This window comes from Burkholderia sp. Tr-20390, from assembly GCF_017104595.1.
GTDB lineage: Bacteria > Pseudomonadota > Gammaproteobacteria > Burkholderiales > Burkholderiaceae > Burkholderia.
This window is the reverse complement of sequence record NZ_JAAGPC010000071.1, coordinates 1-41,899: the sequence shown is the minus strand read 5'-3', so window position 1 is coordinate 41,899 and position 41,899 is coordinate 1. Positions and strand designations below refer to the sequence as shown.

Annotated in this window: 33 protein-coding genes, 1 pseudogene and 2 riboswitches; of the genes and pseudogenes, 22 read left to right on the top strand and 12 right to left on the bottom strand. The window is 67.0% G+C overall.

Annotation, left to right across the window (positions count from 1 at the left end; genetic code table 11):
* Positions 1 to 296 (top strand): annotated as a pseudogene (locus G3N98_RS20570) (TetR/AcrR family transcriptional regulator); the annotation flags it as partial.
* Positions 297 to 596: 300 nt separating this feature from the next.
* Here the strand turns inward: G3N98_RS20570 and G3N98_RS20565 are convergent.
* Complete coding sequence (locus tag G3N98_RS20565; protein WP_089474900.1) at positions 597 to 1,355, bottom strand: TetR/AcrR family transcriptional regulator; 759 nt, start codon at positions 1,353 to 1,355, stop codon at positions 597 to 599.
* Between the two features lie 334 nt (positions 1,356 to 1,689).
* On the opposite strand from G3N98_RS20565, the gene G3N98_RS20560 reads away from it, so the two are divergent.
* From G3N98_RS20560 to G3N98_RS20535, 6 genes are all read left to right on the top strand, one after another.
* Positions 1,690 to 2,760 (top strand): VOC family protein, encoded by a 1,071-nt coding sequence (locus G3N98_RS20560; protein ID WP_175238500.1) that lies wholly within the window; start codon positions 1,690 to 1,692, stop codon positions 2,758 to 2,760.
* A gap of 38 nt (positions 2,761 to 2,798) precedes the next feature.
* Positions 2,799 to 3,755 (top strand): fumarylacetoacetate hydrolase family protein, encoded by a 957-nt coding sequence (locus tag G3N98_RS20555; protein WP_206149071.1) that lies wholly within the window; start codon positions 2,799 to 2,801, stop codon positions 3,753 to 3,755.
* The gene (locus tag G3N98_RS20550) at positions 3,752 to 5,722 is read left to right on the top strand and encodes an acyl-CoA synthetase (protein WP_206149070.1); all 1,971 of its coding nucleotides are present in this window, start codon (positions 3,752 to 3,754) and stop codon (positions 5,720 to 5,722) included. The genes G3N98_RS20555 and G3N98_RS20550 overlap by 4 nt, the downstream gene beginning before the upstream one ends.
* Before the next feature lie 138 nt (positions 5,723 to 5,860).
* The gene (locus G3N98_RS20545) at positions 5,861 to 6,598 is read left to right on the top strand and encodes an OmpW family outer membrane protein (protein ID WP_175238497.1); all 738 of its coding nucleotides are present in this window, start codon (positions 5,861 to 5,863) and stop codon (positions 6,596 to 6,598) included.
* A 54-nt stretch (positions 6,599 to 6,652) separates the two neighbouring features.
* Positions 6,653 to 9,631, top strand: coding sequence for a molybdopterin-dependent oxidoreductase (locus G3N98_RS20540; RefSeq protein WP_206149069.1), 2,979 nt, complete (start codon positions 6,653 to 6,655; stop codon positions 9,629 to 9,631).
* A 10-nt stretch (positions 9,632 to 9,641) separates the two neighbouring features.
* Positions 9,642 to 10,511 (top strand): 4Fe-4S dicluster domain-containing protein, encoded by an 870-nt coding sequence (locus G3N98_RS20535; RefSeq protein WP_089474907.1) that lies wholly within the window; start codon positions 9,642 to 9,644, stop codon positions 10,509 to 10,511.
* 76 nt (positions 10,512 to 10,587) lie between these two features.
* On the opposite strand, the gene G3N98_RS20530 is transcribed toward G3N98_RS20535, so the two are convergent.
* Complete coding sequence (locus G3N98_RS20530; RefSeq protein ID WP_089474908.1) at positions 10,588 to 11,562, bottom strand: nitronate monooxygenase family protein; 975 nt, start codon at positions 11,560 to 11,562, stop codon at positions 10,588 to 10,590.
* A 336-nt stretch (positions 11,563 to 11,898) separates the two neighbouring features.
* Here G3N98_RS20530 and G3N98_RS20525 point away from each other — a divergent pair, with 336 nt between their 5' ends.
* A complete protein-coding gene (locus G3N98_RS20525) occupies positions 11,899 to 12,894 on the top strand; it encodes a helix-turn-helix domain-containing protein (RefSeq protein ID WP_206149068.1) in 996 nt (331 codons plus the stop codon).
* A gap of 212 nt (positions 12,895 to 13,106) precedes the next feature.
* The gene (locus G3N98_RS20520) at positions 13,107 to 13,562 is read left to right on the top strand and encodes a VOC family protein (RefSeq protein ID WP_206149067.1); all 456 of its coding nucleotides are present in this window, start codon (positions 13,107 to 13,109) and stop codon (positions 13,560 to 13,562) included.
* A gap of 120 nt (positions 13,563 to 13,682) precedes the next feature.
* On the opposite strand, the gene G3N98_RS20515 is transcribed toward G3N98_RS20520, so the two are convergent.
* The 6 genes from G3N98_RS20515 to G3N98_RS20490 form a co-directional block, all read right to left on the bottom strand.
* A complete protein-coding gene (locus G3N98_RS20515) occupies positions 13,683 to 14,591 on the bottom strand; it encodes an ABC transporter ATP-binding protein (RefSeq protein WP_206149066.1) in 909 nt (302 codons plus the stop codon).
* 45 nt (positions 14,592 to 14,636) lie between these two features.
* The gene (locus G3N98_RS20510; RefSeq protein ID WP_089427458.1) at positions 14,637 to 15,611 is read right to left on the bottom strand and encodes an ABC transporter permease; all 975 of its coding nucleotides are present in this window, start codon (positions 15,609 to 15,611) and stop codon (positions 14,637 to 14,639) included.
* Positions 15,612 to 15,675: 64 nt separating this feature from the next.
* Positions 15,676 to 17,583, bottom strand: a complete 1,908-nt coding sequence (gene atzF, locus G3N98_RS20505; protein WP_206149065.1) for an allophanate hydrolase — start codon at positions 17,581 to 17,583, stop codon at positions 15,676 to 15,678.
* Positions 17,580 to 21,173: an urea carboxylase gene (gene uca / locus G3N98_RS20500; RefSeq protein ID WP_206149064.1), complete on the bottom strand. Its 3,594-nt coding sequence runs from the start codon at positions 21,171 to 21,173 to the stop codon at positions 17,580 to 17,582. Before uca ends, atzF begins: the two co-directional genes overlap by 4 nt.
* A gap of 127 nt (positions 21,174 to 21,300) precedes the next feature.
* Positions 21,301 to 21,957, bottom strand: a complete 657-nt coding sequence (locus tag G3N98_RS20495) for an urea amidolyase associated protein UAAP2 (RefSeq protein WP_039357735.1) — start codon at positions 21,955 to 21,957, stop codon at positions 21,301 to 21,303.
* Between the two features lie 13 nt (positions 21,958 to 21,970).
* Complete coding sequence (locus G3N98_RS20490) at positions 21,971 to 22,726, bottom strand: urea amidolyase associated protein UAAP1 (protein ID WP_206149063.1); 756 nt, start codon at positions 22,724 to 22,726, stop codon at positions 21,971 to 21,973.
* Between the two features lie 57 nt (positions 22,727 to 22,783).
* A riboswitch (guanidine-I (ykkC/yxkD leader) is annotated at positions 22,784 to 22,917 on the bottom strand.
* A gap of 432 nt (positions 22,918 to 23,349) precedes the next feature.
* Positions 23,350 to 23,471: riboswitch (guanidine-I (ykkC/yxkD leader) on the top strand.
* Positions 23,472 to 23,608: 137 nt separating this feature from the next.
* Here G3N98_RS20490 and G3N98_RS20485 point away from each other — a divergent pair.
* From G3N98_RS20485 to pal, 3 genes are all read left to right on the top strand, one after another.
* On the top strand, positions 23,609 to 24,631 hold the full coding sequence (locus tag G3N98_RS20485; RefSeq protein ID WP_089427453.1) for an ABC transporter substrate-binding protein: 1,023 nt from the start codon (positions 23,609 to 23,611) through the stop codon (positions 24,629 to 24,631).
* A 248-nt stretch (positions 24,632 to 24,879) separates the two neighbouring features.
* Positions 24,880 to 26,076, top strand: coding sequence for a porin (locus G3N98_RS20480; RefSeq protein WP_206149072.1), 1,197 nt, complete (start codon positions 24,880 to 24,882; stop codon positions 26,074 to 26,076).
* Between the two features lie 407 nt (positions 26,077 to 26,483).
* The gene (gene pal / locus G3N98_RS20475; protein ID WP_206149062.1) at positions 26,484 to 26,975 is read left to right on the top strand and encodes a peptidoglycan-associated lipoprotein Pal; all 492 of its coding nucleotides are present in this window, start codon (positions 26,484 to 26,486) and stop codon (positions 26,973 to 26,975) included.
* A 132-nt stretch (positions 26,976 to 27,107) separates the two neighbouring features.
* Here the strand turns inward: pal and G3N98_RS20470 are convergent, their stop codons facing one another.
* A complete protein-coding gene (locus G3N98_RS20470; protein WP_089475665.1) occupies positions 27,108 to 27,572 on the bottom strand; it encodes a hypothetical protein in 465 nt (154 codons plus the stop codon).
* A 210-nt stretch (positions 27,573 to 27,782) separates the two neighbouring features.
* On the opposite strand from G3N98_RS20470, the gene G3N98_RS20465 reads away from it, so the two are divergent.
* Positions 27,783 to 27,947, top strand: coding sequence for a hypothetical protein (locus G3N98_RS20465; RefSeq protein WP_175238483.1), 165 nt, complete (start codon positions 27,783 to 27,785; stop codon positions 27,945 to 27,947).
* Positions 27,948 to 28,035: 88 nt separating this feature from the next.
* On the opposite strand, the gene G3N98_RS20460 is transcribed toward G3N98_RS20465, so the two are convergent.
* From G3N98_RS20460 to G3N98_RS20450, 3 genes are read right to left on the bottom strand one after another with little or no spacing between them, the layout of a single operon-like run.
* Positions 28,036 to 29,295, bottom strand: coding sequence for a cytochrome c (locus G3N98_RS20460; RefSeq protein WP_206149061.1), 1,260 nt, complete (start codon positions 29,293 to 29,295; stop codon positions 28,036 to 28,038).
* Positions 29,292 to 29,993, bottom strand: coding sequence for a (2Fe-2S)-binding protein (locus G3N98_RS20455; protein ID WP_206149060.1), 702 nt, complete (start codon positions 29,991 to 29,993; stop codon positions 29,292 to 29,294). The genes G3N98_RS20460 and G3N98_RS20455 overlap by 4 nt, the downstream gene beginning before the upstream one ends.
* Positions 29,990 to 32,866 (bottom strand): molybdopterin cofactor-binding domain-containing protein, encoded by a 2,877-nt coding sequence (locus tag G3N98_RS20450; RefSeq protein ID WP_206149059.1) that lies wholly within the window; start codon positions 32,864 to 32,866, stop codon positions 29,990 to 29,992. Before G3N98_RS20450 ends, G3N98_RS20455 begins: the two co-directional genes overlap by 4 nt.
* 495 nt (positions 32,867 to 33,361) lie before the next feature.
* Here G3N98_RS20450 and G3N98_RS20445 point away from each other — a divergent pair, with 495 nt between their 5' ends.
* The 9 genes from G3N98_RS20445 to G3N98_RS20405 all read left to right on the top strand — a co-directional run bounded on the left by G3N98_RS20445 (position 33,362) and on the right by G3N98_RS20405 (position 41,893).
* Entirely contained in the window at positions 33,362 to 34,912 is a 1,551-nt protein-coding gene (locus G3N98_RS20445; protein ID WP_089427446.1) for a sensor domain-containing diguanylate cyclase, read from the top strand.
* 245 nt (positions 34,913 to 35,157) lie between these two features.
* Entirely contained in the window at positions 35,158 to 35,433 is a 276-nt protein-coding gene (locus G3N98_RS20440; RefSeq protein ID WP_089427445.1) for a hypothetical protein, read from the top strand.
* A 273-nt stretch (positions 35,434 to 35,706) separates the two neighbouring features.
* Positions 35,707 to 36,747 carry a succinylglutamate desuccinylase/aspartoacylase family protein gene (locus G3N98_RS20435; protein WP_089474920.1) on the top strand — a complete coding sequence of 347 codons (1,041 nt, stop codon included), beginning with the start codon at positions 35,707 to 35,709 and terminating at the stop codon, positions 36,745 to 36,747.
* A 103-nt stretch (positions 36,748 to 36,850) separates the two neighbouring features.
* A complete protein-coding gene (locus G3N98_RS20430; protein WP_089427443.1) occupies positions 36,851 to 37,147 on the top strand; it encodes a type II toxin-antitoxin system MqsR family toxin in 297 nt (98 codons plus the stop codon).
* 2 nt (positions 37,148 to 37,149) lie between these two features.
* Entirely contained in the window at positions 37,150 to 37,551 is a 402-nt protein-coding gene (locus G3N98_RS20425; RefSeq protein ID WP_089442431.1) for a type II TA system antitoxin MqsA family protein, read from the top strand.
* 316 nt (positions 37,552 to 37,867) lie between these two features.
* Positions 37,868 to 38,428: a GNAT family N-acetyltransferase gene (locus G3N98_RS20420; RefSeq protein WP_089474921.1), complete on the top strand. Its 561-nt coding sequence runs from the start codon at positions 37,868 to 37,870 to the stop codon at positions 38,426 to 38,428.
* A gap of 55 nt (positions 38,429 to 38,483) precedes the next feature.
* The gene (locus G3N98_RS20415; protein ID WP_089427440.1) at positions 38,484 to 39,431 is read left to right on the top strand and encodes an ABC transporter substrate-binding protein; all 948 of its coding nucleotides are present in this window, start codon (positions 38,484 to 38,486) and stop codon (positions 39,429 to 39,431) included.
* A 52-nt stretch (positions 39,432 to 39,483) separates the two neighbouring features.
* Positions 39,484 to 40,533 carry an LLM class flavin-dependent oxidoreductase gene (locus G3N98_RS20410; protein WP_089496902.1) on the top strand — a complete coding sequence of 350 codons (1,050 nt, stop codon included), beginning with the start codon at positions 39,484 to 39,486 and terminating at the stop codon, positions 40,531 to 40,533.
* 7 nt (positions 40,534 to 40,540) lie between these two features.
* Positions 40,541 to 41,893 (top strand): LLM class flavin-dependent oxidoreductase, encoded by a 1,353-nt coding sequence (locus G3N98_RS20405; protein WP_089427438.1) that lies wholly within the window; start codon positions 40,541 to 40,543, stop codon positions 41,891 to 41,893.
* Positions 41,894 to 41,899 lie beyond the last annotated feature (6 nt).

Genomic DNA, 41,899 nt, shown 5'->3' with positions numbered 1-41,899 from the left:
CACTGGGGCGTTTCACCCATGTCGGCGTCGGCACCGCGCTCGACGTGATCGCCGGAACCGCGCTCGCGACGATCCTCAGAATCACCAATGAAGGCCCGCAAAACGTCGTTCCGGAGCCGGTGGTCGCAGCAATTCTGCTTGCACTGGGCGTCGAGCGTCTTGAGGCGGAGAAGCTGGTCGAAGCGGTATTGCCGCCGATCGAAACGCCCGATACGTCGCTACTCGAACGCGGGCATGCAAGGATGCAGGCTCAACTGCCTCCCGGAATTCGACAGGCGCCGTCGCACCGCTCGTAACACCAATCGGGTCGCCCTCGACCCGTGAAACGTCACGATGTTTTACGGACCCCGGATCGACGTACTCACCCACCAAACGGCCGTTCAGAGACGCGTCGATGGGGGCTGGTCGGAATTCGTTAAACAGCCGCCACATCCCGGTCCAGCCAAGCCTTCCGGCTGCTCACTTCCCCCCGCCCCAAGCCACGCGATGCCGTTCGACGCGCATGCGCGTGGGTTCGCGTCCTTCGGTGGCATTGCACCGGGCGGCAGGCACCGCACACGCTCGGGGTGACGCGGCCGGCGCCTGCCTCACCTCGTTCACGACTGTGCCGGTTCGACCGCTTCCACGACCGGCAGCGGCCGGCTTGCGATCTTCTCGGCTTCTGCGCGCTTGAGCCCCAGCATATGCAGCAGCGTTGCCGCGGTGCGTTCCGGAAAATGCTCTCCGCTGAAGCCGAGTTCCTTCAGCACATTCACCGCCGGCGCGCCGGGAGCGACGAAGTTGAGTTCGGCGGCAATGGCGGTCAGCACCGTACCGCCAAGCGAAAGGAAGCCGATGAACGGGTCGGCGACCACGAAGCGTTTCTCGGCGATGCCGCGCTCGATGTCTCGCAACAGGCGCTGACCCAGACCGAGCGTCAGGACCCGCGCCGAAAAACCCTCTCGTATCAGGAAGTGCCCCCACACCGGCTCGCGCCGCGCACGCATCAGCGTATGGCGCACTGACACCGAAATGATTTCCGCCGGGTCGGACAAGCCGCTAGCCAGGCGATCGAGGGAATCCGCGAACTCCTCGAATACCGATTCCACGAGGGTGGCGTAGATCGCCTCCTTCGATTCGAAGTGGTTGTAGAACGAGCCGAAACCGACGTCGGCTGCCTCTGTGATCTCGTTGATCGCGACGCCTTCCATCCCCTTCTGCGCCATCAGCCTGAGCGCGGCGTCCAGCAGGCGGGCACGGGTTTCCCGCTTGCGGCGCGCGCCGCGCGGCTCGCGCTCTTCGGTAACCGCGACCACGGGATGGGGTGCTTCCGGAGCGGAGCGCTTGGGTGTACGGCGATTCGGTGTATTCGGCATGACGTTTCCGGTCCTTGTTCGGGCTCAAGTATAGATTCAAATGTCTACATTGACAAAACTATCATTTCTGAATTTAATGTCACAAAGGCGGCTGAACACGGCCCCGAGAACCGATCGAAAAACGAATGGAGAAACGGTGGAGACACATCTGCATACGGGCGCCAGCGCGTCCATTCACAACCACCCGCTTTCGTCGCAGGGATGCGAGTGGCGTGCGACGCCCGACATGTCGTGCACCGGTTCGATGGCATGCCTGCCGTTGCTTGGAAAGTCCCTCGATGCGACGGCGCCTGCCTTCGCAATTGCCATTCGATCTGCCTGACTGTCATCCGCCATGAAACTGACTACCACCCAGCCGGCTCGACACCCTCACCCGACAACGAAGGCATCGGCGCTCGCCTATCTGATCTTCGATCGTCCGGACCTCGGCGAGGCCGAGCACTTTCTCAACGACTTCGGTCTTCGAACGGTGCTGCGGGACGACACGCAGTTGCTGCTGCGCGGAACGGGCACGGCACACTTCTGTTATGTCGTTCGCCACGCGCCGAAGGCTCGCTTCGTCGGCTTCGGCTTGCGGGTCGACAGTCGAGCCGATCTGGAGGCGCTCGCCAGCGTGCCTGGCGCATCGAAGGTGGAGGCGTCGGATTGGCCCGGTGGCGGCCACCGGGTGCGTCTCACCGATCCGTCCGGTTTTCGGGTCGATGCGATTGCGGGCCAGACACGGGCCGATACGCTGCCGCATCGCGCTCCGCTCCCGTTCAACTCGGTCGACGCGCCCGTGCGAATCAACGAGACGCAGCGGCCGCCGGCGAGCACCCCCGAAGTCATTCGGCTCGGGCACGTCGTGCTCGAACTCGCCGACTACCAGGAAACCTGCGCGTGGTACACGCAGCATTTCGGGTTCATCCCCAGCGATGTCCAGGTGCTGCCGGATGGCTCCCCCGTGGTTGCATTCATGCGGCTCGATCTGGCTGACAGGCCGGCCGATCACCATACGCTCGCACTCGCCCAGGGGTTCGTCTCGACTTATAGCCATAGCGCGTACGAACTGGTCGACGCCGATGCCGTCGGCATGGGCCAGCGCCTGCTCCGCGACAGCGGATGGACGCATGCGTGGGGCATCGGCCGACACATTCTCGGCAGCCAGATCTTCGACTACTGGCAGGACCCGTGGGGCGACAAGCACGAACACTATTGCGACGGCGACCTGTTCACGGCCGACGAGCCGACGGGGGTGCACGCGGTCAGTCGCGAAGCGATGGCGCAGTGGGGCCCGACGATGCCGCGCAGCTTCACGAAGCCCCGCTTTACGCCATCGAGCCTCGCGGCGCTGTTTCGCAACCTGCGCCGCAGTCCCGATCTGACGCTGAGCAAGCTATTGACGTTGGCGAAGCTGTTCGCCTGACCCCCAAACCGCCCATTCGACTCACGAGAGATCCATCCATGTCACTGCTTGTCCTGCACTTCCGGCATAACGGCCGCGCCCAATGGGGGGTGGCCGCCCACGGCGCCGTCACGCCGATTCCCGGCGACTTCGACACGACCGCGAGCTTTCTCGCGGCGAATCCGGTTGAACGACTCGTCACGCTCGACGGATCGAAGATTCCGGAGAAAGAGGTGGAGTGGCTTTCCCCGGTGACGGCCAACCAGCAATTCGTTTGCCAGGGCGCCAATTATCGTCAGCACATGATCGAATCGGGCATGGATCCGGACGCGAAGAAGTTCAACATGATCTTCACGAAGGCGACGAGTTGTATCGTCGCGGCCGACTCACCGGTCGTGAAACCGCGGCACGTCCGGTTTCTCGACTACGAAATCGAGCTCGGCCTCATCCTCAAACGCGACATCACGTCTCACCAGCAGATCACGAACGCGAACCTGCACGACTATGTCGCCGGCACCGTGATCGTCAACGACTATTCCGCGCGCGATGTCCAGATCCCGCAGATGCAGTTCTACAAGGGCAAGAGTTTCCGGACGTTCGGCCCGGTCGGCCCGTATCTGTGCCTGCTCGAACGGCGCGACTTCCCGAAGCTGAATGCGCTCGACCTGACGTTGACCGTCAACGGTGCGGTGCGCCAGCAGGACTCGACATCGAACCTCGTCTATGGCCCGGCGGAAACGTTGACCGAGTTGTCGGGTGTGCACGACCTTCGCGCCGGCGACCTGCTCGCGACCGGTACGCCGGCCGGCTGCGCACTCAGCATCCCGTCGCCGCTCAAGCAGCGAGCCGTCGCGCTTTTTCCCGAATCCTTCAAGTGGAAGATGTTCATGAAGGTGCAGGCAGGACGCGCGCAGTATCTGAAGGCCGGAGATATCGTCGAAGCCCGGATCGCGAGCCGCGATGGAACGATCGATCTGGGTGTGCAACGTAACGAGATCGTGGACGAGGCGGCATGAACGGCATCGCGACCCAGAACGACGTGCTGGCGATTGAAGCGCAGGGCATCCCGCCGAACCTTCCGGCCAGCACGTACGAGATGATCTGCGCCGGTGCGGCCATCGATCCGTCCGCGCCCGCCCTCTCCTTCTTCTCGACCGCCGACGCGCACCGCGACGCCGAGCGGTGGACCTATCGCGAGCTGGTTCGCGACATCACGCGCACGGCCAACCTGTTCACGCGCCTCGGTGTGAGCTCGAATTCGGTGATCGCTTATGTGCTGCCCAATCTTCCCGAAACGCACTTCGTGATATGGGGTGGGCAGGCGGCGGGTATCGTATGCGCGATCAATCCGCTGCTCGAAGGCGACGCGATAGGCAAATTGCTCGTTGCGGCCGGCGCCAGCGTGCTCGTGACGCTCGCCCCCTTTCCCGGGGCCGATCTCTGGCAAAAAGTCGCGAATATCCTCCACCAGGCCGAGTCGCTTCGGCATCTCGTGCTGGTCAATCCGGCCGATCGCGTGCGGGGCACGGCGCACTCTGCGGCCCGGGCGCTCCATCATGACGCGTGTGCGAAGCTGTACGGCGATGGCGGTTTGCGCAGCGCTGTGCCTGCGCACATCCGGATCCACGACTTCGGTACGGCAATCGCACGGGAATCCGGCACGGCGCTCGAGAATACGCGCCGCATTCAACCTGGCGACATGTCCTCTTACTTCTGTACCGGTGGCACCACCGGGTTGCCGAAAATCGCGATGCGTCGCCACGGCAACGAAGTGGCGAATGCATGGAGCGCCGCGCGGTTCTTCGGCGACAGTATCGGCCCCGGAAAAACGACGTTTTGCGGCTTGCCGCTCTTTCACGTCAATGCCGCGATGGTGACCGGCCTCCTGCCTTTCTCGCGCGGCGCCCATGTCGTGCTCGGCACGCCGCAGGGCTACCGAGGCGACGGCGTCGTCAAACGCTTCTGGGAAATCGTCGAACATCATCACGTCAATTTCTTCAGCGCCGTCCCGACACTGTATGCGTCGCTGCTCGACGTTCCGCTCGACGATCATGTTATCGACTCGCTCGAATACGGCCTGTGCGGCGCCGCGCCGATGCCGGTCGGCGTCTTCAGGGCCTTCCAGGAAAAAACGGGCGTACGGATTCTCGAGGGTTACGGACTGACCGAAGGAACCTGCGTGAGCAGCGTCAACCCGACCGTGGGCGAGCGCCGGCTGGGGTCAATCGGGCTTCGCATCCCTTTCCAGGCGATGAAAGCCGTCGTCGTGGACGACGCCGGGCGGTATCTGCGTGACTGCGCGGTTGGCGAGGATGGACTGCTCGTCATCTCCGGGCCGAACGTATTCGCCGGCTACCTGCGCCACGATCAAAACAGGTCGCTCTGGCTCGATCTCGGCGACGGCACGCCCTGGCTCAACACGGGCGACCTCGGCCGCTGCGACGTCGACGGTTACTTCTGGCTGACCGGTCGCAAGAAAGAATTGATCATTCGGGGCGGGCACAACATCGACCCCGCGGCGATCGAGGAACCGCTGCATCGCCATCCGGCGGTCCAGATCGCCGCTGCAATCGGGCGTCCGGATGCGCATGCCGGCGAGCTACCGGTCGCGTATGTTCAGCTCAAGCCGGGGATGAGCGCGACCGAGCACGATCTGGCGGCGTTCATGCAACAGGAGATCGCCGAACGCGCCGCGCTGCCCAAGCACGTCCGAATCGTGGAAGCCATCCCGCTCACCGGCGTCGGCAAGATCTTCAAACCGGAACTCAAGCGCCGCGAGACGCGTGACGCGCTTCGTACGGCATTGACCCAGGGCGGCGCCCCCGGTGCATCAATCGACGTCACGACCGACGATTCGGGCCGAATGTCGGTCTCGGTCGAGCTGAGCGATCCCGGGTTCGAAGCTGCGGCGCGCTTCGTGCTGGGACGTTTTCCGTTTGCGTTCTCGATCTCGGTCGCCGCGCAGCCGATACCGCCATCCTGACGGACAGCGACAGATCTGCGGCGATGGCGGTGCGCGGCTAGCCGGAAAGCATCGACGTCGAAAGCAGATCGCCCCGATCAATAAGGTATCCAAATTAGTCCTTATACGTGAAATGGATCGAGACAGAGGAGACACGAGATGAATTTCAAGCGGACGATGCGTTTCTCGGGCGTGGCGGTTTGCATCTGCTCGGCTTCGCTTGCCGACAATGCCGATGCGCAGACCGCAGGAAGCGTTACAACATCGGTAGGATGGCTACACATCGCGCCACAGGGAGACGCCACACCGCTCATCGTGCAAAGCGTCGGCGGCGTGACGGTGAATCGGCAACTGGCCGGCACCGGCGCACATGCCAGCTCGACGGATACGCTGGGCATTACCACCGAGTATTACGTCACGGACAACTTCGGTGTCGCCATGCTTTTGGGCATGCCGCTGAAAGTCAATCTGATTGGCGACGGGACGTTGCAGAAGTATGGCACGCTCGGCACGACAAGGCCGATGCCGCCCGCCATCGAACTTCGATACCACCTGTTTTCTGCCACGTCGAAATTCCGGCCGTACCTGGGCATCGGCGCGAACTATACGTGGTTCACCCAGGTTCGGGCAACCAACAGCCAGTTCGTCTCCGACAGCTTTGGGCCGGGCGGCTCGGCGCGCGCGACGCTCAGCTCGTCGTGGAACCCCGTGTTCGAGCTCGGGGCAAATTACGCGATTTCAAAACACTGGTCTGTCGGCACCTCCGTCAACTACATGCCGGTGAAGACCCGCCTCACGTTATACGGACAGACCGCGACCGGAACGCAGATCGTTTCCAAATCGACGCTCCGGCTCAATCCTCTTAGCGTTTTCTTGAATGTTGCCTACACGTTCTGACGGGTACGTCCGAATGCCGGCGCCCCGCATCAAGACAACCCATTGGATCGAACGATGAAACGACAGGCTCTCAAGACCATTCTTTTTGCCTTGCCCAAGGTTCTGGACCTGACGGCACGCCGCTTCCCCGCCTATCGCGATCGCCTCAAGGAGCGCAATCTCGTCGCATGGATCGGGCTCATGGATCAAAGCATCGGTCGCGCCATCGAGTTCAGGAATGGCCGCATTCGGTCGCGCGCCGGCAAGCATCCGCGACCCGACGTGCGCATGGCCTTCAAGGATGTCGCCACCGCGCTGAAGTTCCTTTCCCCCAGCCCGGACCAGGGCGAAATCATCCACGCCGCCAAGAACTTCAAGGTGGTCACCGAGGGCGAGGACGAACTGTTGGTCTGGCTCATGCAGACCCTGAGCATGATGCGCACCGTCGGCCTGCCGATGGGCACGCCCATGCGCGACGGCACCCGACGCTACGCGACCTGCACCAATGGCGGGCCCCTGTTCGTTTACGTCAAGGATGGGCGCATCGTCCGCGTGACCCCGATCGAGCTGGACGATACCGATGCGCCAAGCTGGGTGATCGAGGCGCGCGGACGTCGCTTCAGCCCGCCACGACGCAGCCTGGTCGCGCCCCACGCGTTGACGCTCAAGTCGCTGGTCTACTCCGACAAGCGCATCCTTCACCCGATGAAACGCGTCGACTTCGACCCCGACGGCGAGCGCAATCCCCAGAACCGGGGCAAGTCCGGCTATGTCCGTATCAGCTGGGACGAAGCCCTGGACATCGTCGCCAAGGAGATCAACCGGCAGAAGCGCGTTCACGGTCCCGGTTCCATCACGTTCCCGATGTCGTCCCATCACCAGTGGGGCAACGTGGGCTACTACCTCAGCGCGCTGACGCGCTTCGCCAACCTGATCGGCTTCACCCGGGTCGCCGCGAATCCGGATAGTTGGGAAGGCTGGTACTGGGGCGCCATGCATCATTTCGGCAACTCGATGCGCATCGGCGTTCCCTCCGGCTATGGCGGCCTCGAGGACGGTCTCAAGGAAGCCGAAATGATCGTCTTCTGGTCCTGCGACCCCGAAAGTACCAACGGGGCCTACGCAGGATTCGAGGGAACGCCGCGCCGTCTGTGGGCCAAGGAGCTCGGCATCGAGTTCGTGCACATCGACCCGCACTGCAATCCGACCGCACAGCTGCTGGGGGGCCGCTGGATCCCGATCCGGCCGCAGACCGATGCCGCGCTGGCGACGGCCATCATGTATGTCTGGACCGTGGAAGGCCTGTACGACAAGGACTATGTGGCGACGCGCACGACCGGTTTCGACGATTGGAAAGCCTACCTCCTGGGCGAAACCGACGGTACGCCCAAGACACCCGAGTGGCAGGAGCGCGAGACCGGCGTGCCGGCCAAGGACGCCCGCGCGCTGGCGCGCCTGTGGGGAAACAAAAAGGTTCATCTCGCCGTCGGGATGACCGGCGCGGGATTCGGTGGCGCGGGCCGCGGCGCGACCGGGGCGCAATGGGCGCGCTGCATGATCATGATGATGTCCATGCAGGGCTGGGGCAAGCCGGGCGTGAATTTCGGCTGCCTGGAAATCGGCGTCCCGCACGATCTCCAGTTCTATTTTCCGGGCTACGCGGACGGCGGCATCTCGGGCGACCTGGCGTGGACCGCCAATGCGGTGGACAACTACCAGCGCATGCCGCACATCCTGACCATGAATCCCGTCAAGCAAATGGTGCCGCGACAGCAGATGCCCGATGCGATTCTCAACGGCCACGCCACCGGTTATCTCTGGGACGGCATGTCTCAGGAAGCCCAGTTCGCGCCGTTCACCTACCCGATGCCGGGCTATTCGCCGATCCACATGATCTATCGCTATGGCGGATCCGCGTTCAGTACCGTGACGAATTCCGGACGGTGGACGGACGCCTACCAGCACTCGAGCATCGAGTTCGTCGTCAATCAGTCGATCTGGATGGAAGGCGAAGCGCAGTTCGCCGACATCATCCTGCCCGCGTGCACGTCGCTGGAGCGTTGGGACATTGGAGAATGGGCGAATTCGGGCGGCTACGCCCACCAAGGGTATGGCACGGTCAACCATCGCATGGTGACACTGCAGCACAAGTGCATCGAGCCTTTGGGCGAATCCCGCTCCGACTACGACATCTTCACCGCCATCCTGACCCGGCTGGGCCTGGGGGGCATTTTCACCGAAGGCTGTGGCGATCTCGACTGGGTCAAGCGCGTCTTCGACTCGTCGGATCTGCCCGATCACATCTCGTGGCGCGACTTCTGCCGCAAGGGCTACTTCGTCGTGCCGCCCGAAAAGCCCGAGCTGCGTCATCCCGTGGACATGCGCTGGTATGCGGAAGGCAGGCGGAAAGACCTGCCGGAACCCCACCCGCTGCCGTCACAGTTCTCGGAAACGTTCGGCAAGGGCCTGCAGACGCCGAGCGGCAAGCTGGAGTTCGTGCCCGAGTTGTTGAAGCGGCACACGGCGGACAATCCCGAGCGGCCAGCGCTCAACCGGTATATCCCCTCCTGGGAGGGCCTGCGCTCGGACCTGGCTCGTCACTATCCGCTGCAATTGATCGCCACCCACAGCCGCTACAGCTTTCATACCCATTGTGACGGCAAGAATTCCGCGGTGAACAGCGTCGACGATCATCGCGCGCTGATCGGAGGGCATCGGTTCTGGCTGCTGAGGCTCAATCCGGCTGACGCCGCCACGCGACGCATCGCTCATCGCGATCTCGTCAAGGTGCACAACGACCGCGGCGCCGTGATCTGTGCTGCCGATGTCTCGCCGCTGGTGCACGCCGGCGTCGTGAAATCCTACGAGGCGAGTGCGGAATTTCAGCTGATCGAAATCGACGGCGAGCAAGTCGAGATCGGCGGTTGCATGAACATGCTCACCCCTGACCGGCCGCAGACGGCCGGCACCAGCAGCATGAGCCCGAATTCCTGCCTGGTGCAGGTCGAGAAATGGCGCGGTGCCGAGGCGTTCATGCTCGGTCGCGCAGCGTGAGGAATGTCAAATGAGCAAGTGGAACCTGATTATCAAGGTCGGCCGTTGCGAGAACTGCCAGAACTGCGTGATCGCCGCGCGCGACGAGCACGTCGGCAATGACTTCCCCGGTTACGCTGCACCCGCAGCGGCCGACGCCGAGAGCCCCATCCGCATCCTGCGTCGCGTGCAGGGTGCCTCGCATATGGTCGAGACCACTTATTTACCGGTCATGTGCAACCACTGTGACGACGCGCCATGCATGCGTGTCGGCGGCGGCGCCATACGCAAGCGTGCCGACGGCATCGTCATCATCGATCCGGACAAGGCACGAGGCCGCAAGGACATCGTCAAGGCCTGCCCTTACAAGGCAATCGTCTGGAACGACGCGCTGCAACTGCCCCAGATCTGGATCTTCGATGCGCATTTGCTTGACCAGGGTTGGTCCCGCCCGCGTTGTCAGCAGTCGTGCCCTACCGAAGTCTTCGAGACGGTCAAGCTCGATGACACGGCGATGGCCGAGAAGGCCCGACGCGAGGGACTCAAGGTATTGCGACCCAACCTGGGCACGAAACCCCGTGTGTGGTACAGCGGCCTCGAGCGCTGGGAAACCTGCTTCGTCGGCGGAAGTGTCAGTGTCGAGGCAGGAGGCGTGGTCGAGTGTGTCACGGATGCGGTCGTCACCTTGTACGTCGGTCATCTGCAGGTCGCCGAAACGGTCTCGGACGGCTTCGGCGATTTCCGGTTCGATGGCCTGACCAAGGGCAGCGGCGCCTATAAAGTCCAAATTCGACATGCCCTCGGCAACGCTTGGCGCGAGTGCGAGTTGGGCGACAGCGCCTATCTCGGCGAGATCAGGCTCAGCCGGTCGACAAACGCCGTGGCGATCGAGTGCTCATGATCGGAGCAAGGCAGAACGCCGGGTAGAAGGTCGACCACGGCTGCAAATTCATGCAAACGCCGGCTGAGCTTGCAGCTCAAACCAAAACACCTGCCAGCCGACCGCGGATGATCTCCGTCGCCTCGCTCACGATGCGATCGACGAGTTCCTTCACAGTCGGGATGTCGCGGATCAAGCCGACGACCAGGCCGCACGACCAGGCGCCCGCGTCGAGCGCGCCCTCCTTCATGATGCGCGGATACACGCCGGCGACCTCTTCGACGATATCGTCGAACCGGAGATCGGCGCCGAGCGTGCGCTCCTTTTCGAGGATGCGATCGACCGCGGCATTGCGCAGCACGCGTTCGGTATTGCGCAACGGACGCATGACCAGGCGCGTGTCCAGTTCGGTCGCCGCGACCAGCGCCTGCTTCACGTTCTCGTGCACCGGCGCCTCGCGGGTCGCGATGAAGCGCGTCCCCATGTTGATGCCGTCCGCGCCCAGAGAAAGTGCCGCCACCAGCGAGCGCCCATCCGCCATGCCGCCGGAGGCCACGAACGGAATCCTGAGCTCGTCGGCGGCGCGCGGCAGCAGGATGAAGTTCGGAATGTCGTCCTCGCCCGGATGGCCACCGCATTCGAATCCATCGACGCTCACCGCATCGCAGCCAATGGCCTCGGCCTTGAGCGCATGGCGAACCGACGTGCACTTGTGGATCACCTTGACATGCGCGTCCTTGAGCGCGGGCAGGTAGGGCTGCGGGTTGTTGCCGGCCGTTTCGACGATCTTGACGCCGCCTTCGACGATCGCCCGGATATAGCCGGGATAGTCGGGGGACGTGACGGTCGGCAGGAAGGTGAGGTTCACGCCGAACGGCTTGTCGGTCATCTCGCGGCAGCGCCGGATTTCCGCAGCCAGATCCGCCGGCGACCGCTGGGTCAGGCCGGTAATGATGCCGAGGCCGCCGGCGTTGGAGACGGCCGCCGCCAGCTCCGCGTACCCGACGTGATGCATGCCGCCCTGGATGATCGGATAGTCGATGCCGAAGAGTTCGGTGATCCTGGTTTTCATGATGTTTTCGGTTCAGGTTGAGACGAAGGCGCCTTCGCGTGCCGGGAACGCGCGGCGACCGCGACGCGCGTCACCGCACGGCCGAATCGCCGGTGCGAAGCCGACGGAAATCCACGCGGCCAGGCAACGGAGGCGCCGGAGATTTCCCGGCGCCGGCCTGATTCGCCTTCGCGCGGCCCGCACAGCCTGCGATAGCGCCCCTTCTGCACGGCCGGCCGCGTCGACGATCGGGCCACCGCCCGACGCCGGCGCCAGATGGACATCGACAGTTTCGTCGTAGTTCGAATTGCCGTACATTGGCTAAACTGACACATTGCATGCGATATCCGACACATCATGCCCCGCGCCGCCATCCTTGCGTATGACGATTGCTACGCCTCCAGCCTGAGCGGGTTCGCCGACATCCTGCAGATTGCGAACGCGCATGTGCGGCGACAGCGAGGCGACGGCAATGCGCAGTTCGAATGGCGGTTCGTCTCTCCGACCGGGGCGCCCGTCATGGCAAGCAACGGGCTGCAGCTGAACACGGTGCCGATCCGGCCGCACGAGCAATTCGACCTGGTTTTCATTCCCAGTGCGCACTATGCGAGCGGCAAGGCGTTCGACCAGTTGCTGGCACGACAGTCCGCCGCATGCGAGTGGCTGGTTTCGCAATGGCACGCCGGCGCGTACCTGGCGGCAAACTGCACCGGCACGTTCGTGCTGGCCAACACCGGCCTTCTCGACGGACGGCCCGCGACGACCACGTGGTGGCTGGCAGACGCGTTTCGCAGCCGGTTTCCCCGGGTCGACCTTCAACTGGAACCCGTCGTCACCGAAGCGGACCGGCTGATCTGTGCGGGCGCGTCAGCGTCCTACCTGCTGCAGACCATCCATGTCATCGAGCGTTTCTCCGGGGCGGTGATTGCCGCGCAGTGCGCCAAGACGATGCTGATCGACGTCAGCCAGACGAAGCAATTGCCGTATCTCCCGTTGCTGACGGAGAAGACGCATGGCGATTCGCTGGTTCACCGCGCGCAGCATTGGCTGCAGAAGCACATGACGAAGGACGTGAAGATGTCGGCGATGGCGCAGGACCTCGGCGTGAGCGAGCGCACGATCATCCGCCGCTTCAAGGCCACGCTGAATCAGTCTCCATTGCGGTATTTGCAGAGCCTGCGCATCGAAGCCGCGCGCGCTTTGCTGGAGGCCGGCGATCTCAGCCTCGAGCGGATCACGGCCCAGGTGGGGTATAGCGATACGAGCTCGTTCTGCCGACTGTTCAAGGAGAAGGTCGGACTGAGCCCGGGGGCGTATCGGGATCGCTTTCGGCCTGCCGCGGAATCGCGATGACGACCGACCGGTAGAGGGCGGGGACCGTCCGCCTGCCAGACGTCCGCCGCCGCATCGCCGCCCTTGCCCCACTCACGATTTTCGTCTGTAGAATCAGCGTGTTAGCCGTTCACGACACGGAAAAATCCTCGGCCGCCCCGGCGGAGTCAAGACCCGCCCCGCGAGGCCTGACAGGATCGAGCGACACCCACACCCCCAAACCGGAGGGCACCATGGCGATTCACGAAGTCTTTCCCTATTTGCGCGCCAGGCATGCGGACGACGCCATCGCGTTCTATGCGAAAGCGTTCGGCGCGCAGGAGAAATTCCGTCTCGTCGAGCCGTCGGGACGCATCGGCCACGCGGAATTGCAGCTCGGGCCATGCACGCTGATGATCTCGGACGAGTTCCCCGAATACGATATCTTCGCGCTCGACCCGGACGGCAACGCGCCGATGTCGCTTCACCTGCATGTCGACGACGCCGACGCGACGATCGCCGCCGCGCTCGCGGCCGGCGCGCAGCTGACACGCGCGATCCAGGACCAGTTCTACGGCGAGCGTTCCGGCAAGATTCGCGACCCGTTCGGCTACGATTGGCTGATCGGGCATACGATCGAAGCGGTCGAACCCGATGAAATGCAGCGGCGCTATACGGCGCTGCTGTCCGGCGATCAGCCGAAAACCTGAATGGCGCACCGCGCGCCGGCCATTCGGGCCGCATATCGCCGCGGCGATGTCGCGACGGCGCTGGCGATCGCCCGCGCCTAGACACGTAGCGACCGTCCGCCCGTTTTCATCACCAACCACTTACTCGACGTTGTCCGACACATCCGTCATGCGGATCATGTGCGGCCTCACGCCGTCGTCGATGGCCACCGCCTCCTTCGGATGGATCAGCGCCTCGAGCCGCGCCTTCGTCGCGATGAACTCGGGCGAATTGACCTGCGCATAGTCGCGCGGCCGTGGTACGGGCACCTCGATCAGTTCCTGCACCGCCCCCGGGTTCGCCTTCAGCACGAGAATCCGGTCCGCCAGAAAGATCGCCTCGTCGAGATCATGCGTGATGAACAGGATCGTCACGTCGATGTTGCGCCAGATGTCGAGCAGGTGCGTCTGCATCTTCGCCCGCGTCTGCGCGTCGAGCGCGCCGAACGGCTCGTCCATCAGCAGGATGCGCGGCCGGTTCGCAAGCGCGCGGGCAATCGCCACGCGCTGCTTCATCCCGCCCGACAACTGGTGCGGATAGACATCCGCGAAACGCGTCAGCCCGACCAGATCGAGCCACTGCAGCGCTTCGCGCTCGGCCTGGCCGCTGCTGCTGCCGTTCATCCGGAGTCCGAACATCACGTTCTTCTTCACGGTGAGCCACGGAAACAGCGTATAGCCCTGGAACACCATTCCGCGATCGGCGCCCGGCCCCTGCACGGGCTTGCCGTCGAGCAGCACCTCGCCGCTCGTCTGTGCGTCGAGCCCTGCCAGGATGCGGATCAGCGTCGACTTGCCGCAACCGGACGGGCCGATCACGCACACGAATTCGCGCCGGTAGGTACGGAAACTGATGTCGTCGAGTGCGGTGCACTCGCCCTGCGGCGTCGCGAAACGCTTGCCGACATGACGCACGTCGAGTATCACGTCGCGGGTTTTCAGGCGCGCGAAGCGCTCGCGCACCGCGTCGGACTGCATCAGGTAATCGGGAACGGCTTGCGGGTTCTGCATGATGGTCTCCGCGGAAATCGGTCGATGGGTGGGCGTCAACGGGCGTCACGCGTTCAGCGTGCGATCCCACGGAAACAGCCGGCGGCCGAGCAGGCCGAGCACGATGTCGGTGCCGAGGCCGATGATTCCGATCATCAGGATCGCCGCATACACGTTGTCGAAATGCTGGTAGCGCGCCTGCTGGCTGATGTACCAGGTGATGCCCGAGCTCGTGCCGACGAGTTCGGCGACGATCAGGTAGGTCCACGCCCAGCCGAGCAGGATGCGCTGGTCGCGATACAGGTCCGGCAGCACGCCGGGGATCACGACGTGCGTGAGCAGCTTCAGCTTCTTCGTGCCGAGTGTCATCGCGGCCTCGAACAGCCCGTATTCGAGCTTGCGCGTCGTGTTCGCGATGATCAGCACCTGCTGGAACAGCGTCCCGATCACGATGATCGCGACCTTCGGCGCATCGTAGATGCCGAGGATCGCGACCATCAGCGCGCCGAACGCCGGTGCGGGCAGGTAGCGGAAGAACTCCAGGAACGGTTCCTGCAGCCGCGCGAGCACGCTGAAGGTGCCGCAGACGATGCCGAGCGGCACGCCGATCGCGGACGAGATCACGAAGCCCCAGAAGATGATCCGGATGCTGTGCCACAGGCTCTCGTGCAGCCACACGCCGTCGCGGGATGCCGGCGGGGTCGTGAATGCCGTGTAGAACGCGCGCAGCACCTGGTGCGGCGCGGGCAGGTACACCGGGTTCGCGCGCACGCCTTCGGGCACGGCCGCGTGGGTCGCTCGCGCATGGGCGAGTTCGTCGTCAAACACGTCGCGATCGATCTGCATGCCGGTCTGGAAGTAGTCGACGCTGCCCGGATTCGTGACGCGCATTTGCGGATGCCAGATGAACGGCACATAACTGATCAGGCACCAGACGGCGAACGGCAGCAGGAAGGACGCCACGCCGAGCGTCCATTTTCCGCGGGTCGTCAGCTCGCGGCGCACGGCAAGCCATCCGGTCGTGTTGCGGGTCATTGGCATGTCAATCTCCGTATCGTTTCAGGTGCCGGTCGCGCGCATGCCGGGGCGCCGCGCGACCGGACGTTCATTGCAATGCGCCTGCGCCGTTCGCGGCGCTCGCGCGGTAGGCACGCCAGCCGCCGAAGTGCGTAATGTCCTGCGCGCCGGCCAGCGCCGCGCTTTCGCACAGGAAACCCTGCACCCGAGCGCCGTCCGCGAGCGTGAGCGTGCCGATGCCGAGCGGGCCGGCAATGCCGGCGACGAAGCTGCCGTAAGCGTCGACCGGCATCTCCCAGAGCTCGACCGCGATCGACGCGCCGCCGTCCGGCACACGCACGAGGCCCGGCTTGGCGACGCCGCCGGATGCCGCCGCGGACAGCGCGTAGAGACGATAGGCGGGCGCTGTCGTCGTCGCGGTGACGAAACGTCCGCCCCGCTGGGTGAGCTGCCAGTTCAACGGTTCACCGCTCAGATGCGCGCCGACGACCGCCACGCGCACGACGCCGGATGACGCGCCGGGCACCGGTGCCGGCGTCGCGAACGCGTCGTCTGCGACGTCCGTCCGCAGGCCGCCGCCCTCGTTGCAGCCACGGTCCTCCGCGTCACCCCACGCCTGCGCAAGATCGAGCAGCCGCGCGTCGTCGTGCGCGCGCCCGACGAACGTGATGCCGAACGGCAGCCCGGCATGCCGCCCGGTTTCGCAAAGGCCGGCGGGCACCGCGATCGCCGACAGGTCGAGCAGGTTGACGAAGTTCGTGTAGTACCCAAAACGCGAATTGACGCCGATCGGGTCGGCTTCGAGTTCGCCGATGGTCGCGGTCGTCGCCGAAGTCGGCATGACGATCGCGTCCAGTCCGTCCCAGGCGCGGCCGGCCTCGACGCGCAGCGTCGCGAGCGTGTCGAACGCGGCGAACGCATCGGCCGCGCTGAAGCGCGCCGCGCCGCCGACGATTGCGCGGATCACCGGATGCAGCGCGTCCGGTTCCCGCGCGGCGAAGGCGCCGATCGCGGCGAGCCGTTCGGCGACCCACGGGCCTTCGTACAGCAGCCGCGCGGCAGCCAGGAACGCACTGAAATCAATCTCGACGATCGTCGCCCCGGTCGCGCGCAGGCGTTCGAGCGCGGCACGCCATGCCGCGCCATACGATTCATCACCGAAGAATTGCAGCTGGTCGGCGCGCGGCGTGCCGAAGCGCAATTGCCCGAACGGTCGCGCCGGTTGCGCGCGGAGCCCGTCCGTGCCCAGCAGCGGTTGCCATGCGCGTCCGTACGGATCGCCGTCGGTCACGCCGTGCGCGGCGGCGAACACCGTGCGCGCGTCGGCCGCCGACTGCGCGAACACCGACACGCAATCGAGCGACCGGCAGGCCGGCACGACGCCGAGCGTGCTCAATACGCCCTTGGTCGGCTTGAGCCCGACGAGCCCGTGGAACGCGGCCGGCACGCGCCCGGAGCCGGCCGTGTCGGTACCCAGCGAGAACGACGCGACGCCGAGCGCCACGGCCACCGCCGACCCGGAGCTCGACCCGCCCGATGCATAGCGCGGATCGAGCGCATTGCGGCACGCGCCATACGGCGAGCGCTGGCCCGACAACCCGGTCGCGAACTGGTCCAGGTTGGTCTTGCCGATCGGGATCGCGCCGGCCGCGATCAGCCGCTCGACGACGGGTGCGCTGCGCACCGGCGTGTACGCGTAAGCCGGGCAGGCTGCCGTCGTCGGGATGCCGGCGAGGTCGATGTTGTCCTTGATCGCGAACGGCACGCCGTACAGCGGCAATGACGCGAGCTCGCGCCCGGCCAGCGCGTCGGCGTAAGCCGTCATCTCGGCATGCGTCAGCGGCCGGATCCACGCATGATGCGGATCGCCCGCGGCGAAATGCGCGACGATCGCTTCGACGAGCGCGTGCGGCGTCAGGTCGCCCGCCGCATAGCGCGCACGCAGCGCGGCGATCGAGCTGGCGCCGGGCAAAATCGAACGTTCCGTCATGCTCATGCGACCTCCTCGGCGGCGCCCGCCTTCATCACCATCAGCCGCTGGCCGGCCACCACCGCCGCGCCCGGCGCGCAATCGATCGTCTCGATCGTGCCGTCTTCCGTCGCCGTCACCGCGACCTCCATCTTCATCGACTCGACGATCGCAACGACCTGCCCTTCGGTCACACGCTCACCGGCTTCGACCAGCACCTTCCACACGCTGCCCGATACGTCCGCGGCAATCGCGCGCTGCGTATCGGCGAGCGCACTCGCTTCCCGCGCGGCATCCGCCTCGCCCTGCGCCGCGTCGCCGACGTATTCGGCATGGCCGGCCACCCGCCACCGATCACGCTCCGCTTCGAACGCCGTTTGCTGTGCCGTCTTGAACGCGGCGATCGAATCCGCCTCGTCGCGCAGGAAACGGTTGTATGCGCCGAGATCGAACACCGATTCCTCGATCTTCAGCCCGGCGCGGCCCGCGACGAAATCCGCGCGCAGTTCCGCCAGCTCCGCCTCGCTGACTTCGTAGAAGCGAATCTCGTCGAAGAAGCGCAGCAGCCACGGCTTGCCGGCTTCGAACTCGCGCGTGGTGCGGTGGCGGTTCCACATCTGGACGGTGCGGCCGACGAACTGGTACCCGCCCGGCCCTTCCATCCCGTACACGCACAGATACGCGCCGCCGATGCCGACCGCGTTCTCCGGCGTCCAGGTGCGCGCGGGGTTGTATTTCGTGGTGACGAGCCGGTGACGCGGATCGAGCGGCGTCGCGACCGGCGCACCGAGGTACACGTCGCCGAGCCCCATCACGAGATAACGCGCGTCGAACACGATGCGCTTCACGTCGTCGATGCTGGCCAGGCCGTTGATCCGCCTGATGAACTCGATATTGCTCGGGCACCACGGCGCGTCGGGCCGCACCGACTGCATGTAGCGCTCGATCGCGACCCGCGTCGACGGGTCGTCCCACGACAGCGGCAGATGCACGATGCGGTTCGGCACGCGCATGTCGGCGACTTCCGGCAGTTCGCGCTCGGCCGCCTGCAGATGCGCGAGCAGCGTGTCGAGCGGCAAGGTCCGCGCGTCGAACTGCACCTGCAGCGAACGGATGCCCGGCGTCAGGTCGAGCATGCCGGGCATCCGGTGCGCGTCGAGCCAGCACATCAGCGCATGCACGCGAAAACGCAGGTTCAGGTCGAGCACGAGCGGCCCGTATTCCACCAGCACGTTGCGGTCGCCCGAGCGCCGGTAGACGACGCCGAGGCCGCCGCCGGCCGACGGGTCGCGATGCAGCACGCAGTCGTCCGGCACGCCGGTGGGTGCCGGGCGCGCAACCACCGTGTCGGCGGAAAGCTTGGTCGACACCCGGGCGCGCACGAACTGCACCGTATCACCCGGCCGCAGTTGCCCGAGCTTCCACAATTCGTCGTGCACGACCGTCACCGGACACACGAAGCCGCCGAGGCTCGGGCCGTCCGGGCCCAGGATCACCGGCATGTCGCCGGTGAAATCGACCGCGCCGATCGCGTACGCGTTGTCGTGGATGTTCGACGGATGCAGGCCGGCCTCGCCGCCGTCCGCGCGCGCCCACTGCGGCTTCGGGCCGATCAGCCGGATGCCGGTGCGGCTCGAGTTGTAATGGACCGTCCACTGCGTGCCGTACAGCATCGCGATGTCGTCCGGCGTGAAGAAATCCGGCGCACCGTGCGGGCCGTCGAGCACGCCGAGCGTCCATGCGTGCGTCAGCGCGGGGATGTCCGCCGCGGCCAGCGTGGCGCCCGCGTCGCCGCGCCCGGCTGCCTCGTCCAGATGCAGCACGTCGCCCTTGCGCAGCGCCCGCCCCGCATGGCCACCGAACTGGCCGAGCGTGAAAGTCGCCTTGCTGCCGAGATAGTCGGGCACCTGCAGCCCGCCTTTCACGGCCAGGCACGCGCGCACGCCGGCGCCCGTCACGCCGCCCAGCTTCAGCACCGCGCCTGGCCGCGCGCGCAGCACCTGCCAGAACGGCGCAGGCGCGCCATCGAGCGATGCCGCGAGCGGTGCGCCGCCGAGCACGAAGAGCGTCTCGGCGTTGAAGCGCAGCGTCGCGCCGACCATCGTGAATTCCAGCCCCGCCGCGTCGCGCGCGTTGCCGAGCAGCGTGTTCGCGAGCGCGAACGCGCGATCGTCCATCGGCCCGGACGGCGGCACGCCGACGTTCCAGTAGCCGACGCGCCCCGGCGCCTGCTGCACGGTGGTCTGCACGCCGCCGTCGAGCACGTCGATCGTGTGCGGCGCGAACGCGAAGCGCGACAGGAAGGCGGTCGTCGACGCGCCGCGCGCGAACGTGTCCGAACCGGCAATCGCGCGCAGATAGTCGAGGTTGGTTTCGATGCCGTACAGTTCCGTGCGCGCCAGTGCGCGCTGCAGCGCGGCCAGCGCATCGCGGCGCGTCTCGCCATGCACGATCAGCTTCGCGAGCAGCGGATCGTAATACGCGCTGATCTCGGTGCCCGCCTCGATCCATCCGTCGACGCGCACGTCGTCCGGAAACGCGACGTGCGTCAGCAGCCCGGCGCTCGGCAGGAACTGCTTGTGCGGATCCTCCGCATAGAGCCGCACCTGGATGCTCGCGCCGCGCGGCGCAACGGCGAGCGTGTCGAGCGGCGGCAGGTCGCCCTCCGCCTGCAGGATCATCCATTCCACGAGATCGATGCCCGTCACTGCCTCGGTCACGCAATGCTCGACCTGCAGCCGCGTGTTCACCTCGAGGAAATAGAACTGGCGCGTCGTCGCGTCGAACACGAATTCGACCGTGCCGGCCGACGCATAGCCGACCGCACGGGCAAGCCGCACCGCGCTCGCGTGCAACGCGGCACGCTCTTCATCGGTCAGGCCCGGTGCAGGCGTTTCCTCGATCACTTTCTGGTTGCGGCGCTGCACCGAGCAATCGCGTTCGCCGAGCGCGACTGCCTCGCCGCGGCCGTCGCCGAAGATCTGCACTTCGATGTGCCGCGCGTGCTCGACGAATTTCTCGAGATACACGCCCGCATGCGCGAAGTTCGCGGCGCCGAGCCGCACGACGGAATCGAACGCTGCTTCGAGCTGCGCGGCATCGCGGCACAGGGACATGCCGATCCCGCCGCCGCCCGCGGTGCTTTTCAGCATCACCGGATAGCCGATCGTGTCGGCTTCCGCGAGCGCCGTCCGGGCATCGTCGAGCAGGCCCGTGCCCGGCAGCAGCCCGACGCCCTGTGTGGCGGCGAGTTCGCGCGCGGTGTGCTTGAGCCCGAACGCGCGCATCTGGTCGCCGCGCGGCCCGATGAAGCGCAGGCCCGCGGCTTCGCATGCGTCGGCGAAACCGGCGTGCTCGGACAGGAAGCCGTAGCCGGGATGCACGGCTTGCGCGCCCGTCTCGCGTGCGGCGGCGAGAATCGCCGCGACGTTCAGGTAGCTGTCCGCCGCCGGCGCGGGGCCGACCCGCACGGCTTCGTCGGCGAGCGCCACATGGCGCGCATCGCGATCGGCGTCGGAGTAGATCGCGACCGACGCGATTCCGAGCCGCTTCAGCGTGCGGATCACGCGGCACGCGATTTCGCCGCGGTTCGCGACGAGGACTTTCGTGAATCTCATGTTGCCTCCCGCCGGGCCGCCCCAAGGGAGGCAACCGCCCCCTTGGGGGGCAGCGAACGTGTCGGCCCGGAGTAGCGCTTCAGCGCGTACTCCGGCCCCATGCAAAGCAAGTGAGCGTGGGGGTCGTTCATTCCGCCTCCCAGATCGTGAGGCGCACCGGCGTCGGGTTGTACCCGTTGCACGGATTGTTGAGCTGCGGGCAGTTCGAGATCAGCACCGTGACGTCCATCTCCGCGCGCATCTCCACATACTTGCCCGGTGCGGAAATGCCGTCCTCGAAGGTCAGCCCGCCGAGCGGCGTGACGGGCACGTTCATGAAGAAGTTGACGTTGCCGACCAGGTCGCGCTTGGTGAGCCGCGCGCCCGCGCCGCACGTGCAGTGCGTGATCGCGTTGAGGAAGCTGTCGCGGCAGTTGTGCATGTGCCGCTTGTCGAGCGCATAGCGCACGGTGTTGCTCTCGGCCGCGCACGCGCCGCCGAGCGTGTCGTGACGGCCGCAGGTATCGGCGACGATCGTCACCATCGGGTTGCCCCGGCTCGACAGCAGCACGCTGCCCGCGCTCAGGTACAGGTTGCGCTGGGCGCGGATGGTGTCCTGCGCGCTGTAGCGCTCCTCGGGGTCGTCGGACCGGTAGAACAACGTGTCGACGGCCTGGTTGCCTTCCAGGTCGAGGATCCGGAAGACCTGCCCGCGCTTCAGGTCGTGCAGCCACGGTTCGCCCGCGTTCAATGTGGTGTCGTGAATGGCATCGCGTGGGTCGAGACGGCTTTCGATGATCGGCATGGCTCGGCTCTCCTTACGCAAACAGGCGATCGGTGTTGGCGAAGCCGCGCACGTTCTCGGCGCACGCGCGGCGGCACGGGTCGTCCTCCGGCGCGGCACCGTCCGCCGGATACGCGCGGTACGCGATCAGCTTCACGGCCTTCGGCGCGTAGTCCGGGTGCGGGTCGAGCGGATGCGGCGCGGTCGAGAACGCCGCCAGCGTGTTCATCTCGAAGCGCAGGTCGAGCGTGCTGCCGGCCGGCGAATGCCCGGCGACGAAATCGAGCGCGCCGTCGTCGCGCGTGTCGAGCTTGCTGAAGAAATTGACGTTCGCGACGAGGTCGCGCGCCGACAGCCCGTATTTCGCGAGTTCGAGCACGAGGCTGTCCCGGCCGTTGCGGATCATCGCGTTGCGATCCGCCTGGTACGACGTCGCGCCGTACTTGTGCGCGAACAGCCGCGCATCGCCGACGCCGCCGAGCGGGTCGTGCCAGCCGAGCGTGTCGGCCGTGATCGACGCGATCACGCGCCCCATGTCGGTGTACAGCGCATGGCCGCGCGTGAGATGCGCGGTGTGCTGCGCCTTCAGCGTGTCGGCCATGTTGTAGCGTTCGAGCGGGTCTTCCTGGCGATGAAACACGGCAGACAGGTTCGCGCCGCCGTCGACATCGACGACACGCAGCGCGAGACCGCGGCGCAGGATGCCGGACCAGTGGGTTCCGGCGGGAATGAGCGTTTCCCACACGACGTGTGGCGGCGGGGCAAGGACGGCTTGGGGGCGCGGCGACATGGCGGCTCCGTGGTCGGTTGGACAAAAGGCGTGAGAGGGCGACCGAACGACATCGCGACCTCCCGGGCTTTTATCCCTCCGTGGAGCCTCGCCGTTTCCTCGAAGCGAGGAGAAGACAAGACCGGATTGCTCTCGGACCAGCCATCGCGCGGCGCGAACGCCGCACGACCGGAACCCTAGCGATCCTGAAGATGATGCAAATTGCTTCGCACCTCTCGGGCATCGACTAAGCGAGTTGCGTGCCAGCGTGCGAGGAATCGCCGTGCCACGCGGCTTTCCGGCATGCGTGCGTCGGCGGACACCGCACCGGGTGCGGATGGCCGCCCTCGCGGCGGGCGTGCCGCGCACCATGCGAACGCGCGGCCGCACCGGCGCAGTGCGCGCCGCGCCGGCCTGCACGACACGACCGGCGATGGCATGGGCATTGCTGAGTGCATGCACCTTCACTCGATACGCGACACCTCATGAACAAGCTCGACCTGCTCCGGCGCGCGCTGAGCGCGCTCTTCTCCGCCCGCTTCATCGAACTGCAGCGCAGGTCGCGCCGCCCCTGAGCCGCCCCGCCGCGTGCCGTTGGCACGCTTCTCGCTCGGCATGACGCCGAGAGGTGCGGCGGCGTCGCATCTTAGGGGTGCTAGGGTTCCGGTTCATCGAACGTCTGGTCCGAGAGCAGCCCGGCGCGGGTGCGTCCGATCGCGAGACCGGACGCGCACGCGCTACACGGCGGGACAAAAGCCCGGGAGATTGGCGATGGCAACGGCCGTCGCGCCTCTCCGTGGCCGCTTCATTCGTTCCGCATCCGCAGGAACCGGCCACGCGGCCGGACCGCGCACGCGCACGGTCCGTATCGACGATCCCGATCCCGGTCTCCTGGAGAAAACGATGACCCGCCCCGCCCTGGTGCTCCGCCGCCTGCTGTCCCGCCGTTCCGTCCGTCACGCATTGGGCGCCGCCGCCGCGGCCGCCACGCTCCTCATGACGCCCGCCGCGCACGCGGCCGCGCCGCTCAAGATCGGCTACAGCGACTGGCCCGGCTGGGTCGCGTTCCAGGTCGCACTCGACAAAGGCTGGTTCAAGGAAGCCGGTGTCGACGTCGATTTCGAATGGTTCGATTACTCGGCATCGCTCGACGCGTTTTCGGCAGGCAAGCTCGACGCGGTCGCGGCGACGAACGGCGACGCGCTCGTCACGGGCTCGGCCGGCGCGAAGAACGTGATGATCCTGCTCACCGACTATTCCGCCGGCAACGACATGATCGTCGCCAAGCCGCCGCTGCGCAGCGTCGAGGCGCTGAAGGGCAAGAAGGTCGGCGTCGAACTCGGCCTCGTCGATCACCTGCTGCTCGAAACCGCGCTGCAGAAGCACGGGCTGAAGGACGGCGACGTGACGCTCGTGAACGCGAAAACCAACGAACTGCCGCAGGTGCTCGGCTCGTCGACGGACATCGCCGCGGTGGCCGCCTGGCAGCCGAATGCAGGCGAGGCGTTGAAGCGCGCGCCGGGCGCACGCGCGATCTTCACGTCGGCGGACGCGCCGGGGCTGATCTACGACGCCATTACCGTCGCGCCGGCCAGCCTCGCCGCGCGCCGCGCCGACTGGGCCAAGGTGATCAAGGTCTGGTACCGCTGCGTCGCCTACATCAACGATCCGAAGACGCAGGCCGACGCGGTCCGGATCATGTCCGCACGCGTCGGGCTTGCGCCGGAGCAATACCTCCCGCTGCTGAAGGGGACGCACCTGCTCGACGAAGCCGCCGCGAAGCGCGCGTTCCGCAAGGGCGACGGGCTCGACTCGATCTACGGCTCGACGCGCAACGCGAATGCGTTCAACGTGCGCAACGGCGTGTACAAGCAGTCGCAGGACATCGACGCGTATATCGATCCGCGCCTCGTGATGCCGCATTGACGGGCGCGGGGCCGGGCTTCGTGCGCCGGCCCCTCGCGCGCACGCCCCCCACACCGCGGTCGCGTCAATACGCGGCCGCCGCTTGACCCTCTCTGCGCCCCCACCTCGCCGCGATTCCACGCGATTTTGCAGAGGACCTTTCCTGTGCAACGCCTTAATCGACCGCCACACGATCTCCAATAATGGCCACTCGATCCGCCGGCCACTCGGTCGGAAAAACGATAAAAACTCCTATGCATTCCTACAAGATGAACCAGCACGCCAGCACTCGACTCGCGGGGACCGCCATTGCCACCTGCCTGACCGCCCTCGCGTCAGGCGGAGTACACGCACAGAGCAGCGTGACGCTGTACGGCCTGATCGACACGTCGATCACCTACGCGACCAACCAGCGCACGCACGGCGCCGGCTCGCCGGGCAGCGGTGCCGTCGCGATGACGAGCGGCGCACTGAACGCGTCGCGCTGGGGGCTGCGCGGCCGCGAGGATCTGGGCGGCGGGACGGCCGCGGTCTTCACGCTCGAGAACGGCTTCTCGGGCACCACCGGCGCACTGTCGCAGAAAGGCGTCGACCTGTTCGGCCGCCAGGCATGGATCGGCCTGAGCTCGAAAACGGCCGGCACGCTCACGTTCGGCCGCCAGTACGACCTGATCCTCGATTTCGTAACGCCGCTCGGTGCGTCCGGCCCCGGCTGGGGCGGCAACCTCGCGGTGCATCCGTACGACAACGACGATTCGAACCGCAACCTCCGCATCAACCACGCGGTGAAGTACACGAGCCCGACGTACCGCGGGCTGACGTTCGGCGCGATGTTCGGGTTCTCGAACACGGCCGGACAGTTCTCCAACAACGCGGCATGGAGCGCGGGCGTGTCGTACGCGAACGGGCCGCTGAAGCTCGGCGCCGGCTACCTGAAGATCAGCCGCGACCGCAATGCGCCGAACCCGAACGGCGCGCTCAGCACGGTCGACGGCTCGGCGACGATCACCGGCGGCAACCAGCAGATCTGGGCCGCGGCCGGCCGCTATGCATTCGGGCCGCATTCGGTCGGCGCCGCATGGTCGCACTCGACCACCGACGGCGTGACGGGCGTGCTCCAGGGCGGCGGCATCGCGCCGCTGAAGGGTGAATCGCTGGTGTTCGACAACTTCTCGATCGACGGGCGCTACGCCGTCACGCGGGCGTTGAGCCTCGCGGCCGCCTACACGTACACGATGGGCCGCTTCGACACGCGCACCGGCCAGACGCGCCCGAAATGGAATCAGGTCGTGGCGCAGGCCGACTATGCGCTGTCGAAGCGCACCGATGCGTATCTCGAAGGCGTCTACCAGAGCGTGAGCGGCGGCAACGGCCATCCCGCATTCAACGCGACCGTGTGGACGCTGACGCCGTCGGCGAACAGCAACCAGGTCGTCGTCGCACTGGGGCTGCGGCACAAGTTCTGACGACGCAAGACGGAGCGGTGCAGCGTAACTCAGCTTCGCCGACGGACGTATCAGGCAAGCGTTCCAGCACCGCCCGATCGTCATGCCCCGAACCGGGAAGGCCGCGCCCGTGCGCGGCCTTTTCGCTGTGACAGCGCGCGCACGGCAGCAAGAATGCCGCCCGGACTGTCGCATCGGCGCAAAAAAATGCGGAGAAACTGGTCACGCTGTGACATTTTTCCTAATCTGTTTGCAGCGACGCCGAGATTTGGCGTTCCGGTCGCGACACTCTTTCATATGGCGCACCACCGGCTTACGAACATGCTTCACGTCGTGCGTGCCGGGCCTTTCGCGCCATGCCGGCCGGATACGGGCGTGCCGGACGCACGCCCCACGCGTTCAACGCAGTCAACCGCTGGAGACGAACGATGAGCAAAACGAACCGATTTGCGGTCCTGGCAACCTTCGTGCTGCTGGCCGGCTGCCACCATGCGGCGAAGACGCCCGAGAATGCCGGCACGGCGCCGACACCCTCGAGCGAAGCCGTCGCAACGGTGACGGCCGACGATCTCGATAATCCGAACAGCCCGCTCGCGAAGCGCAGCATCTACTTCGATTTCGACCAGTACTCCGTCAAGCCCGAATTCCAGTCGCTGCTGCAGGCGCATGCCGACTATCTGCGCAGCCATCCGGCGCGGCACGTGCTGATCCAGGGCAACACCGACGAACGCGGCACGTCCGAATACAACCTCGCGCTCGGCCAACGCCGTTCGCAGGCCGTGATGAGCGGGCTCGAAACGCTCGGCGTGCCGGCCACGCAACTCGAGGCGGTGAGCCTCGGCAAGGAAAAGCCGGTCGCGCTCGGCCACGACGAGGATTCGTGGGCGCAGAATCGCCGCGCCGATCTCATCTATCGTTGATCGCGGGGCACCGCGACGGCGGCGGCTTCCGCTTCAGGAACAGCACGGCAGGCCGCAGAAGCGGCCGCGCGGTGCCGCCCGCTGCATGCTCGCGAGCAACGACACAGCGTCCGATGACGCGCCGCGCCGCGTTCAACGCCGGCGTGCGAGCCGCCGATGCAGCCAGTGCGACAGCACGGCCGACGTCACGATCGCATCGAGCGTGGCGATCGCGTTGATGTCGCCGACCTTGTCGGATTTCAGCAGGTAGGCCACGAGTTCGACGAAGCCGATCATCGCGCCTGCCCCGACGATCATCCCCAGCAGCACGAACCAGCGCCGCCGGATCCGCGTGCCGATGGCGCCCATGATGCCGCCCGCCACGGCCGCCGGCACGAAATAGCCGAACAGGAACGACGCGAAGAAGATCAGCGGCACCATGCCGGCGCTGACTTTCAGTACCTCCCACGACGGACCGTCGATCAACGACCACGCGATCAGCATCACGGCCGGCCAAGCGAGCGATGCGACCAGCGGGCCGCCGACGGCAAACGACATGCAGCCGAACACGACAGGATTGGACAGACGCGACGGCGGACGTTCTGCGGTAGCACTCATGTTTTTGTAGTCGGAATCGGAATGGCGGCCGCCGGAGTGTACCAAGGCACGGCAAGATGCATCCGGTCTGCCCCCCCGTCCCGGGCCACGATACGCAATATGCATGGAATAAACCGCCCGCCCGAAACGTTTCATGTTCCGTCAGCACGCAGACGCGCGGTTCAAGCGAACCGGCCTTTCCAGCGTCCCGCGCGCGGCAAGGAGGCGGACATGAAATCGGCAAGGTGGACCGCGGCGCTGATCGCCGCGCTGGTGCTCGTGCTGTCGGCGGGATGCATGTCGTCGGGGAGCGGCCCTGCGCAGGGACCGGGCATGAGCCGGTATGGCGGTGGCGGCTCGGGAGGCAGCGGAGGCGGAGGCGGCAGCGGCTACTGAAGCGCCGCCGAAAAAATCGGACGACGCGTCGCGCGCGAGCGCCGGAAACCGGCTGACTCGCGCGCGACGCCCCGCCCTGCGGCACGACTTAACGCATGGCCTTCACGTCGGCCGGCGTGACGCTCGCGGGCTGGCCGCCCCACGTCGCACGCAGGTAGTTCGCGAGCTGCGCGAGTTCGTCGTCGCTCAGCGTGTGCGCGAAACCGGGCATCGGCTGCAGGTTCTCGAACCCGGCAAACTTCTGCTCGCCGATGCCGTCGAGCATCGCGACCAGCAGGTTGCGCGGATCGCCCTGACGCACCGTCGAATTGCCTTTCATCGGCACCGCCACGTGCGGCTTGCCTTCACCGTTGAAGCCGTGACAGCCCGCGCAGACCGCGAGATACACCGAGCGGCCGGCCGCGAGCTGCGCGGCGTCGGCCGACACCGGCTTCACCGGTTGCGGCGCGGGCGGCGTATCGCCGAGCAGGTACACGGACAGCGCGCGCAGGTCGTCCTTCGTCATGGTCTGGGTGCTCAGGTGCACGACCGGGTACATCTCGCCGAACGCCGAGCCTTGCGGCGCGATGCCGACGCCGAAGAACGTCTGCAGGTCGGCGCCCGTCCAGCCGCGCGCGGCGAGGCCGGCCGGCGTGATGTCGGGCGCGGCCACGCGGCCGAGCGCGGCGCCGGCGAACGGCTTCGCGCTGTCGAGCTGGCCCGTGAACGCGCGCGGCGTATGGCATTCCGCGCAGTGGCCGAGCGCACCCGCCAGATAGCGGCCGCGCTGCCAGTCGGCGGACTGGCCGGTCGATGCATCGGGCAGGCTGTCCTTCAGGAACACCATGTCCCAGAAGACCATCCCGAAACGCAGGTTGTACGGGAACTTCAGCTCGTGCTCGCGGTTTTCCAGCGCGACCGGCTTGACGGTCTTCAGGTACGCGTACATCGCGTCGGAATCGGCGCGCGTGAGCTGACGGTACGACGTGTACGGCATCGACGGATACAGGCGCTTGCCCGGCGCCTTGCCGTCATGCAGCGCGGCATAGAAATCGTCCGCGCTCCAGTTGCCGATCCCGTGATCCTTGTCGGGCGTGATGTTCGAGCCATAGAACGTGCCGAACGGCGATTCGAGGGGCGCGCCGCCGGCGAACGGTGCGCCGTCCTTCGCGGTGTGGCACGCCGCGCAGTCGGCAGCCTTGACGAGGTAGCGGCCGCGCGCGATCGGGTCGGCACCCGGCGCGCCGGAAGCCGCGTTCGAGGCCGGCGCGTCATGGCCGCCGCAGGCGGCGAGCAGCAGCGCGCAGGCGGCCGCGAGCGCGGGCAAGCCCGCAGCCCGCGCGACACGATGAGCGAATGTGCGTTTCATGCGGCGTCCTTCACGAGTCCCGGCGTCGTCAGCACCACGTCCTTGACGGCTTCGTAGTAGCGGACATAGCCCGTGCAGCGGCAGAGGTGCGCATCGAGCGCCTCGGTGATCGTGCGCTCGACGTCGGCCTTCGCGATCGGCTCGCGCTTCAGGCGTTCGACCAGCACGGTCGCCGCGTTGACGAAGCCCGGCGTGCAGTAGCCGCACTGGAAGCTGAAGTGCTCGAGGAACTTCTGCTGGATCGGCGACAGCTCGACCACTTCGCCCGCTTCGTTGCGCTTCGCGTGGCCTTCGATCGTGCGGATCGAGCGGCCGTGGAAGAAGTGCGCGCCGGTGATGCAGGTGCGCATTTCCTCGCTCGTGCCGTCCGGCTTGTCGACGATCACGACGCACGCGTGGCAGATGCCCTGCCCGCAGCCGAGCCGCGAACCGGTGAGGCCCGCGTATTCGTGCAGGAACTCGATCATCATCAGCCCTTCCGGCACCTGCATCGGGCCGACGGACTTGCCGTTGATATTGATCGACAGCGGTTTCGACTGGAACCGGACGAGCGGACGCTCGACGGCAGCCGGTGCCGATGCCGGTACAGCCGCGGCCGGCGCCGATGCCGGTGCGGCCGAAGCCGCGCTCGGCGCGGAAGCGCCGGTCGCAGCGGCGCTGGCGCTCGCGGCCGAAGCCGCGGTTTGGGCGGTCGTCATGCGAGCACCTCCTGAATCTTTTGCGGGGTCACCGGCAGGTCGGTGAAACGATGGCCGATCGCGTGCGCGATGCCGTTCACGATCGCGCCGACGACGGGAATCATCACCACTTCGGCGACGCCCTTCGGCGGATCGGTCTCGGACAGCGGCGGCAGCACGTCGCCCGTCTGCGTCCACACGGCGACGTCGGACGCGCGCGGCAGCTGGTAACGGTTGAAGTTCCACGTGCCGTTGCCGGGGCCGTCTTCATAGAGCGGCAGGTATTCGTGCAGCGCATGGCCGATCCCCATCGCGAGACCACCCTGCAACTGGCCCGACACGAGCTGCGGCGAAATCTGGTTGCCGCATTCCATGATCGAGTGGTGCGTGAGCAGCTCGACCTTGCCGGTCGCTTCGTGCACGGCCAGCTCGACCAGCGTGCCGACTGCCGTGTAGTACGTGACGGCCGCGTTGTTGCGGCTCGTCGGCGGGATGAACACGCGCTTGCGGTCCAGCACGCGGTAGCCGTTCGCGGTCGGCGCCAGCGTGCCGCGCATCGTGGTCGCGCCGGCCGGTGCGGCGGTGCCGGGCACCGGGCCGTTGTCGCCCGTCTTCGGCGCGCCGACACGCAGCGACAGCCCGTCGATCGGCAGGCGCTCGACCGTGCCGCCCACTTCGAACTCGGCGTCGGTCCACTGCCAGCGGTTGAACACGTGCACGACGGCGCCGGTCGGCAGGCCGAGCGCATGGGCCTGCTTCGCGAGCTGCTCGAACGACAGCGGCTCGAGGCCGTCGGCGGTCAGCTTGCCGTCGACCCAGCGCGCGTCCTCGATGCGGATCGTGTACGGCGCGGCCTGGCCGCCGCCGAGGCCGCGCGTCCAGATCGACATCGCCGCCGGCCACAGGCCGTAGCGGAACACCGCGCGCGCGGCTTCGCGCGTGCTGTGCGTGAAGTAGTACGCGGAGTTCGTCGCGCTCGACGGCGACGCATAGCTCGGCGACCAGCGCGGGTTCGCGCTCAGGCGATCCTGGTCGGCCTGCGACATGAGGTACGGATCGCCGCTGGTCTCGACCGGCAGGTCCGGCCATTCGGTCACGGCCACGCGCACGTCCGTTGCCGGACGGCCCAGCCATTTCGCGACCGCGACGGCCTGCGACGTCGACATCCCGGTGCCGATCTCGGCCGCCGTGTGCTGCAGCGACACCTTGCCGTTCTCGTCGAATTCGACCTTCGCGAACGACGCTTCCGCGCCCGTGCCGAAATCCTTCTGCACGCACGCGAAGCCGACGCCGTAGCGCTTGCCCGGATGCGCGGCCTCGTATTCGGCCTTGCGCGCGGCGCGGCGCGTCCACAGCGGATGCTGCTTCGAGCGCTCGAGCACCTCGTCGACGCGCAGCGCGCCGGCGGGAATCGCCCCCTGCGTGTTCTTCATCCCCGAGCGCAGCGCGTTGCGCAGGCGGAAATCGATCGGGTCGATGTTCAGCTGCGCGGCGATCTCGTCGACCGCCATCTCGGTCGCCGCCATGCTCTGCAGCGTGCCGTAGCCACGTGCCGAGCCGGCATCGATCGCGCGCGACGCGATCGCGACCGCGGCCAGGTCGCTCTTCGGGAAGTAATAGATCGATTGCGCGGCCGTCGCCCCCACCATCGCCACCGACGGCGAGAAGTTCGAGCGCCCGCCGCCGTTCGCCTCGAAGTCGCCCTTGAACGACTGCAGCAGGCCCGTGTTGCGGTCCACCGCGATCCGGTAGTGCATCTTGAACGCGTGCCGCTTCAGCGACGTCTGGAACTGCTCGTAGCGGTCGTTCGCGAAACGCACCGGGCGGCCGTCCGCGTACAGCGCGCAGACGAGGCCGTAGAACGGCACGTTGAAGTGATCCTTGGAGCCGTAGCCGACCGTGTAGCACGGATGCACGAACAGCTTCTTCACCGGGAAGCGGCACTTCGCGACCATCGCGGCCGCGTTCTCCGCCACTTCGAGCGGCGACTGGGTCGGCACGACGAGGTGCAGCGACTGCGTCGCGGTGTCGTACCAGCAGTTCGCGTTGTCCGGTTCGAGCGCGGACGTGTCGACCGACTGCGTGTTGTACTCGCGGTCGAACACGAGCCAGTCGGCCGACGGATGGTCGAGCTCGCTGGCGATCTGCCCGGCGAGGAACATGCCCTGCTCGTCGAGCTTGCCGTGCTCCTTGCCGTCCGGCCACACCGGCAGGTGCTTGCGCATCATGCTCGGGAAGATCGGCGCGTCCTTCAGGCTCGAATAGACGTCGTCGTCATAGGCCGTCTTGCCGCCCACGCGCACATAGCGGAAGGTGCCCCACGGATCGCGCTCGAGCGGGCCGGTGACCGCGCCGTAGCGGATCACGTCGTCGCGGAACTTGAGCGCGTTCTTCGCGAAGCGGAAGCGCGCGAAGTCGTGATAGATGAGGATCGCGACCGCATGGCCGAGATACGCGGGCGTCTTGCCGGCCGGCAGCAGCATGTCGTCGCCGTAGAACGTCGGGAACGCGACGCCGTCGCGCGCGAGATCGTCGGCCGTGACCACGCGGTCCGGCTTCAGGTCGTCGCCGAGCAGCGACAGGTCGAAGCCTTCGTAGGTGCGGTCGGCCTGCGTGACGCGCAGGATCAGCGCATGCGACTGCTGCTGCGGCCAGTGCGGCATGTCGGCGGCGCGCACGTCACGGGCGAACACTTTCGAGCCGGTGACCTTCGCGATGCCGTCGATGCGGAATTGGGGGATGCCGGTGACGCTATCCCATTTGACGGGGGTGAGGAGTTTTTCTTCGAAGAGCGCCGCGAATGCGCGGCTGCCCAGGGGCGCGACATACACCGCGACACCCGCCAGCACGCTGGCTTTCAGAAAACCCCGCCGTGACAGGCCGTGGTTTTTCATTGGGGGGGAACCTCCTGATGCGGCTCGGACGGCGATCGGGTGTCGCGACGTTCGGAGCGGCGCGCATTCTGGCATTGTTTTAGATATATCGCCTATAGTATTTCTCGCATGAAATACTTATTGAATTTCTTATAACGGTATTCAGCCGGGCTGCGGCAGCCGGTCGCGGGGGTTGATCCGACCGCGTCGCGTGCCGGGCTACGGCGGTTTCGATCGTGTCGACCGAGCCCGGCAGGTGCGCGCGCTGTGTACGGCGACCGGTCTCCTGCCGGTCGCCGAGCCGCGTTCCGTTCGCCACGATGCTGCCCCGGCGCCCACGAATGCGCAAGCCATTCGCGGGCGGGGTTAACGACTAATGGCCTGCGCAGCTAGCGGTGCCGCCCGTGTTTCATGGTAATGTCGTGCGCATCCGGCCTGGCCGGGCGCCCGCCATGTGCCGTGCGGGCGCCGCCAGCCATCGCGACATCACGCGACATCGTGTCGAGGTTAAAAACCATGGCAGTCAGGGCATCTCTCCTGCACTCCGTTCTCGCCACCCCCCCCTCCGGCAACCACCGTGTGACGGCCGCGCTGCGCCCGTCGATGCTCGTTACGCTGTTCGAAGACGTCCGACCGATGGCGCTCTCCGGGCTCGCGAGCGGCTTCGTCGCGGCCGTCGCGCTGATCCGGCTGCAGCAGCTGTGGTGCCTCGCGTGGCTGATCGCCGACGTAGGCCTCCTCATCACGCGGCTCTCGATCGCGCGCGCGTACACCGTTCAGCGCAACGCCGGCGACGACCGTGCCGAATACTGGGCGTTGCGCTATGCGCCCGTGTCGCTCGTCGCGTGCTTCGTGCTCGGCCTCGGCGTGATGGGCTGCGTGCAGGCCGTCGACGTCGAGCTCGGCACGCTGTCGGTGATGGTCGCGGGCGGCGTGTTCGGCGGAATCGCGTCGCGCAATTCGGCGCTGCCGCGGCTCGCGATGATGCAGGTCGCGCTCGGCGTGCTGCCGATCGGCGTCGGTGCGCTGCTGGCCCACCGGTCGGGCGCGTGGCTGCTGCTGCCGCCGCTCGCGATCTATCTCGCCGCGATGCGCACGGTCGTCCAGCGTCACTATCGCGTGCTCGTCGCGCTGATCGCCGCGCGCCAGCGCAACGCCGAACTCGTCGCGCGCTTCGACGCCGCGCTCACTTACATGCCGCACGGCCTGTGCATGATCGACGGCGAGCGCCGCGTGATCGTCGCGAACCGGCGCACCGCGCAACTGTTCGGCTCGCCGCGCGAAATCATGCTCGATACGCCGTTGCCCGCCGTCGTCGCGGCGCTCGGCGCGAACGACGCGACCGATCCCGGCGGCGCCATTCTCGCCGCGCAGTGCGAACTCTGGCTGGCCTGCGACGAACCCGCGCCGCTCGACGTCGTGCTCGCCGACGGCCGCCAGCTCGAACTGACGCGCCACCGCGTGCCCGACGGCAACGCGGTGATCATCGTCGAGGACGTCACCGCGCGGCGCCGGACCGAGCAGCACATCCGGCATCTCGCGCGGCACGATGCGCTGACGGGCTTGCCGAACCGTCATGAACTGCATGCCGAACTCAAGCGGATGCTCGCGCGCCGGCCGCGCGCGCCGGGCCCCGCGCTCGCCGTCATGTATCTCGACCTCGACGGCTTCAAGGCGATCAACGACCGGTTCGGCCATCAGGCCGGCGACGACGTGCTCACGCAGGTCGCCGTGCGGCTCGGCAAGACGCTGTCGTCCGGCGAGCTGGCGGCCCGCATCGGCGGCGACGAGTTCGTGGTCGCGATCGACGATACGACGATGCACACGTGCTCGCTCCTCGCCGCGCGCATCATCCGGCAGATCTCGGCGCCGTACACGCTGTCGATCGGCGAGACCGTGAGCCTCGGGATCAGCATCGGCATCGCGCTCGACGACGGGCACGGCTCTCCCGACGAACTGATCCGGCAGGCCGACAGCGCGCTGTACGACGCGAAGTCCGCAGGCAAGGGCATCTATCGTTTCTATTCGAGCGGCAGCAGCCGGGTCACGCCCGTGACCGCGAGCTGACCCGGCTGCACAAGCCCGCTTTCCCCCGCCTCCGCCTCCTCCCGACGATTCAATTCCGCAACGCTTTGCGTGGCCGCACGTGTCGTCGCGCGTTCGCGTGTCACGTGACGTGTTCCGTAACATCGCCGCCCGCCACCCGTCACGTTGGCTGCAGAAGCCGGCACGATCGACGCAGCGCAAGGCGTTTCAAGCCTGGCACTCTTATTGCTCCCTGTCAGGGAAACAGGTCGTCAGGGAGACCCAACATGAATACCGTCGAAGTCCTCAGCCGCAGCGAAACCATCGACGCACTGGACGTGATCGACGGCGAATCGCTGATCCGCCGGCTCGTGTCCGAAAGCCGCATGCCGGCCGCCCGCGAGGCCCGATGCGTCGACAATCCGCCGCTGACGCTGTACGGCGCATTTCGCCAGGGCATCGCCGATCACGGCGCACGCCGCGGGAATCCGTATCGCGCCGGCAGCCGTTTCTGGGCGCTGTGGGAAGAAGGACGTCTCGAAGCTGAAACATCGGGCCGGTAACGCGGCTGCGCGCGCCGGCCCTGTCTCGGCAAGGGGCCGGCGCGAAACATCCCGCCCGAATGCAGCCGGCCGACCTGCCGGCATGCGTTCATCGCTGCAACATCGCACGGGGTCTCGTGTATCGGCTGTGCAACGCGCCGTGCCCATGATCCATGCGCGTGCCGGTTGATGGCGTTCGGCGTTGCGCGCGTCGGGCCCGGCGCGCGTCGGGCCCGGCGCGCGGCGGTCGTTTCCCGATAAGATGGCGAATTCCGTTCATCGAACGATGCCGCCATGACCGCCTCTTCCTCGCACCGCAATCCCATCCACTGCGAAATCGATCTCGACGCACAAGGCAAGCACGCGGGCTACCTGCGGCTGCCGCATTCCGTCCACCGCTCGGCGTACGGCTGGCTGCCGATCCCGATCGCGTCGATCCGCAACGGCGACGGCCCCGTCGCGCTCGTGATGGCCGGCAATCACGGCGACGAGTACGAAGGCCAGATCATCGTGTCGCAACTGATGCGCGAGATCGAGCCCGAGATGGTCAGCGGGCAACTGATCCTGCTGCCGATGGCGAATTTCCCGGCGGCGGATGCCGGCCTGCGCGTGTCGCCGCTCGACGAAGGCAACCTGAACCGCAGTTTCCCCGGTGATCCGACCGGCACGCCGACGCAGATGATCGCCCACTACATCGAGCATGCGCTGCTGTCGCGCGCGGAGTATCTGGTCGACCTGCACTCGGGCGGCAGCTCGCTGCTGTACCAGGGCGGCAACATGCTCGCGATCGATCCGCTCGACGCCGACGAAGCGGCGAAGCTCAACGGGCTGCTGGTCGCGTTCGGGCTGCACAATGCGCTGCTGCATGCGCCGAATCCCGTGCATTCGGCGTCGGCCGCGCGCCGGCAGGGCGCGATCTCGATCGTGACCGAACTCGGCGGCGCGGGCATGGCCGATCCGTCGCTGATCCGGATGGGCCGCCACGGGCTGCTGCACTACCTCGGCCATATCGGCCTGCTGCGCGGCGCGCTCGTGCCCGATGCGCCGCCCACCGTCACGCGCTTCATGCGCGTCGACGGCGAGCGCCACTTCGTCTACGCATACGAGCGCGGGCTGTACGAGCCGCTCGTCGAACTCGGCGACCAGGTGAAGGCCGGGCAGCCGGCCGCGTGGGTGCATTTCCCCGATACGCCGCTGCGCGAGCCGGTGCTGCACCGCTTCAAGGGTGACGGCGAAGTGGTCTGCAAGCGCGTGCCCGCGCAGGTGCAGCGCGGCGATTGCCTGTTTCAGCTGGCGGAGTTGTCGGCGCCGCCGAGCATCGGCCAGACGGCCTAAATCCGGACCTCTCTCCTTTCCTTGCTGTCTGCCAGTCATGGCGGACGGCATGCGTTCGTCATTAACCAACTTGACAAATTAACTTACTTGGTTATGATCGCAGATGGAAAAGAGAACGCCTCATTGCAAGCTGCTGCGCGTGAAAGCGCTCGTCGAATCCGGCCAGGTCCGGCTAACGGCGAGCGCGGTACTCGGCGCCCGGCTATTGGGTTTCACGGAACGGGAGGCGCTCGGTGTCGTGCTGTCGCTGACCGATCTCGACTTCCACAAGAGTATGACGACGTACGCCGACCACACGATCTGGCAGGACGTCTACCGACCTTTCACGGTGCGCGGCGACGTGTACCTGAAACTGACGGTGATCGACGATGTGCTGATCGTGTCTTTCAAGGAGCGTTGAACATGAAGTGCCCTGCCTGCGGTGCCGCCAAGCTGGTCCGCGACACGCGAGACATCCCCTATACCTACAAGGGCCGGTCGACCGTCGTTCGCGATATCACCGGCGATTTCTGCCCGGCCTGCGGGGAATCGGTGCTGGATCTCGACGAGGCGACCCGTCTCGGCGAAGCAATCACCGAATTCAACAAGCAGGTGAACGCCACCCTCGTCGACCCGAAGTACATCGCGAAGGTGCGCAAGAAGCTGAAGCTGGATCAGCGCGAGGCGGCCGAGCTCTTCGGCGGCGGCGTCAACGCGTTCTCCCGTTACGAAACAGGCAAGACGAATCCGCCGCTTGCCCTCGTGAAATTGCTGAAGCTGCTGGATCGTCACCCCGATCTGCTCGCCGAAGTACGAGCGGCATAGGCGCTTGCGCTTCAGGATCGCGCATGCGTCCGGCACACGCCTCGACGCATGCGCGATCCCCCGTCACCCCACCCCACTCCCGCTGCAAGCCTTCTGACGCTTCCCGCGAAATCCTTATCGAAATTGCTTCGTTCGCCTTTGCCGGCCGCGCCGCTAACGTGTTCAAAACGGCGGCGGCCCGCCACCCGCATCCCAGCAGGACACGCACCGGCCGCCGCCATCACGACAACCGCGTCGCGATGACGGAACAGACCGGACGGGCCGCGTGCCCGCACCCCGCCAGGAACGTCCGCATCGCGCGCCCTTCGCGATGCCCATGGCCACGACCGACCGCATCATCGACACGACGCCGCTCGACGTCCGCGCGCAACCGCTGATCGACGCGCTGATCGACGAGTATTCGACCCGTTACCACGCCTATCGGCCCGACAGCCACGCGTCCGCCCGCGAAGAACTCGCACGCTACCCGGCCGAAGTGTTCGCGCCGCCCGAAGGCGCGTTCGTGCTGCTGCTGCGCGACGGCGAGACGATCGGCGGCGGCGCGTTCAAGCGCTACGACGCGCAGACCGCCGAGCTCAAACGCATCTGGACCCGCTCGGACCTGCGCCGCCAGGGCCTCGCCCGCGTCATCGTCGAGGCGCTCGAACTGCGCGCCGCGCAGCAAGGCTATCGCCGCATCTACCTGACCACCGGTTTTCGCCAGCCCGAAGCATGGGCGCTGTACGACCGCACCGGCTATACGCGGCTGTTCGATTCGTCGATCGACCCCGAAGCGTATTTCCACCTGCGGTTCGGCAAGGATCTCGCCGATCCGTCGCGCACGTCGACGCTGGCCGACCTGTGGGCGCCCGTGCCCGAACCGGTGCTGTCGCGCTGACCGCGACGGCCCCCCGCTTCCCTCCGATTTCCGCTTGCCACTCCAGGACGCTTTCATGCAACGAGCCGTACCGCTTTCTTCCCGTGCCGTGCGCACGCTGGCCGCCGCGCTGATCGGCCTGACCGCGTTTGCCGCAGCCGCGGCCGCCGCCACGTTCGACCTGAGCCCCGAGCAGCGCGGCCGCCCGCGCGGCGTGGCCGATGCGGCCGTCGAGCGCGCGGTGCCCGCGTCGTTCAAGTTCGCCGAACCCGGCACGCTGACGATCGGCGTTGCGCCGAGCCTGCCGCCGATCAGCTCGTATGCGACCGACGCGCGCACGGTGATCGGCTTCGACGCCGACGTCGGCCAGCTCGTGTCCGACAGCCTCGGCCGCAAGCTGAAGATCGTCGCGCTCGCGTGGGCCGACTGGCCGCTCGCCCTCGAATCCGGAAAAGTCGATGCGGTGATCTCGAACGTCACCGTCACCGAGGAGCGCAAGCAGAAGTTCGATTTCTCGACCTACCGCAAGGATCAGGTCGGCTTCTACGTGCGCAACGACAGCAAGATCCAGGCGATCCGCGAGCCGAAGGACGTCGCGGGGCTGCGCGTCGTGACCGACGCCGGCACCAACCAGGAAAAGATCCTGCTCGCGTGGGATCGCGAGAACGTCGCGCACGGGCTGAAACCCGTGCAGATCCAGTACTACGACGACCAGGCGATGCGCATCGTCGCCGTGCAGTCGGGCCGCGCCGATGCGGTGTTCAGCGTGAACTCGGTGCTCGCGTACCAGAGCGCGCAGCAAGGCAAGACGCGCCTCGTCGGCGCGATCAGCGGCGGCTGGCCGCGCACGGCCGACATCGCGATCGCGACGCGCCGCGGCAGCGGGCTCGCCGATCCGCTGACCGTCGCGCTGAACGGGCTGATCAAGAATGGCCGCTACCAGCAGGTGCTCGACCGCTGGAACCTCGCATCGGAAGCGATCGACCAGTCGCGCACGAATCCGCCGGGGCTGCCGAAGAGCTGAACGCCGCGCACGCTCACCGTCCCTTCACGCTCACGCAGGAACGCCGCCCACCATGTCTTATTCGCTTTCGTTGCTGGACAAGAGTCCGATCGCCGACGGCGCGAACGCCGCCGACGCGCTGCGCTTCACCACGACGCTCGCGCAGCGCGCCGAACAGCTCGGCTACGAGCGCTTCTGGGTCGCCGAACATCACGGCACGCCGGCCTTTGCAAGCTCGGCGCCGGAGATCGTCGTCGCGCACCTGCTCGCGCACACGTCGCGCATTCGCGTCGGCTCGGGCGGCGTGATGCTGCAGCACTACAGCCCGTTCAAGGTCGCCGAAACCTTCAAGGTGCTGGCCGCGCTCGCGCCGGGCCGCGTCGATCTCGGCATCGGCAAGGCGCCCGGCGGGTTGCCGCTGACCACGCGCGCGCTGCAGTGGTTCCACGACAAGGCACGCAAGCCGGACTTCGCGGGCCAGCTCGCGGAGCTCGACGCGTTTCTCGGCTGGGGCGTCGCCGAGGATCACCCGCTCGCCGGTGCCGTCGCGCTGCCCGTGCCGCCGCAGGCGCCCGAACGTATCCTGCTCGGCGGCTCGCCGGACAGCGGCGCGCTCGCCGCGCGCAACGGCTGGCGCTTCTGCTATGCGGGGCACTTCAACGGCGACGACGCGAACCTCGAACGCTCGCTCGACGCGTACCGCAGCGCGGGCGGCACCCGGCCGCTGGTTGCGCTGTACGCGGTGGCCGCGCCGACGCGCGACGCGGCCGAGCAGCTGATCGGGCCGCTGAAGATCTTCAAGCTGCAGTTCGCGGGCGGCCAGAGCTTCAATCTCGCCAGCGCGCAGGCGGCCGCCGAATTCGCGCGGCAGAGCGGCGCGTCCGACTACCGGATCGACGAGTTGCGCCCGACGGTGCTGGCCGATACGCCCGAGCGCGTCCACCGCGCGCTCGATGCATTGAGCCGGCGGCTCGACGTCGATGCGTTCGTGATCGATTCGCCGGTGACCGACTACGCGGCGCGGCTCGCATCGGCCGAATGGCTCGGCGGCGCGCTGTCGGCCACGCCGTTGCAGGCGGCCCTCGCGGCCGACCGCTCCCTTTCCCCTGACCAGAACGCGTGACGCTCCCATGACGACCCGACGATCGATTCCCTTCGGCCTGATGCTGCAAGGCGCAGGCAGCCACATGAATGCATGGCGGCACCCGAGCAACCCGCCGGACGCGAGCATCAACCTCGATTTCGCGATCGGCATCGCGCGCAAGGCGGAAGCCGCCGGCATCGCGTTCGCGTTCGTCGCCGACGGCCTGTACATCAACGAGAAGTCGATCCCGCACTTCCTGAACCGTTTCGAGCCGCTGACCGTGCTGTCGGCGCTCGCGGTCGCGACGAAGAAGATCGGGCTCGCGGGCACGATCTCGACGTCGTACAGCGAGCCGTTCACGGTCGCGCGCCAGCTCGCGTCGCTCGATGCGATCAGCGGCGGGCGCGCGGGCTGGAACGTCGTGACGACGCCGCTCGAAGGCACCGCGAAGAATTTCGGCAAGGCGCATCCCGATCACGAACTGCGCTACGAGATCGCCGACGAATACCTCGACGTCGTGCAGGGCCTGTGGGACAGCTGGGACGACGACGCCTTCGTGCGCGACCGCGCGACCGGCCGCTTCTTCGACCGCGACAAGCTCCACACGCTCGACCACCACGGCCGCTTCTTCCAGGTCGCGGGCCCGCTCAACATCCAGCGCTCGCCGCAGGGGCAGCCGGTGATCTTCCAGGCCGGTTCGTCGGACACCGGCATCGGCCTCGCGGGCAAGTATGCGGATGCGGTGTTCACGCATTCGCCGTCGCTCGACGAAACGGCCGCGTTCACGCGGCGCGTGAAGCAGAGCGCGATCGAGCACGGCCGGCAAGGCAGCGACGTGAAGATCTTCCCCGGCATCGGGCCGATCGTCGGCCGCACCGCGGCCGAGGCCGAGGACAAATACCAGGCGATCCGCAACCTGCTGACGATCGACGAGGCGCTCGCGTATCTCGGCCGCTATTTCGATCACCACGATTTCACGCAGTACGCGCTCGATGCGCCGTTCCCGGAGCTCGGCGAGCTCGGCCGCAACAGCTTCCGCTCGACCACCGACCGGATCAAGGCCGACGCGAAACAGAAAGGCCTGTCGCTGCGGGAGACGGCGCTGGCGGTCGCCACGCCGCGCCCGAACTTCATCGGCACGGCCGAGCATGTCGCCGACGAGTTGATCCGCTGGCACGACGCCGGTGCCGGCGACGGTTTCATCCTCGGCTTCGCGGTGCAGGCGCAGGGCGTCGAGGATTTCGTCGAACTCGTGATTCCGGTGCTCGAGGCACGCGGGCGCTACAGCCGCGACCTGCCCGGTGCGACGCTGCGCGACCACCTCGGGCTGCCGCGCAAGGCCAGCCGCCATGCGGCGCCCGGCGCGCCGCATGAAACGGCGGCCGAAGCGCACGCCTGACACCCG

What these genes read in the sequence shown, in the direction of transcription:
- G3N98_RS20565 (WP_089474900.1), bottom strand. Translation starts at nt 1,355, where the DNA reads ATGCCGAATACACCGAATCGCCGTACACCCAAGCGCTCCGCTCCGGAA.
- G3N98_RS20560 (WP_175238500.1), top strand. Translation starts at nt 1,690, where the DNA reads ATGAAACTGACTACCACCCAGCCGGCTCGACACCCTCACCCGACAACG.
- G3N98_RS20555 (WP_206149071.1), top strand. Translation starts at nt 2,799, where the DNA reads ATGTCACTGCTTGTCCTGCACTTCCGGCATAACGGCCGCGCCCAATGG.
- G3N98_RS20550 (WP_206149070.1), top strand. Translation starts at nt 3,752, where the DNA reads ATGAACGGCATCGCGACCCAGAACGACGTGCTGGCGATTGAAGCGCAG.
- G3N98_RS20545 (WP_175238497.1), top strand. Translation starts at nt 5,861, where the DNA reads ATGAATTTCAAGCGGACGATGCGTTTCTCGGGCGTGGCGGTTTGCATC.
- G3N98_RS20540 (WP_206149069.1), top strand. Translation starts at nt 6,653, where the DNA reads ATGAAACGACAGGCTCTCAAGACCATTCTTTTTGCCTTGCCCAAGGTT.
- G3N98_RS20535 (WP_089474907.1), top strand. Translation starts at nt 9,642, where the DNA reads ATGAGCAAGTGGAACCTGATTATCAAGGTCGGCCGTTGCGAGAACTGC.
- G3N98_RS20530 (WP_089474908.1), bottom strand. Translation starts at nt 11,562, where the DNA reads ATGAAAACCAGGATCACCGAACTCTTCGGCATCGACTATCCGATCATC.
- G3N98_RS20525 (WP_206149068.1), top strand. Translation starts at nt 11,899, where the DNA reads ATGCCCCGCGCCGCCATCCTTGCGTATGACGATTGCTACGCCTCCAGC.
- G3N98_RS20520 (WP_206149067.1), top strand. Translation starts at nt 13,107, where the DNA reads ATGGCGATTCACGAAGTCTTTCCCTATTTGCGCGCCAGGCATGCGGAC.
- G3N98_RS20515 (WP_206149066.1), bottom strand. Translation starts at nt 14,591, where the DNA reads ATGCAGAACCCGCAAGCCGTTCCCGATTACCTGATGCAGTCCGACGCG.
- G3N98_RS20510 (WP_089427458.1), bottom strand. Translation starts at nt 15,611, where the DNA reads ATGCCAATGACCCGCAACACGACCGGATGGCTTGCCGTGCGCCGCGAG.
- atzF (WP_206149065.1), bottom strand. Translation starts at nt 17,583, where the DNA reads ATGAGCATGACGGAACGTTCGATTTTGCCCGGCGCCAGCTCGATCGCC.
- uca (WP_206149064.1), bottom strand. Translation starts at nt 21,173, where the DNA reads ATGAGATTCACGAAAGTCCTCGTCGCGAACCGCGGCGAAATCGCGTGC.
- G3N98_RS20495 (WP_039357735.1), bottom strand. Translation starts at nt 21,957, where the DNA reads ATGCCGATCATCGAAAGCCGTCTCGACCCACGCGATGCCATTCACGAC.
- G3N98_RS20490 (WP_206149063.1), bottom strand. Translation starts at nt 22,726, where the DNA reads ATGTCGCCGCGCCCCCAAGCCGTCCTTGCCCCGCCGCCACACGTCGTG.
- G3N98_RS20485 (WP_089427453.1), top strand. Translation starts at nt 23,609, where the DNA reads ATGACCCGCCCCGCCCTGGTGCTCCGCCGCCTGCTGTCCCGCCGTTCC.
- G3N98_RS20480 (WP_206149072.1), top strand. Translation starts at nt 24,880, where the DNA reads ATGAACCAGCACGCCAGCACTCGACTCGCGGGGACCGCCATTGCCACC.
- pal (WP_206149062.1), top strand. Translation starts at nt 26,484, where the DNA reads ATGAGCAAAACGAACCGATTTGCGGTCCTGGCAACCTTCGTGCTGCTG.
- G3N98_RS20470 (WP_089475665.1), bottom strand. Translation starts at nt 27,572, where the DNA reads ATGAGTGCTACCGCAGAACGTCCGCCGTCGCGTCTGTCCAATCCTGTC.
- G3N98_RS20465 (WP_175238483.1), top strand. Translation starts at nt 27,783, where the DNA reads ATGAAATCGGCAAGGTGGACCGCGGCGCTGATCGCCGCGCTGGTGCTC.
- G3N98_RS20460 (WP_206149061.1), bottom strand. Translation starts at nt 29,295, where the DNA reads ATGAAACGCACATTCGCTCATCGTGTCGCGCGGGCTGCGGGCTTGCCC.
- G3N98_RS20455 (WP_206149060.1), bottom strand. Translation starts at nt 29,993, where the DNA reads ATGACGACCGCCCAAACCGCGGCTTCGGCCGCGAGCGCCAGCGCCGCT.
- G3N98_RS20450 (WP_206149059.1), bottom strand. Translation starts at nt 32,866, where the DNA reads ATGAAAAACCACGGCCTGTCACGGCGGGGTTTTCTGAAAGCCAGCGTG.
- G3N98_RS20445 (WP_089427446.1), top strand. Translation starts at nt 33,362, where the DNA reads ATGGCAGTCAGGGCATCTCTCCTGCACTCCGTTCTCGCCACCCCCCCC.
- G3N98_RS20440 (WP_089427445.1), top strand. Translation starts at nt 35,158, where the DNA reads ATGAATACCGTCGAAGTCCTCAGCCGCAGCGAAACCATCGACGCACTG.
- G3N98_RS20435 (WP_089474920.1), top strand. Translation starts at nt 35,707, where the DNA reads ATGACCGCCTCTTCCTCGCACCGCAATCCCATCCACTGCGAAATCGAT.
- G3N98_RS20430 (WP_089427443.1), top strand. Translation starts at nt 36,851, where the DNA reads ATGGAAAAGAGAACGCCTCATTGCAAGCTGCTGCGCGTGAAAGCGCTC.
- G3N98_RS20425 (WP_089442431.1), top strand. Translation starts at nt 37,150, where the DNA reads ATGAAGTGCCCTGCCTGCGGTGCCGCCAAGCTGGTCCGCGACACGCGA.
- G3N98_RS20420 (WP_089474921.1), top strand. Translation starts at nt 37,868, where the DNA reads ATGGCCACGACCGACCGCATCATCGACACGACGCCGCTCGACGTCCGC.
- G3N98_RS20415 (WP_089427440.1), top strand. Translation starts at nt 38,484, where the DNA reads ATGCAACGAGCCGTACCGCTTTCTTCCCGTGCCGTGCGCACGCTGGCC.
- G3N98_RS20410 (WP_089496902.1), top strand. Translation starts at nt 39,484, where the DNA reads ATGTCTTATTCGCTTTCGTTGCTGGACAAGAGTCCGATCGCCGACGGC.
- G3N98_RS20405 (WP_089427438.1), top strand. Translation starts at nt 40,541, where the DNA reads ATGACGACCCGACGATCGATTCCCTTCGGCCTGATGCTGCAAGGCGCA.